We start from the raw sequence: 54,735 nt of genomic DNA, 5'->3' as shown, positions 1-54,735 counted from the left end.
TCTTGCCGCCCCGCACCATTTCACCCTTTTCAAACCCGCCCGACCGGTCTATTGGGCAGCCTTCACGCGGGCATACAGCCTTGGAGGATGCCCGCCCCACCAATGGAGAGACACATGGCTGGAGAAATTCCGGATCTTCACGCCCAGGAACGGACGGGGACAGGCAAGGGCGCCGCTCGTCAGGCGCGCCGCGAAGGCCGCGTTCCGGGCATCGTTTTCGGCGGGGACATCGATCCGCTGCCGATCAGCGTGCCGTTCAACGAACTGCTGAAGCGGCTCAAGGACGGACGGTTCAAATCGACCCTGTTCAACCTCAAGGTCGACGGGCACGACGACGTTCGCGTGATCTGCCGCGACGTGCAGCGCGACGTGGTCAAGGACCTGCCGACGCATATCGACCTGATGCGCCTGCGCCGCACCACCAAGATCAACCTGTTCATCCCGGTCGAATTCGTCGGCGAAGACACCGCGCCCGGCAGCCGCAAGGGCGGCGTCCTGACCGTGGTCCGCCCCGAGATCGAACTGATCGTGACCGCCGGCGACATCCCCGAGCAGATCGAGGTCGACGTCTCGGGCCTGGAAATCGGCGACACCGTGACCATCTCGGACGTGACGCTGCCGAAAGGCGCCAAGCCCACGATCGACCGCGACTTCGTGATCGCCAACATGCAGGCGCCCTCGGGCCTCGCATCGAGCGATGACGCGGACGAGGACGACGCGGAAGAAACCGCGGCAGACGAAGTGCCCGCGACCGAACAGTCCGAGGACTGATCTTCGCGTCACCCCGTCCACGCGACAGGAACACCAACGCCGCCCCGGAGCCTCCGCGGGCGGCGTTTCCTTGTCCGGGGGCCCGCGCGCGCCCCGCATTTGTGCCCGTCCTCCGCCCGGTGTATCCAGACGCCAACACATCCCAACCGGACAGGTCCCATGCGCTTGATCGTCGGTCTCGGCAATCCCGGAGCCAAATACGCCCGCAACCGGCACAATATCGGCTTCATGGCCGTCGACCGCATCGCCGACGATCACGGCTTCGGCCCGTGGCGGTCGAAATTCCAGGGGCAGGTCAGCGAAGGACGGCTCGGCACCGAAAAGGTGCTGCTGCTCAAACCCGAAACCTTCATGAACCGCTCCGGCCAGTCGGTGCAGGCCGCGGCTCAATTCTACAAGCTCGACCCCGCCGACATCACCGTCTTCCATGACGAGATCGACCTCGCCCCCGGCAAGGTCAAGGTCAAGCAGGGCGGCGGCCATGCCGGCCACAACGGCCTGCGCTCGATCCACGCCCATATCGGGGAGGGTTATGGCCGCGTCCGCCTGGGCGTCGGCCATCCCGGCCGCAAGGAGCTGGTGCCCACCTACGTGCTCAAGGACTTCCCCAAGGCCGACGAGGCCTGGCTCGACCCGCTGCTGCGGGGCATCTCGGACGGCGCGGCAGCGCTGGCATCGGGCGATGGCGGGCGCTTCATGAACGCGGTCGCGCTGCAGGTCGCCCCGCCCCGCAGTTCCACCACCCGCCCCGCCAAAAGCGAGGCGGCCACGCAAGAGGCCGACGAGCCCGCCGCCGAGGCACCCGACGCCCGCTCCCCCCTGCAAAAGCTGGTGGACAGGTTCCGGTGAACCTGAGCGACGCTTTCCGCCACCAGGCCCATGTCTGTCCGACCCTCGGCTCGCCCTTCATGGGGCGTCTCATGGCGCTCTTCGCCGACCGGCTCGCGCCCGGCGGCGCGGTGGCCGATCACCTGCTGGCATGGCCCGGCGATGTCAGCCCCGCCGCGCAATCCGTACCCCTGCGCATCGCGGGCGCGCTGCACAACCTCGTCGTTACCGGAGCCTCGCCCGACCTTTCCAGCGCCTACCCGCCCAACGCGGTCACGGATGACGCGCTCTGGTCCGCCGTAACGCAAGCGATGGAAGACCACGCACCCGCGATCCTCGCCTTCCTCGCCTCCCCGCCGCAGACGAACGAGGTGCGCCGCGCCGCCTGCCTCATCGCCGCCGGATCGGCCCTCGCCGCACGCTTCGACATGCCGATGATGCTCTCCGAACTGGGGGCCAGCGCGGGGCTGAACCTGATGTGGGACCGTTTCGCGCTCGACGCCGCCGGTACCCGGCTTGGCCCCGGTGACGCGGTTCTGACGCTCACGCCCGACTGGCGCGGGGCGGCGCCCGAAGGCGTCGCACCCCGGATCGCCGACCGGCGCGGCGTGGACCTCGCCCCCATCGACCCGCGCGCACCGCGCGATGCCGAACGGCTCCTCAGCTATCTCTGGCCGGACCAGCCCGAGCGGATCGCCCGCACCCGCGCCGCCATCTCGGTGGCCTCCGCCCCGGTCGATCAGGCGGACGCCGTCGACTGGCTGCCCGACCGGCTGGCAGCGCAGACGGACGGGCACCTGCACCTCGTCTACCACACCATCGCGTGGCAATACCTGCCCGACGCCCACCGCGCGCGGGGCGACGCGATCATCGCTGCCGCCGGCGCGCGCGCCACGCCCGACCGCCCCCTCGCCCGGCTGGGGATGGAGGCCGACGGCTCCGATCCCGGCGCCGCCATCACGCTCACGCTCTGGCCGGATGGCCAGACCCAAGACCTCGGGCGTATCGATTATCACGGACGCTGGGTGGACTGGCGCGCGCCCCTGTGGTGAGGTGAGGCATGGACAAGGATCCCGACCTCAACGTGCTGGGCGCGGCGCTTGCGCCCTGCTCGACCGACCCGATGACCGGGTTCTTCCGCGACGGGCATTGTTCCACCTGCGCCGCCGATACCGGCAGCCACACCGTCTGCGCGGTGATGACGGCGGAATTCCTCGCCTTCTCGAAATACGTGGGCAACGACCTGTCGACGCCGATGCCGCAATTCCGCTTTCCCGGCCTCAAGCCCGGCGATCACTGGTGCCTCTGCGCGGGCCGCTTCCTGCAGGCCCATGACGAAGGCTGCGCCCCGCGCGTCAACCTCGCCGCGACCCATGCCCGCGCGCTGGAAATCGTGCCACTGAACGTGCTGGAAACCCACGCGCTCGACCCGGATGGAGACGCCACATGATCCGCGCAACCTGCCTCGCGCTCGCCTGCCTCGCCACCCCGGCGCTGGCGCAGGACCTGCGGCCCGCCGACATTCCCCGCTATGAACGCAACGACTTGCTTCTGGGCAATGCCCTGCGCGGCGCGCTCAACAACGGCGCGCCCTCGGATGTCGCCCTGCTGGTCGAGGCGATGCGCGGCGGCCCCGGCCCGGTCTCCCCCGTGGGCGACTGGAAATGCCGCACGATGAAGCTGGGCGACATCCTGCCGCTCGTGGTCTACGGCAATTTCAGATGCCGCATCACCGAGGTCGAGCGCGGCCACTGGCGGCTGGAGAAACTGACCGGCTCGCAACGCACGTCGGGCGATCTGTGGGAAACCGAGGGTGCGGTGGAGTATTACGGCGTGGGCTACGTGCTGAACGGCCCCTCGGCCAGCTATGACACGCTGCCCCCCGAAAGCCAGGAACCGGTCAATCCCGGCCAGACCGTCGCCGTCATCGGCTTTTTCGAGCAGATGGGCGAGAACCGCGCGCGGCTCTTGCAGCCTGACCCGATCCTCGAATCCGACTACGACATCCTCTACCTGACGCGCTGATCGTCAGGCCGCCGCCTGCAGGCCCGGCCCCAGCAGGTCGTCGATGAACAGGCTCATCAACTGGCTGCGCCCGCTGACCCCCGCCTTGCGGTAGATCGCCGCGCATTGCGCCTTCACGGTCCCGTCCGATGTCGCCCGGATCGCTGCGATCTCGGCAATCGACAGGCCCTTGAGCGAGAAGATGGCGACGTCCCGCTCTGACGGGGTGAGCCCCCAGTCGTCGAACCTCTCGTCCATCAGTTCGGTCATCGCGCCCCGCGCGGCGCGCACCGCGTCCTCGGCACGGCGCAGGCGCATCCGGCTTTGCCGCAGGACAAGCGCCGTCGCCACGACACCAAGGATCAGCGACAGGGCCGCGCCGACCTGCACCAATTCGTACAGACGCCACGCAAGCGGCCGCCACCCGAGCAGCGCCGAAAAGATATCGACAATGAAAAAGACGGCGCTCGCCACCTGAAGCACAAGCAGGACGCCAAGCCCCAGCGGAACGGCACGGCGGCCCAGATCCGCCTCATTTATCATCGTCGTCGTCCCCGTCGTCGTCGTTATCGTCGTCGTCGGAATCGTCGTCGTTGTCGTCCTCGTCGGAATCGTCGCTGTCGTCGTCGTCACTGTCGTCGTCGTCAGGCTCATCATCGCCGCCGCTTCCGCTGCCGCTATTGCTGCTGCTTCCGCCGCCGCTTCCGCTTCCGCTGCTCACCTGTGCCTGGGAGGACCCGTTATCCTCGTCCTCGTCATCATCCCCGGCATCGTCCAGTTCGAGGTAGTCGCGCAGGATCAGGCCGTTCGTGGGGTTAAACACGATTTCCCGCTCGGCCCCCGGACGGGTCGCCACGATCCGGATCCGGCCAAGGAAGGTGCGGGACACTTCCATCCGCGTGAACCCGTCCGCCACGAGCCGCTTGATGATCAGGTCTTTCGGCGTCTCGGCCTGCGCGCCGCCGGCAAGCCCGCCCGCGATCACCGCCGCCGCTATCCATGGTGTCAGGCGCATGCCGCATCCCTCCAGCAGGTGAAGGGCGCCGGGAGGGCGCCCTTCGTTGTCCGATCCCGGAACGGATCAGTCGTTGTCGTCCTCGTCGTCGTCATCTTCGTCGTCGTCGTGGTCATCATCGTCATCTTCGTCTTCGTCATCGTCGTCTTCGTCATCGTCGTCGTCATCGTCTTCGTCGTGGTCGTCGGTGTCGTCGTTTTCGTCGTCGTCGTGGTCGTCGTCGTCTTTATCTTCATCGTGGTCGTCGTCGCCGTCATCATAGCCGCCCGAGCCGGAATCGTCAGTGCCGCTGGTGTGATCCTCGCCGTCATCGTCACCGTCATCGACGAAATCGCGGGACGTGCTTTGCACCTCGACGCCGTCGCGCAGGTCGTTCGCATCCGCCGCTTCCCATTCCTGCTTCAGGATGCTGCCGGTCGCGCGGTCATAGATGACTTCCAGCTTGCGGTCGCCGCGCACGGCCTCGACCTTGGTCTGGGTCAGGCCGTTCTTGACCTCGATCCCGGTGAAGCCCTCGGCCTGCAGGTTCTCGATCACGCGGTCAGAGAAGCTGTCGGCCATCGCGACGGACCCCGCGAGGATGATGGCGGTGGCGGTGGCGAAAATCGGTGTGCGTTTGAACATCTGTCTGGTCCCTTTTCGGTGTCACGCGCCAAAAGGGCACGTGTTGCGGGATCAGCCTGTCGCGGCGCCTGTCACCAAACCATGCGCCAAACGTTTAGGCCACCGGCGATAAACCGGTGGCCCACCCGAATAAACCTGGGTTTATGCGAAATCAGTCGCCAGCACCCATTTCGACGCCCAGCGCGGCGGCGACAGTGAAGATGTCCTTGTCGCCGCGTCCGCACATGTTCATGCAGATCAGGTGATCGGCGGGCAGGCTCGGCGCGATCTTCATCACGTGGGCCAACGCGTGGCTGGGTTCCAGCGCGGGGATGATGCCCTCCTGCTGGCAGCAGACCTGGAAGGCGTCCAGCGCCTCGCGGTCGGTGATCGAGACGTATTTCGCGCGCCCGATCTCGTGCAGCCACGAATGTTCCGGCCCGATGCCGGGATAGTCCAGCCCCGCCGATATCGAGAACCCTTCGAGGATCTGCCCGTCCTCGTCCTGCAACAGGTACGTGCGGTTGCCGTGCAGCACGCCGGGGCGGCCGCCGGTCAGCGACGCGCAATGCTCCATCTTCTCGTTCACGCCCTTGCCGCCGGCCTCGACGCCGATGATGTTGACGCTCTTGTCGTCAAGGAAGGGGTAGAACAGGCCCATCGCGTTCGACCCGCCGCCGATCGCGGCGATGATCGTGTCGGGCAAGCGGCCCTCCTGCTCCATCAGCTGGGCCTTGGCCTCCTTGCCGATGATCGACTGGAAATCGCGCACCATGGCCGGGTACGGGTGCGGGCCCGCCACCGTGCCGATACAATAGAACGTGTCGCGCACGTTCGTCACCCAGTCGCGCAGCGCGTCGTTCATCGCATCCTTCAGCGTGCCGCGGCCCGACGTGACCGGGATCACCTCGGCCCCCAAGAGCTTCATGCGGAAGACGTTGGGTTTCTGGCGTTCGACGTCATGCGCGCCCATGTAGACGACGCATTTCAACCCGAACCGCGCGCAGACGGTGGCGGTGGCGACGCCGTGCTGGCCCGCCCCGGTCTCGGCAATGATGCGGGTCTTGCCCATGCGCCGCGCCAGCAGGATCTGGCCCAGCACGTTGTTGATCTTGTGCGCGCCGGTGTGGTTCAGCTCGTCCCGCTTGAGGTAGATCTTGGCCCCGCCAAGGTAGTCGGTCAGCCGCTCGGCGAAATACATCGGGCTCGGGCGACCGACGTAATGGGTCCAGAGATCGTTCATCTCGGCCCAGAAACTGTCGTCGGTCTTGGCGTGCTCGTATTCCTTTTCCAGGTCGAGGATCAGCGGCATCAGCGTCTCGGACACGAACCGCCCGCCGAACTTGCCGAACCGGCCGTTTTCGTCCGGGCCGGTCATGAAGCTGTTGATCAGATCATCGGGCATCTGGCTTCCTCCGTTTGCGCCCCGCAGGCGTACATCGCGCCGATGCCGGGAACAAGCGGCAACGGGCGCGGCGTTTGGCCCCAAACTGCCCGCAAATGATTGCCAACCCCTGAAACCGGGCGGCAAGCGTCTTCGAAGACGCTTGCAAGCCTGTTCCAACAGGCTTGCGCCTCACTTCAGCCGGTAGATCGGTTGATCGTTGCAGATGACGATGAAATGCCCGCCGTTGCGCAGCGCCTGGAAACCGCGCCGGCGGACTTCGGCGGCAAAGGCCTCCCGCCCGACCAGTCGCTCCACGTCACGCACCTGCCGCTTGACGATCCCGCCCTTCCGCGCGGTCGCGGACGTGAACATCTGGTCAAGCCAGTCGCGGGCGGAAAGGTGCGGTGGCAGCGGCATGTGCGCACGCTGCCGGATCGCGGTTAAAGGCCGGTTAACGCCGGTGATGCGCGGCGGAGAGAAAGGCCGCGATCCGCTCGGGGTCCTTCACTCCCGGCGCGGATTCCACCCCGCTCGACACGTCAAGCTGCGCCGCACCCGTCAGCGCCAGCGCCTCCGCCGCGTTGTCGGGGGTCAGCCCGCCGGCCAGCATCCACGGCACCGCCCAGCGCCGCTGCGCGACGAGCCGCCAGTCAAAGGCCAGACCGTTGCCACCCGGCAGGTCGGCCCCCTTGGGCGGCTTGGCATCGATCAGAAGCTGGTCGGCCACCGGGGCATAGAGGTCCACGGCCTTCAGGTCATCGGCCTCGGCCACGCCCAGCGCCTTCATCACCGGCAGGCCGTAGCGCGCCTTGACCTCGGCCACGCGCTCGGGGCTTTCCGATCCGTGCAATTGCCACATGTCGATAGGCACCGTCGCGTCGATCGTGTCCAGCGTGGCATCGTCAGCATTCACCACCAGCGCGACTTTGACCACGCCGGGCGGCACCTCAACGGCCAGTTCGCGCGCCCGGTCCAGTTCCAGGTGCCGCGGCGATTTCGGGAAGAAGACGAACCCGACATAGGCCGCGCCACCCGCGACCGCGGCCTCAAGGCCCGCCGGTTCGGTCAGGCCGCAAATCTTGACGCGGGCGGCGGACATGGGGCGTGGTCAGCCGGTCTCGTCCAGAAGGGCGAGGACCTCGTCCTTGCCTTCGTTCTTCTGGGCCTTCAGGCGCTTCACCTCGCGTTCCAGCTCACGCGCCTCGCGCGCCTTGCGGCTCGCCATCGAGCGGTGCTTGATCTCGCGCAGGTACTCCCACACGAACCCGATCAGCAGGCCCGCCGCGATCCCGATGAAGATCACGAGGTACAGCGGCAGCTCGATCGAATAGGACGCCACGCCCATGCCCGGCATCTCGCGCAGGCCTTCCGGCAGCGTGTTCAGCGTGACGGTGCCGCGATTGGCCAGCGCAACGGAAATGAGAATGACGGCAAGCGCCGCCAGGAACAGGTACTTGATGTAGCGCATTGCTCCGCCTTTTTCAGTGACCGTTCAGACGGTCCCTCAACAGCTTGCCCGTTTTGAAGAAGGGCACGTGCTTTTCTTCGACCTCAACCGATTCACCCGTCCTCGGGTTCCGCCCGGTGCGCGCGTCGCGCTTCTTGACCGAAAATGCCCCGAACCCGCGCAGCTCCACGCGGTCGCCGCGGGACATGGCGTCGATGATCTCTTCGAAAATCGTGTTCACGATCCGCTCGACATCACGCTGGTACAGGTGCGGGTTTTCATCGGCAATCTTCTGAATCAATTCCGATCTGATCATCGCAGCATCCCCCCGGGCGTCGTGCTGTGCCCACGTCACAGACTATAGGGATTTGACGTTGGAACGAAAATGAAAACCCATGCAAACGCGACAAAAACTGCCGGATTTGCCGCCTGCCCGCCCCGATTTCCAGCCGGGTGAAACGGCGCATCGCCAATCTACCCAGCGCTGTCCCGCACATCACGGTTAGCGCTCGCGCCCTGATTCGCCCGCTTTGACGAAAAACGCCCCGCCCGTCGGGACGGGCGAGGCGCTTGATTGTCATGCGACATATCGCGGACGAATTACTCGTCCTTGTTCAATGCCGCGCCAAGGATATCGCCCAGCGACGCACCCGAGTCGGACGAACCGTATTGTTCCACGGCTTCCTTCTCTTCGGCGATCTCGCGCGCCTTGATCGACAGGCCCAGACGGCGGGTCTTGCTGTCGACATTGGTGACGCGCACGTCGACCTTGTCACCGACCGAGAAACGCTCGGGGCGCTGTTCGGCACGGTCACGGCTGAGGTCGCTGCGGCGGATGAAGGACTTCATGCCTTCGTATTCCACCTCGATGCCGCCATCCTCGATCGCGGTCACCTCGACGGTGACGATCGAGCCGCGCTTCACGCCGCCCACGGCGTCGGCGAACTTGTCACCGCCCACGGCCTTGATCGACAGCGAGATGCGCTCTTTCTCGACATCCACTTCCGACACCACGGCCTCGACCATGTCGCCCTTGCGGTAGTTCTGGATGGCATCCTCGCCACGCTCGTCCCACGACAGGTCGCTGAGGTGCACCATGCCGTCGATGTCGCCTTCGAGACCCACGAACAGGCCGAACTCGGTGATGTTCTTGACCTCGCCCTCGACCTGCGTGCCCTCGGGGTGCGTCTCGGCAAAGACTTCCCACGGGTTGCGCATGGTCTGCTTCAGACCCAGCGAGACGCGGCGCTTGGCACCGTCGATCTCCAGCACCATGACTTCGACTTCTTGGCTCGTCGACACGATCTTGCCGGGATGGACGTTCTTCTTGGTCCACGACATTTCCGACACGTGCACAAGGCCCTCGACGCCCGGCTCCAGCTCCACGAAGGCACCGTAATCGGTGATGTTCGTGACGCGGCCGGTATGCACCGATTCCAGCGGGTACTTGGCGGCGACCAGATCCCACGGATCTTCCTGCAGCTGCTTCATGCCCAGCGAGATGCGGTGGGTTTCCTTGTTGATCTTGATGACCTGCACCTTGATCGTCTCGCCGATCGACAGGATTTCCGACGGGTGGTTGACCCGGCGCCATGCCATGTCGGTCACGTGCAGCAGGCCGTCGACACCGCCGAGGTCCACGAAGGCCCCGTATTCGGTGATGTTCTTGACGACACCGTCCACCGCGTCGCCCTCGTTCAGCTTGCCGATGACCTCAGCGCGCTGCTCGGCGCGGGATTCTTCAAGGATCGCACGGCGCGAGACAACGATGTTGCCACGGCGGCGGTCCATTTTCAGGATCTGGAACGGCTGTTTCAGACCCATCAGCGGGCCCGCGTCGCGCACGGGGCGCACGTCAACCTGGGAGCCCGGCAGGAAGGCCACGGCACCGCCCAGATCGACGGTGAAGCCACCCTTGACCCGGCCAAAGATCGCGCCTTCGACGCGCGCGTCGTCGGCATATGCCTTTTCAAGGCGATCCCATGCTTCTTCGCGGCGGGCCATCTCGCGGCTGATGACCGCTTCGCCCCGCGCGTTTTCTGCGGCCCGCAGGTACACTTCGACCTCGTCGCCCACGGCGACGGTCGGTGCTTCACCCGGTTCCGCGAATTCCTTCAGCTCGACCCGGCCTTCCATCTTGTAGCCGACGTCGATGATGGCTTGTCCCGCTTCGATCGCGATGACCTTGCCTTTGACAACAGAGCCCTCTTCGGGCGTGTCCATTTCGAAGCTTTCGTTCAGGAGGGCTTCGAACTCCTCCATGGTTGCGTTTGCCATGTGGCGTTTATGATCCTTTTCGATGGGCCATGCTTTCGGCCCGAAGGTGTGACTGGCCGCACGGTTGGGTCCGCGGGTCTTTGGGTTGCGTTGGTCAGGGACGGACCCAAAACAAACGAAGGGCCGGATAGTCCGGCCCCGCTCGATCGTGTCCGGGCTTTTCCGCCCCTTTGACGCCGCTCGCTATATACATACCCGTCCGCGCTGGCAAGCCTTGCGCCATATGGGCCGGCACGGTCTGGAATTCCCCACCCCGCCGCGGGCCAAAGGTCGGGAATCCCCGCCTCGTGCCGCGCCCCGGTGCGGGGCATGCTGTGGTCATCGCATTTCAGACGATCCCATTTTCACAAGGAAGACAGCCCATGTTCGGCTCTGACACATTTCAATTCCACGGCACAGGCAACGGCGTGCAGGGTTCGGTCGATCCCTACACCCGTGCCGACAACCCCAACTCGGTCGATCCCGATGCCGACGGCGACATGTTGTACGGTGAGAACGGCGACGACCGCATCGACTGGTCGGCCTACCGCCCCACGATCGACCCCGACGCCGACACGCGCGTGAACGACGAAGTGGCCGGCGCCGCGCAATCCGGCACCGTGCTCGACCCCGACATCTTCGGCTGAGCCGCGTTTACCGGGCCTTAATCCCGGCAGGGGCAGAACGGCGGGAAGGAGGCCGCCCATGCATTTCTGTCTTTATACCAGCCGCGCCCGGATCGCGCCCGACGATCCCGCGCATGCCGACATCCTCGCCGTCGCGCGCCGCAACAACGCGGCGCTTGGCGTGACCGGGTTCCTGCACCGCGAGGGCGGGCATTTCATCCAGTATCTCGAAGGCCCGAAGGCGGCGATCGACCACCTGCTGCCCGTGATCTCTTGCGACCCGCGTCACGGTGACCTCACGGTCCAGACATCCGGCGCGCTGGACGCGCCGCGGCTGGGGGACTGGCAGATTGCGTGGCTGGGTGACGACGCGCTGTCGCTGGGCGATCTTCTGGCCCTGCCCGACGATGACGGGCCGCTGCAGGTCGACGACCCGTTCGACCTGATCGTCTTCATGATCGCCAATGCCAGCTTCCGGCGCGGGACAAGCCACGTCGCTTGACGCTCGGTGGTTGAGAAAAGGTGAACGGCACCCCGGCAAACGGCGCCGCTGTTAAACAGTTCTTTCCACGTAACCCGCGGGTTACCCCCCTGCGCCGGGTTACCCTGCCCCGGTCTCAGATATCCTCGCCCTTCTTCAGCAGGTCGCGCAGCAGGTCGCGGTAGATCCCGTCGGAATCCCCGCCCCCGAACACCACCGCACCCCCGGAATAGAGCGTGCCATAGGTCTGGGCGACGGCCACCGTCTGGGCGAGGCCGGACAGCAGCTGGTTCTTTTTCAGGGGCGACAGCGGATGGATGTAGACACCCCACAACCGCCCCCGCGCCACGGCGTATCGCGCATCGAGCGCGGTGTCGAAATTGGCCTGCATCAGCCGCATCAACTCGTCGGGTTCCAGCCCCTCGGCGCTGCGGATCGGGACCATCGCGCGCATCCGGTCAGCGACCGGGTCGGTGATGATCAGGACGGGCACGTCCGCGACGGTGAATTGCACCACGGTGCCCCGCACCAGAGCCTCGGGATCGACGGCCTGCACGATGGCGATCAGGCGCGGCAGGGTCATGGGCGGTTCCGCCGCGACCTCGGCCTCCGGCTCGGGCACCGCCTCCGGCGCGGGGTCGGCGGATTGCGCGCCCGCGACAAGGGGCAGCGCGGCGATCAGGGCGGCAAGGGTCAGGCGGATCATCGGCAGGCTCCGTGGCAAGGGACCGCCCCAGCCTACCCCATTTCCGATCAAAGGCGAGCCACGATGCGGTGAACGCGGCGCGAGCGGTTCAGTCCTCGCCATCCTCCAGCAGCGGCAGGTCCAGCCCCTCGATATCGGCCACCGCCGCGCCCGCGATGCCCTGAAAATCGCCGTACATCCCGATCATCGCATCCTCGGCCACGCCCAGCGCCTTCTCGCGCTTGGCCCAGAGCGAGGTCATGGTCTTCTGCTCGCGCCGCAGATCCTCGCGCAGGGCATCGAACTTCTCGACCACCGCCTCCACCCGCGCGCGGAATTGCGGGCCGGTGATGTAGTCAAAGATCATCTCGGCCTTGGTCGCCTGCCCTTCCCTCTGGCCGCGCGCCAGCGCCACCTCGATCAACCCCTGCCGCAAGACGCTCGCCAGCGGGATCGCGTGGGCGGGGGCCGTGACCCAGACGCCGTCTATCTGCTGGAACGATCCCACGCCCTCGGGCAGCGCGCGGGAGGTCAGGACGGCAAGGTCCGCGCCCGCCGCGCGCATGTCTTCGCGCAGTTTCGGCAACCAGCCGGGCGACCAGTTCTCGGTCCGCTTCGATTCCCACAGGATCGCGCCCGCCGGTCCCGCCGGTCCCGCCACCTGCTGCACGCAATCGGCGCCCCGGATGCCCTTGGGCACGGGTGCCAGCACGTCGAGCGGAAAGGCCGCCGCCAGCCGATCCTCCAGCACGACCTCCGCCGCCTCGCCCTGCAATTGTTGCGATCCCTTCTCGGCCCGCCGTTGCGCGGCCTCCAGCTGGCGGCGCAGGCCTTCGAGCTGCTGATCCTTCTCGGCCAGCTTCAAGGCACTCGCCTCGTCCGCCGCCTCCAGCCGCGCCTTCAGCGCCAGCTCCGCCTCGGATGCGAGCCGGGCGCGTTCGGCAGTCACGGCCTCCGCCAGCTTGGTCTCGACCGCAAGATCGAGCGCGCGTTCGCGCTCTTCCAGCTCCCGCTCGCGGCGGATCGCGGCGGCCTGCGCCTTCTGCGCGGCGGCCAGTTGCTCGGCCTGCACTTTCTGGGCGGCGCGCATCTCTTCCATCTCGCGCGCCCGCGCCTGCGCCTCGGCAGCGCTGCGCGCCTTCAACTCGGCCAGTTCCGCGGCCTGCGCCGCAGCCGCTTCGGCGGCGGCCTCGGCACGCAACCGCTTGGCCAGCGCCTCTTCGCGGGCGGCAAACTCCTTGCGCGCCTCGGCCAGCAAGGGGCCGGCAAGCTGTTCGCTCAGCGCGATGTCGGACTGGCAATGGGGACAGGTGATCGTGGTATCGGACATGGGCGCCATGTTCGCCCATCCCGCGCAAAGCGCAAGCGCTTAGCGGTGGCGCGCGACCTCGGCGCAGGCGGCCTCGACCGCGGCGTCGATGTCGAGCGTCGAGGTGTCGAGATGCATCGCATCCTCCGCCGCGACCATCGGTGCATCCGCCCGCCCCGCATCCCGCGCATCGCGTTCGCGGATATCGGCCAGCACCTGCCCCGGCGTGACGTCATGGCCCTTGCCCACCAGTTCGGCATGGCGGCGGCGGGCGCGGACCTCGGCGCTGGCCGTGACGAACAGCTTCACGTCGGCCTCGGGACAGATCACGGTGCCGATGTCGCGCCCGTCCAGTACCGCGCCGCCCGCGCGCATCGCGAAACTGCGCTGGAAATCGACCAGCGCGGCGCGCACCTCGGGGATCGCCGCCACCCGGCTTGCCGCCTGCGCGACCTCGGGCGTGCGCAGGTCCTCGTTGTCGAGGTCCTCGGCCCTGAGCGCCCGCGCCGCGACCTCGGGTTCTTCGCCCAGAAGCGTCCGCGCCCCAACCGCGCGATACAGCAGCCCGGTATCAAGATGCGCGAACCCGAACCGCGCCGCCACCGCGCGCGCGATCGTGCCCTTGCCCGACGCTGCCGGTCCGTCGATCGCAACGGTAAAGCTCACGCGGCCACCCCGGTGGCCCGGTGCCGGACATGCGTGCGCAGGCAGCTTCCGTCAGTCATTCATCCTCTCCCGCAAGACCGTCACGAGCAAAAGCGCCAGCGTGCAGACCAGCGCCACGAACTTGCCCAGTGTCGCGTAGGATGCCATCTGGATCAATTCGACCGACGGCAGGTCCGGCAGACCGGCCAGAAGCCTGCCGACAAGAAAGTTTTCCGACCAGTCTGCCAGCACGTAGGCCAGCGGCCCCACCCGCCACAGCGTCACGCCCCAGGCCTTCAACCACAGCGCCAGCGTCACGCCCAGCGCGGGCGGGAACAGCATGTCGACCCAGAAGACCGGCCCGGCATAGATGTCGCGGGCGTAGAACGGCAGAAGCTGCAGGTAGGTCGAGGCTTCGCCGACCGAATAGGTCGGGAACCGCACGTCCAGCGGCAGGCGACCGCCGGAATGGGGCACCAGCCAGAAGAACACCATCCCCGCCAGCACGAGGTACAGCACAAGGGTCAGCCCGGCCCAGCGGACCGGAAGGCGCGTGGCGTCGATCAGCCGCCTCACGCGCCCGCGCCGCGTCGCAGGTCCGCGCCCAGCCCCGCCATGAGGCCCTCGAAGATCGGGAAGGAGGTCGCGATGGGCGTGCCGTCATCGACCGTGATCGCGTTTTGCGCGGCCATGCCCAGCACCATGAAGGACATCGCGATCCGGTGGTCGAGGCGGCTTTCGACGGTCGCGCCGCCCGGCACGCCGCCCGCGCCACGGCCTTCGACGATCCACCAATCCTCGCCTTCCTCGACCGTGACGCCATTGGCGCGCAGGCCCTGCGCCATCGCGTCGATCCGGTCGCTTTCCTTGACGCGCAACTCCTTGACGCCGCGCATGATTGTCCGGCCCTCGGCACAGGCGGCGACGCAGGACAGGACGGGGTATTCGTCGATCATGCTGGCCGCGCGGGCGGGGTCGACCTCGATCCCTTTCAGGTCGGGAGAGAACCGCGCGCGCAGGTCGGCCACCGGCTCGCCGCCTTCCTCGCGCATGTTCTCGAACGTCAGGTCCGCGCCCATTTCCTTCAGCGTGGTGTAAAGCCCCGCGCGGGTCGGGTTCAGCCCGATATTCGGGACCAACACGTCCGAGCCGGGCGTAATAATCGCCGCGCAGACGGGGAACGCGGCCGAGGACGGATCACGCGGCACGACGATGGTCTGCGGTTGCAGGTCGGGCTGGCCCTGCAACGTGATGACGCGGCCTTCTTTGGTGTCCTCGACATTCAGCGTCGCGCCAAAGCCCGCCAGCATCCGCTCGGTATGGTCGCGGGTGGCTTCGCCCTCGATCACCACCGTCTCGCCGGGCGCGTTGAGGCCCGCCAGCAGGACCGCCGATTTCACCTGCGCCGAGGCGACGGGCAGCGTGTAGCGCACCGGCATCGGGTCGCGCGCGCCGACGATGGTCATGGGCAGGCGCCCGCCCCAACGGCCATGCGCCTGCGCCCCGAACAGCGAAAGCGGATCGGTCACCCGCGCCATGGGCCGCGAATTGAGCGAGGCGTCGCCCGTGAAGGTCGCCGTGATGGGAGAGGTCGCCATCGCCCCCATGATCAGCCGCACGCCGGTGCCGGAATTGCCGCAATCGATCACTTGGTCAGGTTCGGCGAACCCGCCGACGCCCACGCCGTTGATCCGCCACGTGCCGTCCGCCTCGCGCACCACCTCGGCCCCGAAGGCCCGCATCGCGCCCGCCGTGTCCAGCACGTCGTCGCCTTCCAGAAGCCCCGTCACCCGCGTCTCGCCCACGCTGAGCGCGCCGAGGATCAGCGACCGGTGCGAGATCGACTTGTCCCCCGGAACATGCGCCTCGCCGGCAAGTCCCGTCACGGGATGCGAGGTCATCGGGATCGGGGTGCCATGGCCGGACATCGCGGCTCTCCTCGTGGTCTGCGTGCGGGGTGCTGTTAGCGCCTTGCAACCCCGCCGTCCACCGGCTTGCGCCCGCGGGTGCGTTCGCGTGGTGCCCGCGAACCCGGCAAACGGGTGCGCGACGCATCGTCACTTGCCGCTGCGCGCCCTCCTCCACTTGAACCGGATCGAGATTTCCCTAGTATCCCTCACCAATTGCATCACCCGCCACGTGTTTGGCATCTGAATTTACAGGTAGGTATAAAATGACGAAACGAGTTTGGCCTATTGCGGCCCTGATCGCCCTGTCGGGATGTGGCCCGGCCTATTTCGCGACACAAGAGCAACTGCGGGACGCCGAGATCGCGCTTGCCGCCTCCTTCTGCCGCGGCAGCAGCGCGCCGTCGTGCAAGTTCGTGAACACGCCCGTCCAGACCACCGGGAAAGCCGTCCGGATACCGGGGCGTGCCGCGAAATTCTATCGCACGGCCAATGGCTTGTCCTTCACCGACGGGCGCAACGCGACATGGGTCGCGCCGCGCGACACGCTGACCGACGGCGCCTCGATCCCCTTGTTGTTCGTGCCCATCGTCGGCTCGCCCACCGATCCGTCGGTCGTCAACGCCGCGGCGGTGCACGACGCCTATTGCGGGATCGGGAACGAGGAAGGGTCGGAGTACCACGCGCGGACGTGGGAGAACACGCACCGGATGTTCTATGACGCGCTGAGGGTCGGGGGCACGCGGGAGCTGAAGGCGAAAATAATGTTTGCTGCCGTATACCTGGGCGGTCCGCGCTGGGACGCCCCGGCGCGCGACCTGTCGAAGGCCCCGCCCGAGAGGCTGCAGGGCCTGATGCGGCAGACGCGGTCTTTCATTCGCGCGTCGAACCCGTCGATCCCGGAGATCGAGGAATATATCCGGGTGCGGGAAAAGTGGCTGCTGCTGGACACGCAGAGAGAAGAGCGTGGTTTCAAGGACCTGGAGCGGCGGATCGGGGAAATTCATACCGAGGAAGAGTATGATCCCTACGAAGGCGACACCGGCGGGAACGTCGATCTGGGCGTCGGGACCGGGTCGGGTTGCGCGGAAGATCCGGCGCTGTGCGGCGAGTAAGATTGCCGGGGTCGTTCTGCTCAAATTGCACAGAATGACCCCCTGATCTGAGCAGATGACCCGCCGCGACGCGCCGGAGCGCCGCGCGGTGGGTCAGGGAATTGGCAAGGGTCGCCGGGTTAGCACTCCCTCATGACACTTGCCCCCTACCAGATCGTTCCGTTGACGGACTTCCGCCGCGACTGCTCCCGCTGGACGGGCTGGGTGCGGTCGGAAGGCGGCCGCGTCTGGATCTCCCGCCACGGCCGATGCGAGGCCGCACTGGTCCCGATGTTCCAATGCGAACGGCTGGAGAAGTTCGAGCGCCGATCCCTTGCCGACGAACGCGCCCGGATCGAGGCGTGCTATGCCCGCTGGAAACGCGCGATGACGGACGAGGACGGGTTCACTCCGTTCGAGTGGGGTGAGTTCGGGAAGGGGACGGAGTGGTGAGACAAGCGCCTAAAAACATGGTTTTAAACTGGCGCTCGCCAATCTTCGAGGTTCACAGAATATCGCGTTTTTTGGGCTACTTAGAAGTACGTCAGATCTAGTTTCCGGGCGATCGGCGCGGTCGCAATAGCGGACTCTATTCAGCGGCGACTTTGACAACATCTGCCATCAAAGCGGGGACCGAAATGTCTTCGTCCAGCGCTTCCCAATGCAAGCCAAAGGGCGACACTTCGACGGCGGCGCGGGCCGCCTCGGACGCAGCGGCAAGGCGGGGAAACCAGACAAGAGGGACGCCCAGAACGCGGCCATCCGACAGGGTCACCCAAAGGGTGCTGTCGTCGCAATGCGCTTCAGTCGCTGAAATGGTCATTCCAGGCCTCTTTGATCCTGTGGGCGTTGTCCGCCACGATCATTGATACACTGCGCAGCGTCTTTGCGTCAAAGCCCGAGGACCGGGCAATCACCACGGGCTCCACCCAGAACTTGGCTTCGGCACCGCCTTTCATGACGTGGATATGGACCGGTTCGCGCGGATCACCTTCGTTGGAGTAGAAGAAGAACCTGAATCCGTCGTGGCGAAAGACTGTTGGCATGTGGGAAGCGTAACGCGGGATTGGCAGGTTTGCGAGGCATTGCATCGCTCCTGCAACACACAGCACCGCGATGCCCGCGCGGAATCAAGGGCTTTAGCCCGCCGCGCATCGACGGGCCCTCCCGCGGCCCGGCGATTTGGCTGATGCAGGCGAGATGTTCGCGGCTTTTTCGGATTGGCGGGGATAAAGGGCCCGGGAAGGTCCGGGGGGTCGCCGGTCCAGGGCCCGTCGGTGCGCTATCTTCGGAGTTCGATGCTTTTGGGGAACGGTGAAGTGCCGGAAAGCCGCCTCGCCCGCGCGGAAAAAAGGGCTTTAGCCCGCCGTGAATCCGCTGCCCGGCAGTCGATTTTCAAAGGAAATCGGCGAGAGGGGACAGGCACTCCCACGGCCCGGCGATACGGCTGATGCAGGCGCAAGGTTCACAGCTTTCGCGGATTGGCAGGGATAAAGGGCCCGGACATGACCGTCAGGTCGCCGGTCCAGGGCCCGTCGGTGCGCGGCTTGGGCGTTAGCTGTCCATCTTCAGCGCAGAGATGAACGCCTCTTGCGGGATGTCCACCTTGCCGAACTGGCGCATCTTCTTCTTGCCCGCCTTCTGCTTGTCCAGGAGCTTCCGCTTCCGGGTCGCGTCGCCGCCGTAGCACTTCGCCGTCACGTCCTTGCGCAAGGCCGACAGCGTCTCGCGCGCGATGACCTTGCCGCCGATGGCGGCCTGGATCGGGATCTTGAACATGTGGCGGGGGATAAGGTCCTTGAGCTTTTCGCACATCGCCCTGCCCCGCATCTCGGCCCGGTCGCGGTGGACCATGGTTGAGAGCGCGTCGACGGGTTCGTCGTTCACCAGCACCTGCATCTTGACGAGGTTGTCCTCGCGATACCCGGTCATCTGGTAGTCGAAGGAGGCGTAGCCCTTGGTCACCGATTTCAGGCGGTCGTAGAAGTCGAACACCACCTCGTTCAGCGGCAGGTCATAGACCACCATCGCGCGGGAGCCGGCATAGGTGAGGTCAAGCTGGATGCCGCGGCGGTCCTGGCACAGTTTCAACACGTCGCCGAGGTAGTCGTCGGGCACGAGGATCGTCGCCTTGATGCGCGGTTCCTCGAGGTGGTCGACCTTGCTGAGGTCGGGCATGTCGGCGGGGTTGTGAAGCTCGATCATCTCCCCGTCCTTCATGTAGATGTGGTAGATCACCGACGGCGCGGTGGTGATGAGATCGATATTGTATTCGCGTTCGATGCGGTCGCGGATGACTTCGAGGTGCAGAAGGCCGAGGAAGCCGCAGCGGAAGCCGAAGCCGAGGGCGGCGGAGGTTTCCATTTCATAGGAGAACGAGGCGTCGTTGAGGGCCAGTTTCTCGATCGCGTCGCGCAGGTCTTCGAACTCGGCGGAGTCCACCGGGAAGAGGCCGCAGAAGACGACCGGTTGCGCGGGTTTGAAGCCCGGCAGCGCGTCTTCGGTGCCCTTTTTCTCGTGCGTGATGGTGTCGCCGACGCGGGTGTCGCGGACCTGTTTGATGGAGGCCGTCAGAAAGCCGATCTCTCCCGGTCCCAGAACGTCGATGTTCTGCATGGCGGGGCGGAAGACGCCGATGCGGTCGACGTGGTGGGTGGTGCCGTTCGACAGGAACTTGATCCGGTCGCCCTTTTTCAGGTGGCCGTCCATGATGCGGACGAGGACGATCACGCCGAGATAGGCGTCGTACCACGAGTCGACCAGCATCGCCTTGAGGGGCGCGTCGGGGTTGCCGGTGGGTGCGGGCAGGTGGTGAACGATGGATTCGAGCACCTCGTGGATGCCGACGCCGGTCTTGGCCGACACCTGGATCGCGCCGGAGGCGTCGATGCCGATCACGTCCTCGATCTGTTCGGCGACGCGGTCGACATCGGATGCCGGAAGGTCGATCTTGTTGAGGACGGGGACGATCTCGTGGTCGGCGTCGATTGCCTGGTAGACATTGGCGAGCGTCTGCGCCTCGACTCCTTGGGTGGAGTCCACGACCAGCAGCGAGCCTTCGACGGCGCGCATGGAGCGGGAGACCTCGTAGGCGAAGTCGACGTGGCCCGGCGTGTCGATCAGGTTCAGGACGTAGTGTTCGCCGTTGTCGGCGGTGTAGTCGAGCCGGACGGTGTTGGCCTTGATGGTGATGCCGCGCTCGCGCTCGATATCCATGGAATCAAGCAGTTGTTCCTTCATGTCGCGGTCGGCCACCGTGTTGGTGTCCTGGATCAGGCGGTCAGCCAGCGTCGACTTGCCGTGATCGATGTGCGCGACGATCGAGAAGTTGCGGATATGGGTCAGCTCGGTCATGGGCGAGGATATGCGGCTCTTTGCCGGGGCGGTCAATGGGGCGCGGTGCGTGAGATGTTCGCACCCTGCGGGAGTGCGTGGATCGGGCGGCTTGCGCGGTGGGTACAGGCGGTGGGCGGTGGGTCAATCCGGCGGTGATTGACGGCAGCACGCGCGGCGGTTGCAGACGGGCCGCGGTGCGTCGATCTGAAGGGTCTGCTGGCTGGTTTATGGTTGCAAAGTCCGTGCGACATGCCAGCGGCGAGCAAGGGCCAGCCAAATCGACGTGCCGTGGGGGCGGCCCGTCGATGCGCGGCGGCCTGCGGCCTTGATTCCGCGCGGGAGAGCCATGCGTTGATCTGAAGAGGCTGTCTGGTGGTGGGTAGCGCCAAGCGCGACGCGTGCAGACGCGCCGTGGGGGCGGCCAGTCCACTCTCGCCGATTCTCATTAAAAAATCGACTGCCGGGCGACGGACGCGAGGCGGGCTGAAGCCATTGATTCCGCGCGAGGGGGTACTGCCACCCGTCAAGGCGGTTCCTTGCCGGGAGTGCGGCGGCGATGCCACATCGCTATTTCCGGGGGTATCGTTTGCCCGCAATTAAGGTTAAATTGAGGCAAACGAGATCCGGGACACCCGGACCGGCCACGAGGCAGAGCAGTGCCCGATTACAGTATCTACGTTCTCGACGAGAGCGATGTCACGATTACCGGGACGTCCGGAGGCAATGGGCTGGACGGTGTCACGCAAGGTGACGGGTCGCACCTTGTGGGCGCGACGATCACCATCAACACGCCCAACTGGACGGAAATCTTCGTCACCGACAGCGACGACCCGAACTTCCAGGACAGCGACAACAGCCAGACGCTGAACGGCCCGCAGGAAGTTGACGGGGTCACCTATTCCGGCGGCCAGAGGGTCGAGGCGGAATACGGGTTCACCGTGTCCTACACCGATCCGGGCACCGGCGTGACCAGCACGTGGCAGCTGATCGGGTTCAACGTGAACGAGGGCGGCACGAGTTACGCCACGGTCGAGGGGATCGCGGTGATCGGCGGGCCGGGCGGGTTCCCGCCCGCAGGCGTACCGCTGACGGTGACCTCGGCGCAGGAAGGGCCGAATTACGCCGCGACATCTTACGCGACGCCGATCTGTTTCGCCGCGGACACGCCGGTGGAGACGGGCGAAGGCCTGACGACGATGGGCGAGGTCGCGATCGGCGACCGCATCCGCGTGGCCGACTGGCGGCTGGTGCCGGTGCGCTGGGTCGGGCGGTCGATTTTCGCGGCGGACGGCGCCTTTGCCCCGGTGCGGATCGCCAGGGGCACGCTTGGCACGACACAGGATATCGAGGTGTCGCAACAGCATCGCATCCTCGTGACCGGCTGGCAGGCGGAACTGATGTTCGGCGAGACCGAGGTGCTGGTCCCCGCCATCGCGCTGGTCAACGACACCAGCGTGCGGCTGCGGCGCGGCGGGCGGATCGAATACATCCACGTCCTGTTCGACGGCCACGAATTGATCGAAACCGGCGGGCTGGTCAGCGAAAGCCTGCATCCCGGACCCATGGCGCTGGAAGCGGTGCAGGGCGCGGCGCGGATGGAACTGGAGCGGCTGTTCCCCGACCTGACCCACGCGGAACGCCCCCTGTGCCGCCCTGCCCTGCGCCGGGTCGAGGCGCAGGTGCTGGCCGCCGACCCGGTCGCGGTGTCCTAGATCCGGGCGTTGACCTCGATCAGGTTGCCGGAAGGGTCCTCGAGATACAGGTGATGGAAGCCCGGAATCGCGAATTCGGGCGTGTAGGAATACCGGATCCCCGCCGCGTCGAGCCGCCGCATCACCGCGTCGAGGTCGGGCACCTGGAACGCCGGGTGACCGCCGACGGAGGGGTTATGGGTGAGGTTGTTGCGCGCCGGGAAGTCCGGGTCGGGCGCGATCAGGTGCAGCCCGGTATGCGATTGCCGCCCATCCCCGAACAGCGCCAGCCGGTCGGGCGAGCCCGGCAGGTAGCCGCGCGTTTCGGGAAAGGTCCACGCGTTTTCCTTCATCCCCAGCATGGTGGCATAGAACTGCGCGGTGGCGCGCACGTCGCGCGCTTCGAGATTGACGTGGTGCAGGGTCCAGGACATGGCGTGCCTTTTCTGATCGCAAATGCGCCCCGATCCTGCGGCCAAGGTGACGCGCGGGCAAGCCTTCGATGACCCGTTCGGGGCATGTCCTGTGACATGTATCATCCGCGAAAAGGCGCGAATACGGGGCCTGCAAAGCAGCTATGACTTGTTTTGTCGCGCGAAGAAGCGCATGTGAGGGGGGCTACGTTACCACTATCGACCCACTGCTCCCGGAAATCCGGTGCCGTGCTTTCTCGATTCTGCACTGACACGGCATACCATGGGGACGCACGATGCGGCCCCGGCATTTCAAGGAGACGACGATGGCTACCGGCACCGTCAAATGGTTCAACCCCGACAAGGGCTACGGTTTCATTCAACCCGACGGGGGCGGCGCGGACGTGTTCGTGCACATCTCTGCCGTCGAACGCGCGGGTCTGACCGACCTCAAGGACAATCAGAAAGTGTCCTACGAGATGGAAACCGGCCGCAACGGCAAGTCCTCGGCAGGCGACCTGAAGCTTTTGTAAGCTGATCGACATTGAGACTTCGAGGGGCCCCGCGGGGCCCCTTTTTCGTATGGGTGCCTGCATGCGCCGCGTGTCTGAACACAGGTGTCTAGACATGACTGTCCAGACCTCCTAGCCTTCCCGCGACAAGGGAGAGCACGAGGGATTCGCGCAATGAAGGACCAGTATCGCGTGGTGGTGATCGGCGGCGGCGTCGTCGGGTCATCGGTTCTGTATCACCTGGCCAAGATGGGCTGGACCGATTGCGTGATGCTGGAACGGTCGGTCCTGACGGCGGGGTCGTCGTGGCACGCGGCGGGCGGCATCCACGCGCTGAACGCCGACCCGAACATGGCGGCGTTGCAGGCCTACACGATCGATCTGCTGTCCGAGATCGAGGAAGAGAGCGGCCAGAATATCGGGCTGCACATGACGGGCGGCCTGACGCTGGCGGGCACGCCGGAACGGTGGGAGTGGCTGCAATCGGCCTATCGCGTGTTCCAGTCCATCGGGATCGAGGATTGCCGCCTGATGACGCCGAAGGAGGCGCAGGAGGCCTGCCCCATCATGTCGACCGACGGCGTGCTGGGCGCGATGTGGGCCGACCGGGAGGGATATGTCGATACCACCGGCACCGTGCACGCCTATGCCGTCGCCGCCAAGAAACGCGGCGCGGAATATTACGAACACACCAAGGTCGAGGAACTGAACCAGACCGCCGAGGGCTGGGAAGTGGTAACCGACAAGGGCACCATCCGGTGCGAGCACGTGGTGAACGCCGCCGGATTGTGGGCGAAACAGGTGGGGCGCATGGCGGGGATCGAGTTGCCCGTGTCGCCCCTGAAGCACCATTACCTGATCACCGACACGATCCCCGAGGTCGCGGCGCTGGATTTCGAAGTGCCGATGACCGTGGACCTCGAAGGGTTCACCTACATGCGGCAGGACCAGAAGGGCGTGCTGGTCGGCATCTACGAGATCGAGCACGAGCACTGGGCGATGGATGGCGCGCCGTGGGATTACGGGATGGAGCTGTTCCAGGAGCAACTGGACCGGATCGAGAACGAGCTGACGCTGGGGTTCGAACGCTACCCGGCCATCCAGGACGTGGGCATCAAGACGTGGGTGAACGGGGCGTTCACCTTCTCTCCCGACGGCAACCCGCTGGTCGGGCCGGTGCCGGGCAAAAAGGGATACTGGTGCGCCTGCGCGGTCATGGCGGGCTTCCTGCAGGGCGGCGGCGTGGGCAAATCGCTGGCCGAGTGGATGATCGAGGGCGAGACCGAGGCCGACACGTACTGCATGGACATCGCCCGGTACGGCGAGTTCGCGAAGAACAAGCGCTATATCCGCGAAACGACGGGACAATTCTATTCCCGCCGCTTCGTGATGACCTACCCGAACGAGCAGTTGCCGGCGGGCCGTCCGCTGAAACGTGCGCCCGCCTACAGCGACATGGACGCGGCGGGTGCGGTCTGGGGCACGTCGTGGGACATGGAGGTGCCGCTTTATTTCGCTCCCAAGGGGTTCAAGGAAACGCCGACCCTGAAACGGTCGAACGCGCATGACATCGTGGGCGCCGAGTGCAAGGCCGCCCGCGAAACCGTTGGCTTGCTGGACATTTCCGCCTTCAGCCGGTTCGAAGTGTCGGGCCCGAAGGCCGAAGACTGGCTGAACGGCATGATGGCCAGCCGCTTGCCAGGCCCCGGGCGTGCCCGTCTCGCTCCGATGCTCGCGCCGTCCGGACGTCTGAAAGGCGATCTGACGGTGATGAACTGGGGCGACGGGACGTTCTGGATCATGGGGTCGTACTACCTGCGCGAATGGCACATGCGCTGGTTCAACGATCACCTGAAGGACGGCGTGCAAGTGCGCGATCTGGGTGAAGAAATCTGCGGCTTTTCGCTATCCGGCCCCAACGCCCGCAAGGTGATCGAGGCGGTGGCGGAGACATCCGTAGACCTGCCCTTCATGGGCGTGACGGAGGCCGATATCGGCATGATCCGCGCCCGCGTCGCGCGCATGTCGGTCTGTGGTGAGCTGGGCTACGAGATCAACTGCCGCTATGGCGACCACATCACCCTGCGCCGGATGCTGCTGGAGGCAGGCGCGGAGCACGGCATCCGCGAGATCGGGTTCAACGCGCTGCTGTCGCTGCGGCTGGAGAAATCGTTCGGCATCTGGTCGGCGGAGTTCACGCAAGGCTACACGCCGGGCATGACGGGCATGGATCGCTGGATCGACTGGTCGAAAGAATTCACCGGCAAGGCGGCGGCGGAAGCTGAACGCGACGGCAACGGCCCCGCGCAAACCCTTGTCACGCTTGAGATCGATGCCGATGACGCCGATGCGTCGGGCTATGAACCGGTGTGGCACAAGGGTGAGAAAGTGGGTTTTGTCACCTCGGGCGGGTACGGCCACACGACGGGCAAGTCGCTGGCGATGGCGCTGGTCAACACCGATCTCGCCACCCCCGGCACGGACATGACGGTGCATGTCGTCGGCGTGGAACGGCCCGCGGTGGTGATCCCGGCCTCGCCCTATGATCCCGACGGCAAGGCGATGCGGGAATGAGACGCGGGCGGCGGGCAGAGGCGCGCGCGCCCAAGCGCAACGTCGATTACCGGCGGCTGCGCAACCCGTTCCCGCCGATGCGCCTGTTTTCCGACGACGAGGTCGCGGCGCTGCACGACGCGGCACTCGACGTGCTGGAACGGTTGGGGATCAAGGTGTTGTCGCCCGAGGCTTGCGCACTCTTTGAACGGGGCGGCGCAACCCGCCGGGACGACATGGTTTTCATCGGGCGGGAGATGGTGGAGGCTGCTCTTGCCTCGGCCCCTCGGCGGATCGAGTTGCGGGCGGGCGCGCGGGATCGGGACCTGACGCTGGAGCTGGGATCGCTGGTGTTCCAGCCCGGAGCGGGTGCGCCTCATGCGACGGATCTGGTGAACGGGCGGCGGCCCGGTGACCTGAAGTCCTTCCGCGAACTGGTTCAGATCACGCATCATTTCGACGTCCTGCAGATGATGCCGCCGCTGATCGAGCCACAGGATGTGCCGACCCATACGCGTCATTACGCAACGCTGGAAGCGCAATTGGAGCTGAGCGACAAGTTTCCCTTCATCTTCTCGCGCGGGACGGGACAGGTGGAGCAGTCGTTCGAATTGTTGCGCGATTTCAGGGGCCTGTCGGACGAGGCTTTCGTGAAGGATGTGCATGCCTACACGATCATCAACACCAACTCTCCCCGGCAACTGGACGTGCCGATGTCGCTGGGCCTGATCGATTTCGCGCGGTTCGGGCAGGTGTCGATCGTGACGCCCTTTACCCTGATGGGGGCGATGGCGCCGATCACCGTGGGCGGCGCGCTGACTTTAAGTCATGCCGAAGCTTTGGCCGCCATCACCCTGACGCAACTAGTCAATCCCGGTGCGCCGGTCTGTTATGGCACTTTCACCTCGAACGTGGACATGAAGTCGGGCGCGCCCGCCTTCGGCACGCCGGAACACTTCCGCGCCAGCGTCCTTGCGGGGCAACTGGCGCGGCATATCGGGCTGCCGTGGCGGTCGGCCAGCGGGTCGGCGGCGAACCTCAACGACGTGCAGGCCGCGAACGAGACGCAGATGGGCCTGTGGGGCTGCCTGATGGGCGGCGCGACGGTGGTGATCCACGCGGCAGGCTGGCTGGAGGGCGGGTTGACCGTCAGCTACGAGAAGCTGGTGACGGATGTGGAGGTCCTGCAGATGGTGGCGGAGCTGTGTGCCGCGCCGGACGCGGACCTTGGCATCGATGCGCTGGAAGAGGTGCAACCGGGCGGGCATTTCTTTGGCGCGGCGCACACGATGGCGCGGTACCAGACCGAATTCTACGATCCGCTGGTCGCGGACTGGTCGAATTTCGGCACCTGGACCGAACGCGGCGCGGTGGACGCCACAACCCGCGCGACGGGCATCTGGCAGGGCATCCTGTCCGGGCCGGGCTTTACCGGCGACGGTGACCGGCTGGAGGCGTTCCGCGCCAAGGCCGCGCGGATGGAGGCGGCGGGCGGGGCCCTGCCGGAGGGCGGATGAGGGACGAGCCGAGCCATACGAAGGCCACGCGCGCCGACTGGATCGCGGCGGCGCTGGACACGCTGATCTCGGACGGGGTGGACCAGGTCAAGGTCCTGACGCTGAGCGAGAAACTGGAGGTGAGCCGGTCGAGTTTCTACTGGTATTTCAAGAGCCGGCAGGACCTTCTGGACACGCTGCTGGAGCATTGGCAGGCAACCAACACGGCGGCGATGGTCGCGCAGGCCGAGGCGCCCGCGGCGTCCATCAGCGTGGCGGTCTGCAACGTCTTTCGCTGCGTGGTGGACCCGGCGCTGTTCAACATCGCGCTGGATTTCGCGGTGCGGGACTGGGCGCGGCGGTCGGGCGCGGTGCGCCGCGTGCTGGACCTTGGCGACACGGCGCGTATCCGGGCGCTGGCGGCGATGTTCGTGCGGTATGGGTACGAGGCGGCGGAGGCAGAGACGCGGGCGCGGGTCCTTTATTATATGCAGATCGGGTATAACGACGCGGACCTGCGGGAGCCGATGGAGGAACGGATGCGGCAGGCGCCGATGTACCTGAAGGTCTTTACCGGGCGGGAGCCGGAGCCGGAGGCGACTGAAAGTCTGCGCGCCTATGTCGAGGCACTGGGCGCCGCGAATCCGCCGGCGTGAACGATCGGCAGGAATTTGCCGCATCGTTTCGCGATCTTGGCCCAATCGCGCCGGTCGTGTAGGGTGCCGCGCAAGACACTTCGTTAAGAAGGGGCAGGCATGTTTCGGAAAATCGTATTAATCCTCGCCGTCGGGATGGCGGGCGTGGGTTCGGTGCCGCAGGTGGCGGAGGCGGGTCTGATCTCGCGCGCGTGCCTGAAGGCGGACCGCAAGGCGGCGTCGCGTTCGCTGTGTGGTTGTATCCAGTCGGTCGCCAACAAGACCCTGACGCGGTCCGACCAGAAGATGGCAGCGAGTTTCTTCAAGGATCCGCACAAGGCGCAGGTGATCCGGCAATCGGACCGCGTGAACCACGAGAAGTTCTGGCAGAAATACAAGGCTTTCGGGAAGACCGCCGAAGCGATGTGCCGGGGCGCCTGAGGGCGCGCTCGTCGCGCCCGGTCGGGCGCGCCTCGCACCCGTTACGCGGTGAGGAACGCGCGGGCGGCAGCTTCGAATTCGCGCGGCTTCTCGGCATGCAGCCAGTGGCCCGCGCCGGGGATCTTGGCGAACCGGGCGGAGGGGAAAAGTTCCAGTATCCTCGGGCGGTGTTCGCGGGTGACGTAGGTGCTGTCGGCACCGGACAGGAACAGGGTCGGCCCCGTGTAAGTACCCGAAATTTCAGGAAATGACAGGATCTTGGGCATCTCGGCGGCGAGCGTGTCGAGGTTCAGCCGCCAGCGTTTTTCTTTCAGGTCGAGCGACTGGGTGAAGAAGCTGCGCAAAGTCGGGTCGTCGACATGGCGGGCCAGTTGCGCATCCACGTCCGAGCGTTTTTCGACGCGCGACAGGTCCACCGCCTGCATGGCGTGGATGAAGGGCAGTTGCGTGTGGCTGTAGGCGACGGGCGCGATGTCGGCGACCATCAGGCGGGAGACCGCATCGGGGCGGGTGAGCGCGAGGACCATCGCCGCCTTGCCCCCCATCGAGTGTCCGATCACGGCGGCGCGGCCGCCGTGGGCGTCGATCACCTCGGCCAGGTCGGCGGCGAGGTCGGGGTAGGAATGGGTGGGCAGGTGCGGGCTGGCGCCGTGGTTGCGCATGTCCACCGCGAGCACCTGGCAGGTGTCCGACAGGCGCTTGGCGATCACCCCCCAGTTGCGCGCGGAGCCGTAGAGCCCGTGCACGATCAGCGCGGGCGGACGGTCGGGATGGGGCGTGCCTGTGACGATGGTGTTGAGCATGGGTTCGGGATAGTGCCGTTTGCCATGCCGCGCCAGAGGCGTTGAGGCCGGGCGGGCGTGATTGGTAGGCTGCTTGCATGGTCGATCCGCAGGACATCCAGCGCAAGGCGCGCGTTCTCACGCGCCTTCTGGGCCGCAAGTACGGCGTGCGCGGCGGCGGGTTGCGTATCCGGCGCAAGCGCGCCGGGCGGCTCTTGCCGCGCGACGTGCGGCGCGCGGTGCGCGAGGTGGAGCGTGCGCAGGGGCTGATCCGGCATCCGCGCATCGCGATGCAGCTGGATGCCGGGCGGATCGAGGCGGCCTATGCCCGCGCTTGCGAGCATCTGCACGCGGTCGATCCGAAAGACCGGGTGAAGGGTTACGTGCTGGGCGTTCTGGCGGTCAACGCCTTCAACGCGCTGGTGATCGCGACGGCGGTGATCCTGCTGGCGTGGTGGCAAGGCTGGGTCTGAAGGGCGCGGACAGGAGCGCCTCGCGCGAGACGAGCGTGACGGTCACGAAGCTGACATAGATCAGCAGGTACCACGATCCCAACTTGGACAGGCTCACCCAGTCGAGCGCGCCCTGCCCCGCATAGGCCCACGTGCCGGTGCCGGTGCCCACGTTTTCCGCCACCCACAGCGCGAAGGCGCCGAACAGGGCCGCCAGCGGCAGGGGCACCCAGCGCGGGCGCGCGGTTTGCACCGTCCAGATGCGGGTGCGGCCGTAGATCAGGATCGTTGCGGCAAAGAGCGCCAGCCGGATGTCGGGCAGGAAGTGGTGCGAGAAGAAGTTGACATAGATCGCGCCCGCCAGCGCAAACGTCAGCCAGAGCGGCGGATAGGGCGCGAAGACGAGGCCGAAGATGCGCACCACCCGCGCGATGTAGGACCCGACCGAGGCGTACATGAATCCGGTGAAGAGCGGCACGCCGAACACCTTCAAGAGCGAGGCTTCGGGATAGGCCCATGATCCGGCGGAGACCTTGAACCATTCCATCACCGTGCCGGTGAGGTGGAACAGCAGGATCACCCGCGCCTCGGCCCATGTTTCCAGCCGGAAGGCAAGAAACAGCACCTGCAGCGTCACGGCATAGATCACCAGCGCGTCGTAGCGGGCGAGGCTCCAGCCGTCCTGCCATATGGCATCGGTCAAGATGAGACCCGCGAGGATCAGGAGGCCGAAGAGCGCCGCCCAGAGCTGTTTCAGCACGAACAGCGCAAAGCCCGCGACGGGCGCAGGCAGCCACGCGCGCGCGGCATCGCCCAGCGCGTGTTCCAGCGCGGCCGTGGCGGTCTGTCGTGTTTGCGCGGTGGGATCGCCTTTCATGGCTGCCTTCTAGGCCGGTTCGGGCGCGGGCGTCCAGTTGGCAGGAATGCCATGGGCGGTCAGGCGCCCTGCCCCTCGGCCATCAGGCAGATCATTTCGAACATGATCGCGGTGGCGGTGAGCGCGGTGATCTGGTTCGGCGCGTCCTTGGTGGGCATCATGCAGACGATGTCGGCCCCGACGATGTTGAGCCCCCGCACGGAATGCAGAAGGGCCACGGCCTCGTCTATGTCAAAGCCGCGCATGCCCGCTTCGAGGTTCGACACGGCGGGCGCGATGGTGGGGTCGAGGCAGTCGAGGTCGAAGGTGATGTAGACGGGGCGGTCTGCCAGCGTGTCGCGGGCCTGCGCCACCACATCGGCCAGCCCGCGTTTGCGGAAGTCCTGCATCGTCACGACGTTGTAGCCGTAGTCGTACGAGGGTTGCAGCCAGTCGAGCGTGCGGGGATGGCCGCGCAGGCCGATCTGCATCGAGGTTTTCGGGTCCACCTGCCCCTGGTCGGCAAGGTAGGCCCCCCAATGCGCGGCGGATTTCTTCGCGCCGAGGAAGTGATCGACCTTGGTGAAGACATCCGTGTGCGCGTCGAGATGCAGGAGGCTGACCGGCTCGCCGCCGGCAAGTGTGCCCTGCCCCAGCGCCTGAACGATGCCGCCGGTGATCGAGTGGTCGCCGCCGATCGACACGGGCCGGATGCCGCGCGCGTCCACGTCGCGGTAGAAGGCGGTGATGTCGGCGATCGAGGCCTCGTTGTCATTGGCGCGTGGCAGGGGCACGTCGCCGAGGTCGGCGATCCGCGCGGCGCTCCACGGGTCGAGCCCCATGTCGAGATGCACGCGCCGCCCCACGGCGGAGACATTGCGCACCGCGCGGGGGCCGAGGTGCTGATCGCGTTCGGTGGTGCCGTTACCCGTCGAATGGGGCACGCCGATCAGGCCGATCTGCTGCGCGTCCGGTGCCTCGTGCGGACAGCGGAAGAAGGTCGGCACCCCCCACCAGTAGAGGTTTTCCATCATCGAGGTCTGGTAGGGATCGGACATGGGCAGGCTCCTTTGACGCGGAGCCTGCGGGGATTGCGCACGCGGCGCAAGTGGGTGGTTTGTGGTGCGGGATCAGGTCGCGCGGGTGCCCGCGAAGGTGCCCTTGGCGAAGAGGCCGAATTTCACGGTGCCGTCCATCCCGGCATCGGTTTCGACCCCGGAGAATTTCATGGTCATGGGCATGGGACGGTCGATGCGGACGTTGAAGCGGATGGAGCCGTCTTCGGCGCGGTGCAGCTCTTCCAACGGGCCGGAGCCGCCCTTGCCCGACATGTGGCCTTCGCCCTCGCCCAGCGTGATCGTGGCGGGGAATTCGCCCATGGGCGACGAGATGGTGATGTCGTAGGTGGTCATGGGCGGCCTCGCTGAGTGGATGTCAGAGGCCTAGCGCGGGGGCGCGCCCGTTCAAAGCGCGCCCTTGCGTCATGTGTCGGCGACCCTGCGTCAGAGCGCGGGGTAGATCGGGAACCGGGCGCAGAGGGCTTCGACCTCTGCCTTGACCTTGGCCTCGACCGCGGCGTTGCCTTCTTCACCGTTGGCGGCGAGGCCATCGACGACCTCGATGATCCAGTCGGCGATCTGGCGGAACTCGGCCTCGCCGAAGCCGCGCGTGGTGCCCGCGGGCGAGCCGAGGCGGATGCCGGAGGTCACGGTCGGTTTCTCGGGGTCGAACGGCACGCCGTTCTTGTTGCAGGTGATGTGGGCGCGGCCCAGCGCGGCCTCGGTCGCGTTGCCCTTGACGCCCTTGGGACGCAGGTCCACCAGCACGACATGGGTGTCGGTGCCATGGGTCACGGTGTCGAGCCCGCCCTTGATCAGCTGGTCGCTGAGCGCCTGCGCGTTCACGACGACCTGCTGGATGTAGGATTTGAACTCGGGGCGCAGCGCTTCGCCGAAAGCCACGGCCTTGGCCGCGATCACGTGCATCAGGGGCCCGCCCTGGATGCCGGGGAAGATGGCTGAGTTGAACTTCTTCGCCAGCGCCTCGTCGTCGGTGAGGATCATGCCGCCGCGCGGGCCACGCAGGGTCTTGTGCGTGGTGGTGGTGGCCACGTGCACGTGCGGGAACGGGTTGGGATATTCACCCGCCGCGATCAGGCCCGCGAAATGCGCGACGTCGGCCAGCAGGTAGGCGCCGACGCTGTCGGCGATCTCGCGCATCTTGGCGAAGTCGATGGTGCGCGGGATGGCCGAGCCGCCCGCGATGATCATCTTGGGCTGGTGTTCGGTCGCCAGCGCCTGCACCTCGTCATAGTCGAGGCGGTTGTCCTGCTTGCGCACGCCGTATTGCACCGCGTTGAACCACTTGCCCGACTGGTTGGGGCGCGCGCCGTGGGTCAGGTGGCCACCCGCGTCGAGCGACATGCCGAGGATCGTGTCACCGGGCTGCAGAAGCGCCTGGAACACGCCCTGGTTGGCCTGGCTGCCCGAGTTGGGCTGGACGTTGGCAAAGCCACAGCCGAACAGCTGGCAGGCGCGTTCGATGGCTAGGTTTTCGGCCACGTCCACATGCTGGCACCCGCCGTAGTAGCGGCGGCCCGGATAGCCTTCGGCGTACTTGTTGGTCATCACCGAGCCCTGCGCCTCCATCACGGCGCGGGAGACGATGTTTTCCGAGGCGATCAGTTCGATCTCGTCCCGCTGGCGGGCCAGTTCATCGGTCATCGCCGCCTGGATGGCGGGATCGGACTCGGCCAGCGTCTTGGTGAAGAAGCCGGTATCGCGGTGCGGTGCATTCATGAGACGTCCCTCCTGTCCGTCGTGGTTGGGCCGGTCTGTAGGGCAAAGACGCACGTCTTGGAAGGGCCGCGGCACAGAATACTTTTGCATACGAAGCGGGTCCGGTGGCAGGGTGGTGCGGCGCGTCGTTCTGTGGTTCTTTCGGCCCGCGGAACGAGGGGAGCGCGCATGGCGCAGAAACTGGCATTCACGGCGTCGAGCGCGCCATCGGCGGTCGAGGCCTGCGACGCGCTGATCCGCGCCTACGGGCAGGCGGACGAGGCGGAGGCCGACGTGATCGTAGCGCTTGGCGGGGACGGGTTCATGCTGCAGACCCTGCACCGGACCGAGGGCCTGCCCGCGCCGGTCTATGGCATGAACCGCGGCACCGTGGGGTTCCTGATGAACGAGTTCGCCGACGACGACCTGCCCGAACGGCTGGCGGCGGCAGAAGAGGCGGTGATCAACCCGCTGCGCATGACGGCGACCACGGTCACGGGCGAGGTGCGCAAGGCGCTTGCGATCAACGAGGTGTCGCTCTTGCGGCAGGGACCACAGGCGTCGAAGCTGCGCATCCTCGTGGACGGCAAGCCGCGCATGGAAGAGCTGGTCTGCGACGGCGCGCTGGTGGCGACGCCCGCGGGATCGACGGCCTACAACTACTCGGCCCACGGGCCGATCCTGCCGATCGGGGCGGACGTGCTGGCGCTGACCGCGATGGCCGCCTTCCGCCCCCGGCGCTGGCGCGGGGCGCTGCTGCCCAAGACGGCGCGGGTGACGTTCGAGGTGTTGGGCGGCGACAAGCGCCCGGTCATGGCCGAGGCCGATGCCCGCTCGGTCCGCAACGTGGTGCGGGTGGACGTGGAAAGCGCGCCCGAGATCTCCCACCGGCTGCTGTTCGACCCCGGCCACGGGCTGGAAGAGCGCCTGATACGGGAACAGTTCGCCTGAACGCGCGGTCGGCTGGCGAGCAGCCGACCTACAGGGCCACGGCGTAGGTCGGCTGCGTGTCAGCCGACCCGTTTCAGCGGCGTGACCGGGTCGGACCAGTAGGGTTCGCCATCCGCGGGGCCGGGTGCAGGCTGGGTCAGCGTAGCGGGCACGCGGCCGAGGCGCAGGTCGCGGCGGTAGGAGCCGTGGGACCAGTCACCCGGACGGCGCACGAGGCCGTGGCGCACCGGGTTCGTCCAGCAGAGCGCGCGGTGGCGGGCGAGGTCATCGGCATCGCGGATCACGTGTTCCCAGAAACGCTGCTGCCAGAGCGGCGCCTCCCCCGGTGCAAGCGCCTGCGTCACGCGCGACTTGATGAGCCGCCAGCGCGTGGAAAAGTCGCTGTCGCCCTCCGGCAAGGTCCAGATCGCGTGCAGGTGATCGGGCAGGACGACGATGGCGTCGGTCGTGAAGGGCCGTTCCGCCCAGGTCTGCGCCCAGGCGCGCCGCAGCGCGCCAATCTCCCGCACGAGCAGGTCCGAGCCGCGCCGGTTCAGCGCGACGGTGAAGAAGTAGGTGCCCCCGGGCACGCGAAAGCGACGGTACTGCATGACCCGATCCTGCAGGCGAATCGGTAAACGGGCCGTAAACGCGACCGGGTCAGGGGGTCGGATGCGAGCATCCGACCTACGGGTGGTGCGGCGGGGTCGGATGCGAGCATCCGACCTACCGGGGGTGCGCTGGCGTCGGATGCGGGCATCCGACCTACGTCATTGCAGCACGGGTGTAGGTCGGGTGATCCTCACCCGACCTCGGCGTAACCCAGCTTTTGCAGGGCGTCGCGGATCTCGTCGAGGATCGCGGGATCGTCGATCGTGGCGGGCATCTTCCAGGGCTTGCCATCGGCGATGGCGACCATCGTGCCGCGCAGGATCTTGCCCGAGCGCGTCTTGGGCAGCCGGTCCACCACCACTGCCTGCTTGAAGGCCGCGACCGGGCCGATCTGGTCGCGCACGCGCGCGACACATTCCGCCACCACCTCTTCGGCGGCGCGGTTCACGCCGCTGTTGAGGCAGAGGAACCCGACGGGCACCTGCCCTTTCAGCGCGTCCCCGGCCCCGATCACGGCACATTCGGCGACGTCGCGGTGGCCGGCCAGCACTTCTTCCATCGCACCGGTGGACAGGCGGTGCCCCGCGACGTTGATGACGTCATCGGTGCGCGCCATGATGAAGACATAGCCGTCCTCGTCGACATACCCGGCATCGCCGGTCTCGTAGTAGCCGGGGAAGGTGTCGAGGTAGCTTTTGCGGAACCGGTCCTCGGCGTTCCAGAGCGTCGGCAGCGTGCCGGGTGGCAGGGGCAGTTTGACCGCCAGCGCGCCCAGTTCGCCCGCGGCGAGCGGTTCGCCCGCGTCGTTCAGCACCTGAACGTCATAGCCCGGCATCGGCACGGTCGGGGAGCCGAGTTTCACGGGCAGGGTTTCGATGCCCACCGGGTTGCCGACGATGGTCCAGCCTGTTTCCGTCTGCCACCAGTGGTCGATGATCGGCTTTTGCAGGTTGTCCTGCAGCCATTCGATCGTGTCCGGGTCGGCGCGTTCACCGGCGAGGAAGACGGTGCGCAGGGCCGACAGGTCGAACTCGCGGATCCAGTCGCCCTTTGGGTCCTCGCGCTTGGCGGCGCGCAGGGCGGTGGGGGCGGTGAAGAAGGCCGCGACCTTGTGCTTGGCCATGACGCGCCAGAAGGTGCCCGCGTCGGGCGTGCCGACGGGTTTGCCTTCGAACACAACGGTGGTGTTGCGGTGGATCAGCGGGGCGTAGCAGATATAGCTGTGACCCACGACCCAGCCCACGTCCGAGGCGGCCCAGAAGACCTCTCCGGGATCGACGCCGTAGATGTTCTTCATCGACCAGTTGAGCGCGACGAGGTGGCCCGCGGTGGGGCGCACGACGCCCTTGGGCGCGCCGGTCGTGCCGGAGGTATAGAGGATATAGGCAGGGTGGTTGCCTGCGACGGGCACGCACTCGGCGGGCGAGACGCCTTCTTGCGCCGCATGCCATTCGACATCGCGGCCCTCGACCAGCATGGCGGGCGACTGGTCGCGCTGGAAGATCACGCAGAAATCGGGCTTGTGCGCGGCGATCTCGATCGCCTCGTCCAGCAGCGGCTTGTAGGGCACGACGCGGTTCGGTTCGATCCCGCAGGAGCCCGCGATCACCGCCTTGGGCGTCGCGTCGTCGAGCCGCACCGCCAGTTCGTTGGCGGCGAACCCGCCGAAGACGACCGAGTGGATGGCGCCGATCCGGGCGCACGCGAGCATCGCCACCAGCGCCTCGGGCACCATGGGCATGTAGATCACGACCCGGTCGCCCACGCCCACGCCGCGCGCCGCCAGCGCCCCGGCAAGACGCGCGCACTGGTCCTGCAATTCGGCGAAGGTGGTGGTCGAGGACGCGCCCGTCACCGGGCTTTCGTAAAGGATCGCCGCCTGGTCGCCGTGGCCCGCGGCGACGTGGCGGTCGACGGCGTTCCAGCAGGTGTTCACCTGCGCGTCGGTGTACCATTCGTAAAGCGGCGCCGCGCTGTCATCGAGGGCGCGGGAGGGCGCGCGGTCCCAGTCGATGCCATCCGCGGCCTGCATCCAGAACGCTTCGGGATCCGCTTTCCAACCGGCATAGACCTCTTTGTATCCCATGGTGTGCGCTCCTTCATCCTTCGCGCGCCTTCGCTACCGCGCGCTTGACGGGGCGGCAAGGGGCTCAGCGCTAACGGCGCGCGTGTAAAAAGTTAAAGATACCTTAATAAGGTCAGATTTTCGCACCAAGCCCGCCCACTTCCCCGGCGATTGTTAGCGGTGACACCCGCAATCAACAGGGGGCATCGCCCATGGACTTGCATGTTGTGTTCCAGGTGGTTTTTGGCCACGCAGAGGATTGGTCGGACCCGGCGCGCCTCGACACCGAGCTTGCCTATCTCTCGGAAATCACCCTGCCCTCGCTTGCGGCGCAGACCCATTCCAACTTCCGCCTGCTGGTCCTGTGCGACGACGCGCATGACGAAGAGACCCGCAACCGCATCCGCCACGCGATCTGGGCGCGGCTGGACCGGCGCAAGGCGAAGGTGATCTTCCGCGGACAGGGCGACGCGGCGAAGTTTCTCACGAAATCGACGAACGGGCGCTGGGATGACCGGCCGTGGCGCGTGCAGATCGCGCTGGACCACGATTCCGCCGTGGCGAGCGATTACGTGGCCCGCATCCGGGCCACCGCCAAGACGCGCATCCGCAAGATGCGCGCGCCGGACGATTACCTGTTCCTGGCCTTCGGCACGCATTACTCACTGAATATCGGGGACGGCGATGCGCAGCTGTACGAGAAGCCGTCCCGCCGGGGCGATTCCGGGCTGGCGCTGCTGGCGCCGCACGGGCACGGGATGAGCCCGCAGAGCTTCCGCGGCCAGCCGATCAGCAACGAGCATCCGATCGACCTGATCGGCGGATCGAAGCCGTTCGTGCTGGCGCTGTTCTGCCCGCGCGCGATCAAGATCGCCCGCCCGGTGGAGACCGGACAGGACGACCGCGCGCTGCTCGACGCGGCCAAGCGGTTCGGCTGGCTGGGACGCGCGATCGACGCCCTGCCCGCGCAGCGCGTGCACTAACCGTAATGCGCCACCGGCGTGCCGGCGATGGCCGCCATGTTCAGCAGGCCGCGCGGCGTGATCGACGGCACGACGATATGCGCGCGGTTGCCCATCCCCATGAGGATGGGACCGACTTCGAGCCCGCCACCCTTCATCTTCAGGATGTTCCGCACGCCCGAGGCCGCGTCGGCATGGGCAAAGACCAGCGCGTTCGCCGTGCCGTCCATGCGGTTGTCGGGGAAGACCCGCGTCCGCAGTTCGGGGTCGAGCGCGCTGTCGATGTTCATCTCGCCTTCGTACATGAAGTCGCGCGGTTCGGAATCGAGCAGCGCGATCGCCTCGCGCAGGCGTTCGCCGGTATCTCCGGGCAGTGATCCGAACTGCGAATGGGCGCACAGCGCGATCTTGGGCGTCAGGCCGAAGCGGCGGACATGGCGCGCGGCGCCGATGCACATCTTGGCCAGTTGTGCGGGCGTCGGTTCGGTCCAGACGTTGGTATCGGCGATGAACAGCGGGCCGTCTTCGAGGATCATCATCGACAGCGCGCCATGCGGCGTCATCGGTTCGTCATCCTCGCGTTCGCCGCTGAGGATCTGTTCGATGTAGTTGAGGTGCCAGCGGTACTGCCCGAACGTGCCGCAGATCAGGCTGTCGGCCTCTTCGCGGTAGACCATCGTGGCCCCGATCACGGTGGTGTTGGTGCGCATGATCGCGCGGGCGAGGTCCGGCGTCACGCCGTGGCGGGCGCGCAGGCGGTGATAGGTTTCCCAGTAGTCGCGGTAGCGCGGGTCGTTTTCGGGGTTCACGATGGGGAAATCGGAACCGGGCCGGACCTTGAGCCCCAGCTTTTCGCAGCGATACTCGATAACCTCGGGGCGGCCGATCAGGATGGGCTGTTCGCTGGTCTCTTCGAGGATCGCCTGTGCCGCGCGCAGCACGCGCTCGTCCTCGCCCTCGGCAAAGACGATGCGGCGGGCGGCGGTGCGGGCGGCCTCGAACACCGGGCGCATGAGCAGTGCGGAGCGGTAGACCGACTGGTCGAGCCGGTCGCGGTAGGTGTCCATGTCCTCGATCGGGCGGGTGGCGACGCCGGTATCCATCGCGGCCTGCGCCACCGCCGAGGACACGGTCGAAATGAGCCGCGGATCGAAGGGTTTGGGGATCAGGTAATCGCGCCCGAAGGTCAGCTGTTCCCCGGCATAGGCCGCCGCGGCCTCGGGGCTGGTGGTGGCGCGCGCGAGCGCCGCCAGCCCGTCGATGCAGGCCAGTTTCATCGCGTCGTTGATCTGCGTCGCGCCCACGTCGAGCGCCCCCCGGAAGATGAAGGGGAAACACAGCACGTTATTGACCTGGTTGGGAAAATCGCTGCGGCCCGTGGCGATGATCGCGTCCGGCGCGACCTCGCGCGCGACGTCGGGCATGATTTCGGGGATCGGGTTGGCAAGGGCGAGGATGACCGGCTTGGAGGCCATCTTGCGCACCATCTCGGGCTTGAGCACGCCTCCGCCCGACAGGCCGAGAAACAGGTCCGCGCCGTCGATCACGTCGGCCAGTTCGCGCGGCCCGCCCGGCTGCGCGTAAGCCGCCTTTTGCGGCGTCATGTCGGTTTCGCGCCCTTCGTGCACGAGGCCCTGCAGGTCCACCAGCCAGACGTTTTCGCGCCGGACACCCAGTTTCACCAGCATGTCGAGGCAGGCGATGCCCGCCGCGCCACCGCCGGTCGACACGACCTTGATATCGGCAAAGTCCTTGCCCGCGATGCGCAGCGCGTTGGTTGCCGCCGCGCCCACGACGATGGCGGTGCCGTGCTGGTCGTCGTGGAAGACCGGGATGTTCATCCGCTCCTTGCAGAGCCGTTCGACGGTGAACGCCTCGGGCGCCTTTATGTCTTCGAGGTTGATCGCGCCGAAGGTGGGTTCGAGCGCGGCGATGATGTCGGCCAGCTTCTCGGGGTCGGATTCGTCCAGTTCGATGTCGAAACAGTCGATATTGGCGAATTTCTTGAAGAGGACCGCCTTGCCCTCCATCACCGGTTTCGAGGCCAGCGCGCCGATATTGCCCAGCCCCAGAACGGCGGAGCCATTGGTCACCACGCCGACGAGGTTGGCGCGGGAGGTGAAGCGCGCCGCGTCCGAGGGCGTGTCGCGGATTTCGAGGCAGGCCTCGGCCACGCCGGGGGAATAGGCCCGCGCGAGGTCGCGCCCGTTGGCCAGCGGCTTGGTCGCGCGCACTTCGAGTTTGCCGGGCTTGGGGTATTCGTGGTAGTCGAGCGCGGCTTGGCGGGCGGAATCTTTGGGCGTTTCGGTCACGGCGTCCTCGGAATAGTTTAACGTTAAACTATCTTGTTTTCTGGGATGCGCCAGACCCGTTTGCGCCATGACGCCACGCCCGAAGCAAGCCCGGAGCGTTCAGGTTCTTAACAAATCGGGAATCCCGTGGGAACATTGTTTGCGATCACATGCCGCGCCGGCGCGGTCACGGGCGCGCGGAACCATCAGATGCGGAGCACGCGATGCAGAACATTCGAGCGGAGGTTCTTCTTCCGACGCGGGATTTGCAGGGGGATACGGCGTTTTTCACCGACCGGCTGGGATTTCGCATGGACGAGGTCTTTCCCGCCGACGATCCGCGGGTCGCGGTCTTCTCGGGCTATGGCCTGCGGCTGCGGCTGGACCGGGGGCTGGAGGCCGCGCCGGGGGTTCTGCGGCTTCTGGGGGACGAGCCGGAGCTGATCGCGGACGGGGCGACGACGCTTGACGCGCCCGGCGGCACACGGGTGGAGATCGCGCCGCTGGCGCCGCCTGTGGTGATGCCGCCGGTCGAGCATGCCTTCGTAGTGCGGCGGCTGGTGGACGAGGCGCCGTGGGTCGTGGGACGCGCGGGCATGCAGTACCGCGACCTGATCCCCGACCGGCTGGGCGGGTCGATCATCGCCAGCCATATCCGCATCCCCGATGGCGGGCCGGTGCCGGACATGGTGCATTACCACTCGGTCGGGTTTCAGCTGATCTTCTGCATCCGGGGCTGGGTCGACCTTGTCTACGAGGACCAGGGCCCGCCCTTCCGGCTGCACGCGGGCAATTGCGTGATCCAGCCGCCCGAGATCCGGCACAGGGTGCTTTATGCGTCGGACAATATCGAGGTGATCGAGATCGGGGTCCCGGCCGAGCATATCACCACCATCGACCACCAGACGCCGCTGCCCACCGGAACCTTCGCCCCCGAAAGGCTGTTCGACGGCCAGCGCTTCGTGCATCACGAGGCCGACAAGGCCGAATGGCTGCCTGCGCGTTTGCCGGGCTTCGAGGCGCGGGATACCACGATTGCCGCCAATACCGGCGGCGTGGCGGATGTGCGCGTTCTGCGCCGCGCGCAGGGGGAAACGGGCTGGACGGCGCATGACGCCGACATCCATTTCAGTTTCGTGCTGAAGGGCGGGATGCGGCTGGCCGCGAAAGGCCACGAGGCGCGAGACCTGACGGCGGGCGACGCATTCGTCATCCCGCCGGGCCTTGTCACGCGGGTCGAGGCTCCCAGCGGCGACCTCGAACTGCTTGAGGTGGCGTTGCCGGGGCGGGTCACGACCCGGATCGAGGGCTGAGCCTAATCCTTGTTGGCCGCCTCGAGGTGGCGCAGGCGTTCGCGGGCCTGAGCCTCTGTCAGGCTGCGGCCATCGAAGGGTTCGCCGGCTTTCTCTGCCGCGTCGCGCAGGCGCGCGGCGGTGACTTCGGTGATCGGCGTGTCGGGGTCGACCGGGTCCATCGGGGTCCCGGCGCGCTGGCGCAGGAGGGCGGCGTCTTGGGTACTTTTGGTCACTGGATTTCTCCTCTAACCTGAGTGTCACTCACAAAACCACGCGGCCCCGCGTCCGGTTCCACCGGGGTCCGCGCGCCTGACAGGAGAACCCATGACGCACCCGCTTCATCCCGTTGCCACTGAGGTGCGCGACCGCGCCTATGCGCCCTATTCGGGTTTCAAGGTGGGGGCGGCGATCCGGGGCGCGTCGGGCGCGATCTATGCCGGGTGCAACGTCGAAAACGTGGCCTATCCCGAAGGCACCTGCGCCGAGGCGGGCGCGATCGCCGCGATGGTCGCCGCCGGGGAGACGCGGCTGACCGAGGTCTACGTGATCGCGGCCTCCCCCGCCCCCTGCCCGCCTTGCGGCGGCTGTCGGCAGAAGCTGGCGGAGTTCGGGACCGGCGACGTGCCCGTGACCATGGCCACGACCGACGGCAAGACCGAGACGCTGCGCCTGTCGGACCTGCTGCCGGGCGCGTTCGACGCGTCGCATATGGAATGATCCGGTGACGACCCGCGCGCTCCTTGCCGCCCTGCGGCGCCGCGAACCGCCCGATCCGCGGGCGCTGGAGGCTTTTGCCAAGGGCCTTGCCGACCGGTCGGTCAGTGACGCGCAGGCGGGGGCCTTTGCGATGGCGGTCTGCATGGGCGGGCTGGGGCCCGAGGGCCGCGTGGCCCTGACCCGCGCGATGCGCGACAGCGGGCGGTGCCTGCGATGGGCGCTGGATGGTCCGGTCCTCGACAAGCACTCGACCGGCGGGCTGGGCGATTGCGTGAGCCTTGTGCTGGCCCCGGCGCTGGCGGCCTGCGGGGCCTATGTGCCGATGATTTCGGGGCGCGGGCTGGGCCATACCGGTGGCACGCTCGACAAGCTGGAGGCGATCCCCGGCGTCAGTGTCGATCTGGACGAGGCGCGGTTCCGCGCGGTGGTGGACGAGGCGGGATGCGCCATCGTCGGCGCCTCGCCGGACATCGCGCCCGCCGACAAGCGGCTTTACGCGGTGCGCGACGTGACGGCGACGGTCGAAAGCCTTGACCTGATCACCGCGTCGATCCTGTCGAAGAAGCTGGCGGCGGGCCTCGACGGTCTGGTGCTGGACGTAAAGCTCGGGTCGGGCGCGTTCATGAAGACCGAAGACGACGCCCGTGCGCTGGCCGGGGCGCTGGTCGAGACGGCGAATGCCGCCGGCTGCCCGACGCAGGCGCTGATCACCGACATGTCGCAACCACTGGCGCCCGCCATGGGCAACGCGCTGGAGGTGCTGGCGGCGGTCGACGTGCTGGGCGGGCGCGCGGGCGGCGCGCTGCTGGACCTGTCCTGCGCCTTGGGCGGTGCGGTGCTGGCGGGGGCCGGTCTGGCCGACACGCCCGCGCTGGGGGCCGCGAAGATGCGCGAGGCGGTCGAAGGCGGCGCGGCGCTGGAGCGGTTCGGCCGCATGGTCGTGGCGCAGGGCGGGCCGATGGGGTTTGTCGATGCGCCCGCGCGCTACCTGCCCGAAGCGCCCGTCATCCGCGAGGTCCCGGCCCCGCGCGACGGCTGGATCACCGCGATGGCGGGCGAGGCGCTGGGGCTTGCCACCGTCGCGCTTGGCGCGGGCCGCGCGGTGGAAACCGATCGCGTCGATCCTGCCGTGGGCTTGGGCGACATCCTGCCCCTGGGCCACGAGGTGCGGCGCGGCCAGCCCCTGTGCCGCATCCATGCCGCGCGGGAAGCGCAGGCGGAGGAGGCGGCGGCGACGATCCGCGCCGCGATCAGCATCGGCGACGCCGCGCCGGACCTGCCGCCGCTGATCCACGGGCGGGTCGGTTGATGCCGCGCGCCTTCCTTGTCGTCATCGACTCAGTGGGCATCGGCGGCGCGCCGGACGCGGGCGCGTTCTTCAACGGCGAGGTGCCCGATATCGGCGCGAACACGCTGGCCCATATCGGCGACACCCTGCCCCTGCGCCTGCCGCATCTGGACGCGATGGGGCTGGGCGCTGCGGTGGAACTGGCATCTGGGCGCACAGCACCTGGTCTCGGCGCCACGCCCACGGGCCTGTGGGGCGCCGCGACCGAGGTGTCGAAGGGCAAGGACACCCCTTCGGGGCACTGGGAACTGGCGGGCCTGCCGGTGCCATTCGAGTGGCACTATTTCCCCGACACGGTCCCGTCTTTCCCGCCGGACGTGCGGGAGGCGGTGCAGCGGGCGGCGGGGACCGAAGGCATTCTGGGCGATTGCCATGCCTCGGGGACCGAGATCATCGCGCGGCTGGGGGGTGAACACCTGCGGACGGGCTGGCCGATCTGCTATACCTCGGCCGACAGCGTGTTCCAGATCGCCGCGCATGAGGAACATTTCGGCCTCGACCGGTTGCTGACGCTGTGTGCGGACATCGCCCCGTTGCTGCACGACATGCGCGTGGGCCGGGTGATCGCGCGGCCTTTCGTCGGGCGCGCGGGCGCGTTCACGCGGACGCAGAACCGGCGCGATTTCGCGCTGGCCCCGCCGCGCCCGGTGCTGACGCAATGGGTGCAGGCGGCGGGGCGCAGGGTGCGGGCAATCGGCAAGATCGGTGACATCTTTTCGATGCACGGGATTGACGAGGTGGTGAAGGGCACCGATGCGGCGCTGATGCGGCATCTGAACGAGGCGGTGGAAGAGATGCCCGATGGCTCTTTGACCTTTGCGAATTTCGTGGAGTTCGATTCGCTTTACGGCCATCGCCGCGACCCGGAAGGGTATGCGCGGCACCTGATGTGGTTCGATGCCTGCCTTGGCCGCCTGCTGCCGCGCCTCCGAGATGACGATTTGTTGCTGATCACCGCCGATCATGGCAATGACCCGACATGGGTGGGCACCGACCACACGCGCGAACGCGTGCCGGTGCTGGCACCCGGGCCTGCGCGCGCCGTGGGTCAGGTGGCCTTTGCCGATGTGGCGGCATCGGTTGCCGCACATCTGGGCGTGGCGAATGACGGGCCGGGACGGAGTTTCCTATGACACGCGATCCGCGCGACAAGGTCACCGATGACGAGATCGAGGAGATCGTGGCGCGGCCCAAGGTCGAATTGCACCTGCACCTCGAAGGTGCCGCGCCACCTGCCTTCATCCGCGGCCTTGGCCGGGAGAAGAAGATCGACATCTCGGGCATCTTCACGCCCGAGGGCGGCTATGCCTACCGCGATTTCGAGCATTTCCTGAGCGTCTATGACACCGCCTGCACGGTGCTGATAGGGCCGGAGGAGTTCCACCGGCTGGTTCACGCAGTGCTGGAGGAAAGCGCCGCAAACGGCGTCGTCTACAGCGAAACCTTCCTCAGCCCCGATTTCTGCGGTGGCTGCGATCTGGGGGCGTGGCGCGAGTACCTTGCCGCGATCCGCGAAGCCGCCGAGCAGGCCGAGACGCAGCACGGCATCACCCTGCGCGGCATCGTCACCTGCATCCGCCACCTCGGCCCCGAACAGGCCAAGAAGGCCGCGATCTGCGCGGCGGAAACCGCCGGCGACTGGCTGGTGGGGTTCGGCATGGGCGGGGCGGAAAACATGGGCGAACAGAAGGACTTTGCCTGGGCCTTTGACGCGGCACGCGAAGCGGGCTTGCGCCTGACGACCCATGCGGGCGAGTGGCGCGGGCCGGACGAGGTGCGCGCGGCGGTGCGCGACCTGGGCGTCGAACGGGTGGGCCATGGCGTGCGCGCCGCCGAGGACCCCGCGCTGGTCGAGGAACTGGCCGAGGCGGGCATCACGCTGGAATGCTGTCCGGGATCGAATGTTTTCCTTGGCGTCTACGACCGGCTGGAGGATCATCCCATCGACGAGTTGCGCCGTGCAGGCGTGAACGTGACGGTGTCAACGGACGATCCGCCCTTTTTCCACACGACGATGCGCCGCGAATACGCCGCGCTCGCCCGATGCTTCAACTGGGACGCGGATGTGTTTGATGCCGTGACCAAAACCGCTCTGGACGCGGCGTTCTGCGATACCGCGACGCGCGACCGGATCGCCAAACGACTGGACCTGACATGACCGAACACCTGACCGTCGTCGACCACCCGCTGATCCAGCACAAGCTGACGCTGATGCGGGAGAAGGAGACCTCGACCGCCGTGTTCCGGCAGTGCCTGCGCGAGATCAGCGCGCTTCTGGCCTACGAGATCACGCGCAACCTTGCCATGACCACCAAGCGGATCGAGACGCCCCTGTGCGAGATGGACGCCCCCGTGCTGGACGGCAAGAAGCTGGCGCTGGTGTCGATCCTGCGGGCGGGCAACGGGCTCTTGGACGGGATGCTCGACCTCGTGCCGTCGGCGCGCGTCGGCTTTGTTGGCCTTTACCGCGACGAGGAGACACTGACGCCGGTGGAATACTATTTCAAGGTGCCCGACGCGCTGGAGGACCGGCTGGTGATCGCCGTCGACCCGATGCTGGCGACGGGCAATTCCTCGGCCGCGGCGATCGACAAGCTGAAGGAGGCGGGCGCGAAGAATATCCGCTTCATGTGCCTTCTGGCCGCGCCCGAAGGCGTCGCGCGGATGAAGGAGGCGCACCCGGATGTGCCGATCGTGACCGCCGCGCTCGACAGTCACCTGAACGAGCTGGGCTATATCGTGCCGGGCCTAGGGGATGCGGGCGACCGCATGTTCGGCACAAAATAAGCGAAATCAGGCCTCTGCCGACGTTGCTTCGCGCATGGAATCACGGCATCCTCGCCGCACAAAAGCCTGGGGAGGCAAATGATGTCGGTAAAACGGGGCGTGGTGGCGGCGGCGGTGGTCGCCGCAATGGTGGCAGGCGGCGCGCTGGCGCAATCGCTGAACCGGGCGGATGAACCGGCAGAATTCCCGCCCGCCTCCTATACCGGCAAGCAATACGTGGACAGCAAGGGCTGCGTCTATATCCGCGCAGGGATCGACGGCAACACGACATGGGTGCCGCGGGTCAGCCGCTCGCGCCAGCATGTCTGCGGGCAGACGCCCTCGCTGAGCGGGGTGCAGGTGGCCGCGGCCCCCGCCCCGGCGCCCGAACCGTCCGTCACCGTCATCACGATCGAACCCACGCCCGAGATCCCGGTCATCGCCCCGGCACCCAAGCTCGCGCCGCGCGTCGTGGCCAAGCCCAGACCCAAGCCCGCGCCCAAGCCGCAACCGGTGCGCGTGGCCAAGGCGGCGCCTCGGGTCGCGGCACCGAAACCGGTGTTGGTGCGGCCGACCATGAAGACCCCGGTCGTGGTGATGCCCGCCGGCAAAGGCCCCTGCCCCGAGCGCAGCACGGTGTCGCAGACGTACATGTCGACCAAGACCGGCTTGTTCGTGCGCTGCGGGCCGCAACCCGGCGGTCACGGCGCGGCGGCCCCCAGCGGCCCCATCGTGGTACCGCAGCAAAAGCTGACTTATGGCACGCAGGTCCCGGCGGCGACGGCGCAGATCAAGGCGCCGAACCAGATCGGCATCAAGTCCAAGCGCCACGCCAAGAAGCTTGGCCTCGCCCCGGCCCCGTCGGTGCACCCGCAGGCGCTGGTCATTCCCAAGCATGTCTATGCCGAGAACGTGGCCGAGCAGCAGCACACCGTGAAGGTGCCGCATGGCTATCGCCCCGCATGGGACGACGACCGCCTGAACCCCCGCCGCGCCTACGGCACGCTGGCGGGCAAGGCGCAGATGGACCTTGCATGGACGCGCACGGTCCCGCGCAAGCTGATCGACCGCAAGACCGGCCGCGACGTGACCGCCGATTTCCCCACGCTCTACTATCCCTTCACCAGCCAGGCCCAGCTTGACGCGGCGCGTCTGGCCAAGGCGCAGGGCAAGAAGGTGAAGGTCCGGGTGGAATATGCCGACACGCCCCGCGTCTCGACCAAGAGCGCGCCGCAGGTGGTGAAGACCAAGCGCCGGGTGCAGCCCGCCGCGGCGGTGCAGGCGCCGAAGGTGGCGCGCGCCGCCTCGCACCGCTTCGTGCAGGTCGGCACCTATGGCAACCCCGCCAATGCCCGCGCCGCAACCCGGCGGTTGCAGGGGATGGGGCTGCCGGTGAAGATCGGCCTGATGACCCGCAAGGGCCGGAAGCTGGAGGTCGTCCTCGCCGGGCCGTTCCGCACGCAGGACCAGTTGAACGCCGCGCTCGCCGCCGCCCGGCGCGCCGGGTTCGGCGACGCGTTCTTCAGGAGGTGAGCCGCGCCGCCCAGGCCCGCGCAGCCCGGTCGATCAGCGCGAGAGCCCCGTCATAGTCGCCGGTGAAATACGGGTCGGGCACGGGCTGGCCCGCGTCGGGCGCGGGCAGCGCATCGGTCATGGCCTGCACGGGCGTTGTATTGCCCGGCGGGCGCAACGCCTCGACATCGCGGGTATTGTCGGCATCCATGGTCAGGATCAGGTCGAACCGGTCGAAATCGGCGGGCGTGACCTGGCGCGCGCGCAGCGCCGACAGGTCGAGCCCCCGCGCGGCGGCTGCGCGTTGCATCGGCGGGTAAGGCGGGCGGCCGACGTGCCAGTCACCGGTGCCCGCGCTGTCGATCACGGCCTCGGGCAGGTGCGCACGCAGCGCGGCTTCGGCGGTGGGAGAGCGGCAGATATTGCCAAGGCAGACGGTCAGGATTTGCATGGGGCAAGGGTGACAGGCAGGAGGGGCGGATGCAACGGATCGTGGTTCTGACGGGCGCGGGCGTGTCGGCGGAAAGCGGGTTGAGCACCTTTCGCGGCGGCGGCGGATTGTGGGACGATCACCGGGTCGAGGACGTGGCCACGCCCGAAGCCTTCGCCCGCGATCCCGCGCTGGTGCACCGGTTCTACAACGAGCGCCGCCGCAAGGCAGGCGCGGCGCGTCCCAACGCGGCGCATCACGCGCTGGCCGAACTGGCCGCGCGGGACGACATCCACCTGACGCTGGTCACCCAGAACGTCGACGGGCTGCACGAGGCGGCGGGCGCGCGGGACGTGATCCACATGCACGGCGCACTGGCGGACGCGCTCTGCGCCGCCTGCGGTCACCGCTGGCCCGCGCCGAAGGTCATGGCTGCGGAAGACCCCTGCCCCGACTGCGCCATGCGCGCGACCCGCCCCGACATCGTCTGGTTCGGAGAAATCCCCTATCACATGGAACGGATCGCGGAGGCGCTGGAACGGGCCGACATCTTTGCCTCGATCGGGACGTCGGGGCGGGTCTATCCCGCCGCCGGGTTCGTCGATCATGCCGCCGCGCGCGGGGTGACCTGCCACGGGTTCAATCTTGACGCGGACGAGATCGGCCCCGTCTTTGACCACCACCATGTCGGCCCCGCGACGCAAACGGTGCCCGCCTGGGTCGCGACCCTGACGTCCTGACGCCCGACGCCCCTTGCGCCCCGCCCACCATACCCTAGGCTGCGCGGGAACGGGCAAGCGGGGAGACCGGAATGGCGCGGGCGCAGATCGGGGTATACGGGTTGGGCACGATGGGCAGCGCGCTGGCGCTGAACATGGCCGAACAGGGCATCGAGGTGGCGGTCACCAACCGGGAGACCTCGTGGATCGCCGATTTCGTGGCCGAGGCCAAGGACCTCGCCGGAAACCTGCATCCGCATGAACGGCTGGAGGATTTCATCGCCGACCTGGCGACGCCACGGGTAATCCTGTTCATGATCCCGTCGGGCAAGCCGATGGACATGATGCTGGATCAGGTGATCCCTTTGTTGGAGCCGGGCGATACGGTGATCGACGGCGGCAATGCCGATTTCCACCTGACGCGGGCGCGGTCAGAGCGGCTGGCCGAACATGACCTGCACTTCGTCGGCATGGGCGTGTCGGGCGGCGAACAGGGCGCGCGGCACGGGCCGTCGATGATGGTGGGCGGGTCGGAGCATTCGTGGGCACAGCTGAAACCTATCCTCACCCGCATCGCCGCGCGGTTCGAGGACGACCCCTGCGTCGACCGCATGGGCCCCGACGGCGCGGGGCATTTCGTCAAGACCGTGCATAACGGTATCGAATATGCCGACATGCAGATGATCGCCGAACTCTACGGCCTGATGCGCCATGGCGGCGGCAGAATCCCGGCGGAGATCGGCAAGGTGTTCACCCGATGGAACGACGGCCCGCTGCAATCCTACCTCGTGGAGATCACGGGCGAGGTGCTGGGATACGACGATCCCGAGACCGGCGCGCCGATGATCGAAATGATCCTCGACGCGGCGGGCCAGAAGGGCACCGGCCGCTGGACGGTGATCGAGGCGGTGCGGCTTGGCCAGTCGGCCTCGGCCATCGAGGCGGCGGTGAGCGGGCGGGCGTGGTCGTCGGAGGTGGACACCCGTGCCGAGGTCGAAGCCGCGATGGGCGGCGCGCGGGAGGCGTTCGATCCGGGCGAGGGCGCGCTGGCGCAGGCCTTCCTGTGCGCCCGCGCGCTGGGATACGCGCAGGGGTTCCGCATCCTCGAAGCGGCGTCGCAGGAATACGACTGGGCGCTCGACCATGCGCGCATCGCCGAGATCTGGCGCGCGGGCTGCATCATCCGGTCAGCCCTGCTGGACGACATATCGGACGCCTTCCGCGCGGGTCCGCCGCGGGGCGAGCTGATCCTTGCGCCGCGCTTCACGCGCCTCTTGGCAGACACCCTGCCCGCCCTGCGCCGCGTGGTGAGCGGCGCGATGGCGGCGGGGCACGCGGTGCCCGCGCTGGCGGGCGCGCTGAGTTTCATCGACACGATGCGCCAGTCGCGCGGGACGGCGGCGGTGATCCAGGCGCAGCGGGACCGGTTCGGGTATCACGGGTTCAAACGCGTCGACCGCGACGGCGATCATCACGGACCGTGGTGGGACTGAGGCGCCAAAATTTCTCTGCGAAAATTTTGGGGGGTGGAGAATTTTCTTGCGAAAATTCTCCGTCGCTAGCTGCGGCGTTTGGCGCGCAGGGTGGGGTCGGCCTGCGTCGGGTCCTCGGGCCAGGGGTGCTTGGGGTAGCGCCCGCGCATGTCCTTGCGCACGTCCGCATAGGACCCGGCCCAGAACCCCGGAATGTCGAGCGTGGTCTGGATGGGCTTTTGTCCCGGCGACAAAAGCGTCACGCGCAGGGGGCGCCCCGCGACCGTTGGGTGGCGGGTCTGGCCGAACATTTCCTGCAGTCGCAGCGTGATTTCCGGCGGGTCGGAGGCGTAGTCGATGGGGATCTTGCGCCCGAGCGGCGTGGTGAAGGCCGGTGGCGCGGCGCGGTCGAGCGTCTGCACTTCCTCCCATGACAGCATCGCGCGCAGGGCGTCGTGCAGGTCGAAGGCGCGCCAGTCGGCAGCGGTGCGGATGCCCGTCAGGTAGGGCAGAAGCCAGTCCGCGCGCGTCTCCATCAGCGCGGCGTCGGACATGTCGGGGAACCCCTCCATCAGCGCGACGCGGGCGCGAAGGCGTTCGGCGGCGGGCGAAAAGGTGAAACCGAGGTCGGCCACCCCGTCGAGCATCGCGCGCGCCACGCGGTCGGGCGGCGCATCGCGCCAGATGCGGTCGTCAAGCGTGATGGCGCCCAGCCGCTCCTGCCGGCGCGCGGTGACCCGGCGGTCGCGACGGGACCATGCGCAGACCTCTTCCCACGCGATGCCGTCCGCCACCTCGCGCAGTTCGCGGTCGGTGATCTGCAGGGCGGCGCGGATGCGGGCCTCGCGCGGCTGGCCGTCGGTGTCGGTCACCACGAGGAACGGCGCGGCAGACAGCGGATCGCCGTCGGGCAGGACCGCGCCCTTGCCGCCCGACATCACGTAACGCGGCGCGTCGCCCGCGCGGCGCTGCGCGATGCGGTCGGGGTAGGCGAGCGCGGCCATCTGCGCGGGCGTCAGGCGGGGCCGGTCGCGGGGGGCGAGGCGGCGCAGGCGGCGCTCTTCCTCGCGCAGGCGCGCGACGGCGCCCCGGTCGACGCCGAAGGGACGCTCGGCGGCAAAGCGTTTGGGATCGCGCAGCGCGTCGAGGCGCAGGGACAGGTCAACCGGCGCGCCGGTGAGGATGTCGCGCGCCTCCATCAGCGCGGCGAGGGGCGCGGCATCGGGGTCCGCCTGTTGCAGCATGTGCGCAAGGCGCGGGTGCAGCGGCATCGGGGCCAGCGCCGCGCCGTGATCGGTGATCCGGCCCGCCGCATCGAGCGCCCCGAGGTCGCGCAAGAGCGCCTGCGCCTCGGCCAGCGCGCCGTCAGGCGGGGGCGTGAGGAAGGGCAGCGCGTCGGCGGACGCGCCCCATTGCGCGAGGTCGAGCGCGAGGGAGGTGAGGTCGGCGGCCTCGATCTCGGCCGGGGGATGGGCGCGCAGGGCGCCTTCCTCCCCCTTGGTCCAGAGGCGGTAGGCCACGCCCGGAGCCACGCGCCCGGCGCGGCCCGCGCGCTGCGTGGCCTCGGCGCGGGTAACCTTCTCGGTCACCAGCCGCGTCATGCCCGATCCGGGATCGAACCGCGCGCGGCGGGCGCGGCCCGCGTCGATCACGACGCGCACGTCCTCGATGGTGAGCGAGGTTTCGGCGATGGCGGTGGACAGGACCACCTTGCGCCCCGCCTCCACGGGCCGGATCGCGGCGCGCTGATCGGCGAAGGGCATGGCGCCGTAAAGCGGGCGTACCGAGATGCCATCGCCCAACGCGCCGAGGCGGCCGGCGACGCGGCGGATCTCCCCCTCCCCCGGCAGGAAGACGAGCACGCCGCCCTTGGTCTCGGACAGGGCCGTCCTGACCTGCGTAGCGACCGCGTCTTCGAACCGTGCCTTGCCCAGCGGGCGGTCGGCCCAGCGGATGTCGACTGGGAAGCTGCGCCCTTCGGAGCGGATGACCGGCGCCTGCATCAACTCGGCCACCGGTCCGGCATCGAGGGTCGCGGACATCGCGATCAGCACGAGGTCGTCGCGCAGCGCGCCCGCGACTTCGAGGCAGAGCGCGAGGCCCAGATCGGCGTTGAGCGAGCGTTCGTGGAATTCGTCGAAGATCACCGCGCCGACGCCCGCAAGCTCGGGGTCGGTTTGCAGGCGGCGGGTCAGGATACCTTCGGTCACCACCTCGATCAGGGTGGCGTCCGACACCTTCACGTCGCCGCGCATGGCGTAACCGACGGTCTGGCCCACGGGTTCACCCAGCGTTTCGGCCATGCGTTCGGCGGCGGCGCGGGCAGCAAGGCGGCGGGGTTCGAGCATCACGATCCGGCCCGCGATCACGCCCGCCTGCATCAGCGCCAGCGGCACGCGCGTGGTCTTGCCCGCGCCCGGCGGCGCTTCGAGCACCGCGCGCCCGTGGTCGCGCACCGCCGCGACGAGGTCGGGCAGCGCCGCGTCGATCGGCAGCGCGTCAGCGGCGCACAAGGATCACGCGGCCCTGCGGCAAGTCGAGGTTGATCCGGCTGGTCTGCATCAGCCCGCCCCGGACGGGCGCGTATTCGATCACGAAGTTGACGATGTCGAACACCTCCAGCTCTTCGTCGGAAAAGCCCTTTTCGCGGAAGAGATTGCCGTTGCAGGTGATCGACGGGCCGCGCGGCGCGGGTTCGAGCGTGCGCAGGCGCAGGATGCGCGCCCCGTCGAACATCCGCAGGTCGAGGTTGCAGGCCGCTTCGGGCAGGCGCGATTGCATCAGCTGCCAGAGCACGGTGGCCGGATCTGCGAGGCCGGTGCCCGCCTCGGGCATCAGCCAGTGCGGCGCGGCTTCGCCCCGGCGCGCGACCGACGGCGGGCCATCGGCCTCCGGATAGGTGATCGTCACGCCGGTCTTCCCATCTGCATCCGTCCGCTTTTCGGTATATTTCACCGGCACATAGGCCGCGTCGACCAGCTGGCCCTGCACCTTGGCCTCGACCGTGAAGGGCATGTCGCCCTTTATCTTCAGGCGCAGTTCGGCGGAGTATTTCGCACCCTTCTCGCGCCCCTGCACGCGCAGGTCGCCCTGCTTCTGGCCCTGCAGGTAGACGTCGAAACGCGCCTTTTCCGAAGCGGCCTCGGCCCCCGTGCCCAGAAGGATCAGCGTCATCAGCGCCACAAGTAACGATTTCATCGGCGACCCCCGTCTGGACATGTCGCGTCCGAGAAAGCAAAAACCATCCACCCGGTCAACCAGCCACCCCGGAGCCCTGATGGACGTCACCGCCCTCGCCCGCGATCTGCGCACCGGCAACCGCCGGGCGCTGGCCCGCGCCATCACGCTGGTCGAAAGCACGCGCGCCGATCATCGCGCGGCGGCGGTCGACCTGCTTGAGGCCGTCCGCGACGACGGGCGGGAGGCCTTGCGCATCGGGCTGTCGGGCACGCCGGGGGTCGGCAAGTCGACCTTCATCGAAAGTTTCGGGATGATGCTGACGGCGCGCGGCCTGCGGGTTGCGGTGCTGGCGGTCGATCCGTCCTCGGCCCGGTCAGGCGGGTCGATTCTGGGCGACAAGACGCGCATGGACCGGCTGTCGCGCGATCCCGGCGCCTTCATCCGCCCGTCGCCGTCGGGCGCGCAACTGGGCGGCGTGGCGAGCCGCACGCGGGAGGCCGCGCGGCTGTGCGAGGCGGCGGGGTTCGACGTGATCCTGATCGAGACGGTGGGCGTCGGCCAGTCAGAGACCGCCGTGGCGTGGATGACCGATCTGTTCGTGCTGCTGCTGGCACCCGCCGGCGGGGACGAGTTGCAGGGCGTGAAGCGCGGCATCATGGAGATGGCAGACCTGATCCTCGTCAACAAGGCCGATGGCGACCTGAAACCGGCGGCGATGCGGACCTGCGCCGATTACGCGGGCGCGCTGCGCCTGTTGCGGCGCCGCGACTATGACCCGCCCGATTTTCCGAAGGCGATGACCGTGTCGGCGCTGGAGGAGAACGGGCTGGAAGATGCCTGGGGCGAGATGCAGACGCTGGATGCGTGGCGGCGCGAGGAAGGGCATCGCGCCTCCCGCCGGGCCGAGCAGGCGCAGCACTGGTTCGAGGAGGACGTGCGCCGCGCGCTTCTGGCGAAGCTGGCCACGCCCGAGGCGCAGGAGGAGATGGCGGGCCTTGGCACGGACGTCGCCGGCGGGCGGCTGACCTCGGCCGAGGCCGCGCGCCGAATGCTGGCCGCACTTGAGGGGCAGGCGTGACGCTGGAGCCCGAGATCCTGTTTGACGGCGCGCATCTGCGCGTCACGGTCTTCAATCCCGGCCAGCGCAAGCTTTTCACCTCGTTCCGGCAGCGCGTCCCCGACCCCTCGGTCTGGGTCGAGGCCGAGCCGGTGCGCAGTTTCACCGACCGCAATTACACCCACCTGCACATCCAGTCGCGCGCCAATGACTGGTACATCAACGAGGACACCACGGCGATGGAGGCGGCGATCGCCGATTTCACCGCCCCGTTCCGGAAGTCGGTGGTGATGGGCTTTTCGATGGGCGGCTACGGCGCGCTGCGCTTCGCGCGGTGCTTGCGGCTGACGGACGGGATGTACGTGTCGGCCTCGTCC

The 54,735-nt window shown here is 67.6% G+C and carries 59 protein-coding genes (1 of these 59 running past the window's edge); 29 read left to right on the top strand and 30 right to left on the bottom strand.

The annotated features are described in order from the left end of the window. Positions 1-114 precede the first annotated feature (114 nt). The 5 genes from ATO11_RS00800 to ATO11_RS00780 all read left to right on the top strand — a co-directional run bounded on the left by ATO11_RS00800 (position 115) and on the right by ATO11_RS00780 (position 3,624). On the top strand, positions 115-771 hold the full coding sequence (locus ATO11_RS00800; protein WP_050528936.1) for a 50S ribosomal protein L25/general stress protein Ctc: 657 nt from the start codon (positions 115-117) through the stop codon (positions 769-771). Positions 772-930: 159 nt separating this feature from the next. Then, positions 931-1,620: an aminoacyl-tRNA hydrolase gene (gene pth / locus ATO11_RS00795; protein ID WP_050528935.1), complete on the top strand. Its 690-nt coding sequence runs from the start codon at positions 931-933 to the stop codon at positions 1,618-1,620. Continuing rightward, positions 1,617-2,651 (top strand): DUF2332 domain-containing protein, encoded by a 1,035-nt coding sequence (locus ATO11_RS00790; RefSeq protein WP_050528934.1) that lies wholly within the window; start codon positions 1,617-1,619, stop codon positions 2,649-2,651. The genes pth and ATO11_RS00790 overlap by 4 nt, the downstream gene beginning before the upstream one ends. 8 nt (positions 2,652-2,659) lie before the next feature. Then, a complete protein-coding gene (locus ATO11_RS00785; protein WP_050528933.1) occupies positions 2,660-3,049 on the top strand; it encodes a DUF2237 family protein in 390 nt (129 codons plus the stop codon). Continuing rightward, complete coding sequence (locus ATO11_RS00780) at positions 3,046-3,624, top strand: DUF4893 domain-containing protein (protein WP_050528932.1); 579 nt, start codon at positions 3,046-3,048, stop codon at positions 3,622-3,624. The genes ATO11_RS00785 and ATO11_RS00780 overlap by 4 nt, the downstream gene beginning before the upstream one ends. A 3-nt stretch (positions 3,625-3,627) precedes the next feature. Here ATO11_RS00780 and ATO11_RS00775 read toward each other — a convergent pair whose 3' ends face one another. The 9 genes from ATO11_RS00775 to rpsA form a co-directional block, all read right to left on the bottom strand. Then, the gene (locus ATO11_RS00775) at positions 3,628-4,146 is read right to left on the bottom strand and encodes a helix-turn-helix transcriptional regulator (protein ID WP_050528931.1); all 519 of its coding nucleotides are present in this window, start codon (positions 4,144-4,146) and stop codon (positions 3,628-3,630) included. Further along, positions 4,136-4,618, bottom strand: a complete 483-nt coding sequence (locus ATO11_RS22275) for a hypothetical protein (RefSeq protein ID WP_050528930.1) — start codon at positions 4,616-4,618, stop codon at positions 4,136-4,138. Before ATO11_RS22275 ends, ATO11_RS00775 begins: the two co-directional genes overlap by 11 nt. Before the next feature lie 66 nt (positions 4,619-4,684). Beyond that, on the bottom strand, positions 4,685-5,242 hold the full coding sequence (locus ATO11_RS21985; protein ID WP_050528929.1) for a hypothetical protein: 558 nt from the start codon (positions 5,240-5,242) through the stop codon (positions 4,685-4,687). Positions 5,243-5,393: 151 nt separating this feature from the next. Beyond that, positions 5,394-6,626: a tryptophan synthase subunit beta gene (gene trpB, locus ATO11_RS00760; RefSeq protein WP_050528928.1), complete on the bottom strand. Its 1,233-nt coding sequence runs from the start codon at positions 6,624-6,626 to the stop codon at positions 5,394-5,396. A 171-nt stretch (positions 6,627-6,797) separates the two neighbouring features. Continuing rightward, positions 6,798-7,025 (bottom strand): hypothetical protein, encoded by a 228-nt coding sequence (locus ATO11_RS00755; protein WP_050528927.1) that lies wholly within the window; start codon positions 7,023-7,025, stop codon positions 6,798-6,800. Between the two features lie 34 nt (positions 7,026-7,059). Continuing rightward, entirely contained in the window at positions 7,060-7,707 is a 648-nt protein-coding gene (locus ATO11_RS00750; protein ID WP_050528926.1) for a phosphoribosylanthranilate isomerase, read from the bottom strand. Positions 7,708-7,716: 9 nt separating this feature from the next. Then, on the bottom strand, positions 7,717-8,076 hold the full coding sequence (locus tag ATO11_RS00745) for a LapA family protein (RefSeq protein ID WP_050528925.1): 360 nt from the start codon (positions 8,074-8,076) through the stop codon (positions 7,717-7,719). Between the two features lie 13 nt (positions 8,077-8,089). Further along, complete coding sequence (ihfB, locus tag ATO11_RS00740) at positions 8,090-8,371, bottom strand: integration host factor subunit beta (protein ID WP_050528924.1); 282 nt, start codon at positions 8,369-8,371, stop codon at positions 8,090-8,092. A 284-nt stretch (positions 8,372-8,655) separates the two neighbouring features. Further along, on the bottom strand, positions 8,656-10,332 hold the full coding sequence (rpsA, locus tag ATO11_RS00735) for a 30S ribosomal protein S1 (RefSeq protein WP_050528923.1): 1,677 nt from the start codon (positions 10,330-10,332) through the stop codon (positions 8,656-8,658). A gap of 362 nt (positions 10,333-10,694) precedes the next feature. On the opposite strand from rpsA, the gene ATO11_RS00730 reads away from it, so the two are divergent. Together ATO11_RS00730 and ATO11_RS00725 are read left to right on the top strand one after the other, a co-directional pair. Then, on the top strand, positions 10,695-10,958 hold the full coding sequence (locus tag ATO11_RS00730) for a hypothetical protein (RefSeq protein ID WP_050528922.1): 264 nt from the start codon (positions 10,695-10,697) through the stop codon (positions 10,956-10,958). Between the two features lie 58 nt (positions 10,959-11,016). Then, a complete protein-coding gene (locus tag ATO11_RS00725) occupies positions 11,017-11,439 on the top strand; it encodes a BLUF domain-containing protein (RefSeq protein WP_050528921.1) in 423 nt (140 codons plus the stop codon). A gap of 115 nt (positions 11,440-11,554) precedes the next feature. On the opposite strand, the gene ATO11_RS00720 is transcribed toward ATO11_RS00725, so the two are convergent. The 5 genes from ATO11_RS00720 to aroA form a co-directional block, all read right to left on the bottom strand. After that, positions 11,555-12,124 (bottom strand): polysaccharide deacetylase family protein, encoded by a 570-nt coding sequence (locus tag ATO11_RS00720; RefSeq protein ID WP_050528920.1) that lies wholly within the window; start codon positions 12,122-12,124, stop codon positions 11,555-11,557. A gap of 88 nt (positions 12,125-12,212) precedes the next feature. After that, positions 12,213-13,433, bottom strand: a complete 1,221-nt coding sequence (locus tag ATO11_RS00715; RefSeq protein WP_050529386.1) for a DUF2130 domain-containing protein — start codon at positions 13,431-13,433, stop codon at positions 12,213-12,215. 39 nt (positions 13,434-13,472) lie between these two features. Continuing rightward, on the bottom strand, positions 13,473-14,078 hold the full coding sequence (locus tag ATO11_RS00710) for a (d)CMP kinase (RefSeq protein ID WP_050528919.1): 606 nt from the start codon (positions 14,076-14,078) through the stop codon (positions 13,473-13,475). 51 nt (positions 14,079-14,129) lie between these two features. Then, on the bottom strand, positions 14,130-14,633 hold the full coding sequence (locus ATO11_RS00705) for a hypothetical protein (RefSeq protein WP_050528918.1): 504 nt from the start codon (positions 14,631-14,633) through the stop codon (positions 14,130-14,132). Beyond that, complete coding sequence (gene aroA / locus ATO11_RS00700; RefSeq protein WP_050528917.1) at positions 14,630-15,985, bottom strand: 3-phosphoshikimate 1-carboxyvinyltransferase; 1,356 nt, start codon at positions 15,983-15,985, stop codon at positions 14,630-14,632. The genes ATO11_RS00705 and aroA overlap by 4 nt, the downstream gene beginning before the upstream one ends. A gap of 245 nt (positions 15,986-16,230) precedes the next feature. Between aroA and ATO11_RS00695 the strand changes: the two genes are divergently transcribed. Both ATO11_RS00695 and ATO11_RS00690 read left to right on the top strand, forming a co-directional pair. Continuing rightward, positions 16,231-17,079, top strand: a complete 849-nt coding sequence (locus ATO11_RS00695; RefSeq protein ID WP_050528916.1) for a DUF1353 domain-containing protein — start codon at positions 16,231-16,233, stop codon at positions 17,077-17,079. 132 nt (positions 17,080-17,211) lie between these two features. Further along, positions 17,212-17,511, top strand: a complete 300-nt coding sequence (locus ATO11_RS00690; protein WP_050528915.1) for a type II toxin-antitoxin system Phd/YefM family antitoxin — start codon at positions 17,212-17,214, stop codon at positions 17,509-17,511. A 136-nt stretch (positions 17,512-17,647) separates the two neighbouring features. Here the strand turns inward: ATO11_RS00690 and ATO11_RS00685 are convergent, their stop codons facing one another. The 3 genes from ATO11_RS00685 to lepA form a co-directional block, all read right to left on the bottom strand. Beyond that, positions 17,648-17,881, bottom strand: a complete 234-nt coding sequence (locus ATO11_RS00685) for a DUF2442 domain-containing protein (protein WP_050528914.1) — start codon at positions 17,879-17,881, stop codon at positions 17,648-17,650. Then, positions 17,862-18,104, bottom strand: coding sequence for a DUF4160 domain-containing protein (locus tag ATO11_RS00680; RefSeq protein ID WP_050528913.1), 243 nt, complete (start codon positions 18,102-18,104; stop codon positions 17,862-17,864). The genes ATO11_RS00685 and ATO11_RS00680 overlap by 20 nt, the downstream gene beginning before the upstream one ends. Positions 18,105-18,612: 508 nt before the next feature. Next, positions 18,613-20,412: a translation elongation factor 4 gene (gene lepA / locus ATO11_RS00675; protein WP_050528912.1), complete on the bottom strand. Its 1,800-nt coding sequence runs from the start codon at positions 20,410-20,412 to the stop codon at positions 18,613-18,615. Positions 20,413-21,050: 638 nt separating this feature from the next. Between lepA and ATO11_RS00670 the strand changes: the two genes are divergently transcribed. After that, on the top strand, positions 21,051-22,106 hold the full coding sequence (locus tag ATO11_RS00670; RefSeq protein WP_050528911.1) for a Hint domain-containing protein: 1,056 nt from the start codon (positions 21,051-21,053) through the stop codon (positions 22,104-22,106). Here ATO11_RS00670 and ATO11_RS00665 read toward each other — a convergent pair. Next, positions 22,103-22,519: a VOC family protein gene (locus ATO11_RS00665; protein WP_050528910.1), complete on the bottom strand. Its 417-nt coding sequence runs from the start codon at positions 22,517-22,519 to the stop codon at positions 22,103-22,105. The genes ATO11_RS00670 and ATO11_RS00665 overlap by 4 nt on opposite strands. A gap of 305 nt (positions 22,520-22,824) precedes the next feature. Here ATO11_RS00665 and ATO11_RS00660 point away from each other — a divergent pair, with 305 nt between their 5' ends. The 5 genes from ATO11_RS00660 (at position 22,825) to ATO11_RS00640 (ending at position 28,135) form a co-directional block, all read left to right on the top strand. After that, positions 22,825-23,031 (top strand): cold-shock protein, encoded by a 207-nt coding sequence (locus ATO11_RS00660; RefSeq protein WP_050529385.1) that lies wholly within the window; start codon positions 22,825-22,827, stop codon positions 23,029-23,031. A 153-nt stretch (positions 23,032-23,184) separates the two neighbouring features. Continuing rightward, a complete protein-coding gene (locus ATO11_RS00655; protein ID WP_050528909.1) occupies positions 23,185-25,584 on the top strand; it encodes a GcvT family protein in 2,400 nt (799 codons plus the stop codon). Beyond that, positions 25,581-27,080, top strand: coding sequence for a trimethylamine methyltransferase family protein (locus ATO11_RS00650; protein WP_050528908.1), 1,500 nt, complete (start codon positions 25,581-25,583; stop codon positions 27,078-27,080). Before ATO11_RS00655 ends, ATO11_RS00650 begins: the two co-directional genes overlap by 4 nt. After that, a complete protein-coding gene (locus ATO11_RS00645) occupies positions 27,077-27,715 on the top strand; it encodes a TetR/AcrR family transcriptional regulator (RefSeq protein WP_050528907.1) in 639 nt (212 codons plus the stop codon). Before ATO11_RS00650 ends, ATO11_RS00645 begins: the two co-directional genes overlap by 4 nt. 99 nt (positions 27,716-27,814) lie before the next feature. Then, positions 27,815-28,135, top strand: coding sequence for a hypothetical protein (locus ATO11_RS00640; RefSeq protein WP_242601320.1), 321 nt, complete (start codon positions 27,815-27,817; stop codon positions 28,133-28,135). 41 nt (positions 28,136-28,176) lie between these two features. On the opposite strand, the gene ATO11_RS00635 is transcribed toward ATO11_RS00640, so the two are convergent. Beyond that, the gene (locus tag ATO11_RS00635; protein WP_050528905.1) at positions 28,177-28,938 is read right to left on the bottom strand and encodes an alpha/beta fold hydrolase; all 762 of its coding nucleotides are present in this window, start codon (positions 28,936-28,938) and stop codon (positions 28,177-28,179) included. A gap of 77 nt (positions 28,939-29,015) precedes the next feature. Here ATO11_RS00635 and ATO11_RS00630 point away from each other — a divergent pair, with 77 nt between their 5' ends. After that, complete coding sequence (locus ATO11_RS00630; protein WP_050528904.1) at positions 29,016-29,390, top strand: hypothetical protein; 375 nt, start codon at positions 29,016-29,018, stop codon at positions 29,388-29,390. Here the strand turns inward: ATO11_RS00630 and ATO11_RS00625 are convergent. The 4 genes from ATO11_RS00625 to glyA all read right to left on the bottom strand — a co-directional run bounded on the left by ATO11_RS00625 (position 29,329) and on the right by glyA (position 33,023). Then, positions 29,329-30,246 (bottom strand): DUF817 domain-containing protein, encoded by a 918-nt coding sequence (locus tag ATO11_RS00625; RefSeq protein WP_050528903.1) that lies wholly within the window; start codon positions 30,244-30,246, stop codon positions 29,329-29,331. The two genes, ATO11_RS00630 and ATO11_RS00625, sit on opposite strands and share 62 nt — an antisense overlap. Positions 30,247-30,305: 59 nt before the next feature. Beyond that, the gene (locus ATO11_RS00620) at positions 30,306-31,283 is read right to left on the bottom strand and encodes an arginase family protein (protein ID WP_050528902.1); all 978 of its coding nucleotides are present in this window, start codon (positions 31,281-31,283) and stop codon (positions 30,306-30,308) included. 72 nt (positions 31,284-31,355) lie between these two features. Next, positions 31,356-31,637 (bottom strand): hypothetical protein, encoded by a 282-nt coding sequence (locus ATO11_RS00615; RefSeq protein WP_050528901.1) that lies wholly within the window; start codon positions 31,635-31,637, stop codon positions 31,356-31,358. A gap of 90 nt (positions 31,638-31,727) precedes the next feature. After that, positions 31,728-33,023, bottom strand: a complete 1,296-nt coding sequence (gene glyA, locus ATO11_RS00610) for a serine hydroxymethyltransferase (protein WP_050528900.1) — start codon at positions 33,021-33,023, stop codon at positions 31,728-31,730. A gap of 168 nt (positions 33,024-33,191) precedes the next feature. On the opposite strand from glyA, the gene ATO11_RS00605 reads away from it, so the two are divergent. Further along, positions 33,192-33,953, top strand: a complete 762-nt coding sequence (locus ATO11_RS00605; protein WP_050528899.1) for an NAD kinase — start codon at positions 33,192-33,194, stop codon at positions 33,951-33,953. Positions 33,954-34,012: 59 nt separating this feature from the next. Here the strand turns inward: ATO11_RS00605 and ATO11_RS00600 are convergent, their stop codons facing one another. Beyond that, on the bottom strand, positions 34,013-34,543 hold the full coding sequence (locus ATO11_RS00600; RefSeq protein WP_082176072.1) for an REP-associated tyrosine transposase: 531 nt from the start codon (positions 34,541-34,543) through the stop codon (positions 34,013-34,015). Between the two features lie 191 nt (positions 34,544-34,734). Continuing rightward, entirely contained in the window at positions 34,735-36,630 is a 1,896-nt protein-coding gene (locus ATO11_RS00595) for an AMP-binding protein (protein ID WP_050528898.1), read from the bottom strand. A 191-nt stretch (positions 36,631-36,821) separates the two neighbouring features. Between ATO11_RS00595 and ATO11_RS00590 the strand changes: the two genes are divergently transcribed. Then, the gene (locus tag ATO11_RS00590; RefSeq protein ID WP_050528897.1) at positions 36,822-37,592 is read left to right on the top strand and encodes a glycosyltransferase; all 771 of its coding nucleotides are present in this window, start codon (positions 36,822-36,824) and stop codon (positions 37,590-37,592) included. On the opposite strand, the gene ATO11_RS00585 is transcribed toward ATO11_RS00590, so the two are convergent. Beyond that, positions 37,589-39,883 (bottom strand): NADP-dependent malic enzyme, encoded by a 2,295-nt coding sequence (locus ATO11_RS00585; RefSeq protein WP_050528896.1) that lies wholly within the window; start codon positions 39,881-39,883, stop codon positions 37,589-37,591. The genes ATO11_RS00590 and ATO11_RS00585 overlap by 4 nt on opposite strands. A gap of 203 nt (positions 39,884-40,086) precedes the next feature. On the opposite strand from ATO11_RS00585, the gene ATO11_RS00580 reads away from it, so the two are divergent. Continuing rightward, positions 40,087-41,175 (top strand): cupin domain-containing protein, encoded by a 1,089-nt coding sequence (locus ATO11_RS00580; protein ID WP_050529384.1) that lies wholly within the window; start codon positions 40,087-40,089, stop codon positions 41,173-41,175. 2 nt (positions 41,176-41,177) lie between these two features. On the opposite strand, the gene ATO11_RS00575 is transcribed toward ATO11_RS00580, so the two are convergent. Continuing rightward, positions 41,178-41,390 carry a hypothetical protein gene (locus ATO11_RS00575; RefSeq protein WP_050528895.1) on the bottom strand — a complete coding sequence of 71 codons (213 nt, stop codon included), beginning with the start codon at positions 41,388-41,390 and terminating at the stop codon, positions 41,178-41,180. Between the two features lie 91 nt (positions 41,391-41,481). On the opposite strand from ATO11_RS00575, the gene ATO11_RS00570 reads away from it, so the two are divergent. From ATO11_RS00570 to ATO11_RS00545, 6 genes are all read left to right on the top strand, one after another. Next, entirely contained in the window at positions 41,482-41,874 is a 393-nt protein-coding gene (locus ATO11_RS00570; protein WP_050528894.1) for a cytidine deaminase, read from the top strand. Between the two features lie 4 nt (positions 41,875-41,878). After that, positions 41,879-43,183 (top strand): thymidine phosphorylase, encoded by a 1,305-nt coding sequence (locus tag ATO11_RS00565; protein ID WP_050528893.1) that lies wholly within the window; start codon positions 41,879-41,881, stop codon positions 43,181-43,183. After that, positions 43,183-44,355, top strand: coding sequence for a phosphopentomutase (locus ATO11_RS00560; protein WP_050528892.1), 1,173 nt, complete (start codon positions 43,183-43,185; stop codon positions 44,353-44,355). Before ATO11_RS00565 ends, ATO11_RS00560 begins: the two co-directional genes overlap by 1 nt. A gap of 47 nt (positions 44,356-44,402) precedes the next feature. Further along, the gene (locus ATO11_RS00555; protein ID WP_050529383.1) at positions 44,403-45,380 is read left to right on the top strand and encodes an adenosine deaminase; all 978 of its coding nucleotides are present in this window, start codon (positions 44,403-44,405) and stop codon (positions 45,378-45,380) included. Further along, positions 45,377-46,009, top strand: coding sequence for a uracil phosphoribosyltransferase (gene upp, locus ATO11_RS00550; RefSeq protein WP_050528891.1), 633 nt, complete (start codon positions 45,377-45,379; stop codon positions 46,007-46,009). The genes ATO11_RS00555 and upp overlap by 4 nt, the downstream gene beginning before the upstream one ends. An 81-nt stretch (positions 46,010-46,090) precedes the next feature. Then, positions 46,091-47,521, top strand: coding sequence for an SPOR domain-containing protein (locus ATO11_RS00545; protein ID WP_134643046.1), 1,431 nt, complete (start codon positions 46,091-46,093; stop codon positions 47,519-47,521). On the opposite strand, the gene ATO11_RS00540 is transcribed toward ATO11_RS00545, so the two are convergent. Beyond that, complete coding sequence (locus ATO11_RS00540) at positions 47,511-47,951, bottom strand: low molecular weight protein-tyrosine-phosphatase (protein ID WP_050528889.1); 441 nt, start codon at positions 47,949-47,951, stop codon at positions 47,511-47,513. The two genes, ATO11_RS00545 and ATO11_RS00540, sit on opposite strands and share 11 nt — an antisense overlap. A gap of 29 nt (positions 47,952-47,980) precedes the next feature. Here ATO11_RS00540 and ATO11_RS00535 point away from each other — a divergent pair, with 29 nt between their 5' ends. Together ATO11_RS00535 and gndA are read left to right on the top strand one after the other, a co-directional pair. Next, positions 47,981-48,670, top strand: coding sequence for a Sir2 family NAD-dependent protein deacetylase (locus ATO11_RS00535; RefSeq protein WP_050528888.1), 690 nt, complete (start codon positions 47,981-47,983; stop codon positions 48,668-48,670). Between the two features lie 71 nt (positions 48,671-48,741). Next, on the top strand, positions 48,742-50,142 hold the full coding sequence (gene gndA / locus ATO11_RS00530; RefSeq protein WP_050528887.1) for an NADP-dependent phosphogluconate dehydrogenase: 1,401 nt from the start codon (positions 48,742-48,744) through the stop codon (positions 50,140-50,142). A gap of 65 nt (positions 50,143-50,207) precedes the next feature. Here gndA and hrpB read toward each other — a convergent pair whose 3' ends face one another. Together hrpB and ATO11_RS00520 are read right to left on the bottom strand one after the other, a co-directional pair. Then, entirely contained in the window at positions 50,208-52,634 is a 2,427-nt protein-coding gene (gene hrpB / locus ATO11_RS00525) for an ATP-dependent helicase HrpB (protein ID WP_242601318.1), read from the bottom strand. Continuing rightward, positions 52,621-53,319: a DUF3108 domain-containing protein gene (locus tag ATO11_RS00520; RefSeq protein ID WP_165586906.1), complete on the bottom strand. Its 699-nt coding sequence runs from the start codon at positions 53,317-53,319 to the stop codon at positions 52,621-52,623. Before ATO11_RS00520 ends, hrpB begins: the two co-directional genes overlap by 14 nt. A 79-nt stretch (positions 53,320-53,398) precedes the next feature. Here ATO11_RS00520 and meaB point away from each other — a divergent pair, with 79 nt between their 5' ends. Together meaB and ATO11_RS00510 are read left to right on the top strand one after the other, a co-directional pair. Beyond that, positions 53,399-54,379: a methylmalonyl Co-A mutase-associated GTPase MeaB gene (gene meaB, locus ATO11_RS00515; protein WP_050528885.1), complete on the top strand. Its 981-nt coding sequence runs from the start codon at positions 53,399-53,401 to the stop codon at positions 54,377-54,379. Further along, positions 54,376-54,735: the 5' end (the start) of an alpha/beta hydrolase gene (locus ATO11_RS00510; RefSeq protein WP_050528884.1), read on the top strand. 447 nt of this gene lie beyond the right edge of the window; 360 of the gene's 807 nt are visible here — the first part of the coding sequence; its start codon is at positions 54,376-54,378; its stop codon lies off the right edge, out of view. Before meaB ends, ATO11_RS00510 begins: the two co-directional genes overlap by 4 nt.

This window comes from Pseudaestuariivita atlantica (assembly GCF_001205715.1).
Taxonomy (GTDB): domain Bacteria; phylum Pseudomonadota; class Alphaproteobacteria; order Rhodobacterales; family Rhodobacteraceae; genus Pseudaestuariivita; species Pseudaestuariivita atlantica.
This window is presented reverse-complemented; position numbering and strand designations above follow the sequence as displayed.

Excerpts from the sequence above, each read along its gene's own strand:
- ATO11_RS00800 (WP_050528936.1), top strand. The coding sequence starts at position 115 with ATGGCTGGAGAAATTCCGGATCTTCACGCCCAGGAACGGACGGGGACA.
- pth (WP_050528935.1), top strand. The coding sequence starts at position 931 with ATGCGCTTGATCGTCGGTCTCGGCAATCCCGGAGCCAAATACGCCCGC.
- ATO11_RS00785 (WP_050528933.1), top strand. The coding sequence starts at position 2,660 with ATGGACAAGGATCCCGACCTCAACGTGCTGGGCGCGGCGCTTGCGCCC.
- ATO11_RS00780 (WP_050528932.1), top strand. The coding sequence starts at position 3,046 with ATGATCCGCGCAACCTGCCTCGCGCTCGCCTGCCTCGCCACCCCGGCG.
- ATO11_RS00775 (WP_050528931.1), bottom strand. The coding sequence starts at position 4,146 with ATGATAAATGAGGCGGATCTGGGCCGCCGTGCCGTTCCGCTGGGGCTT.
- ATO11_RS22275 (WP_050528930.1), bottom strand. The coding sequence starts at position 4,618 with ATGCGCCTGACACCATGGATAGCGGCGGCGGTGATCGCGGGCGGGCTT.
- ATO11_RS21985 (WP_050528929.1), bottom strand. The coding sequence starts at position 5,242 with ATGTTCAAACGCACACCGATTTTCGCCACCGCCACCGCCATCATCCTC.
- trpB (WP_050528928.1), bottom strand. The coding sequence starts at position 6,626 with ATGCCCGATGATCTGATCAACAGCTTCATGACCGGCCCGGACGAAAAC.
- ATO11_RS00755 (WP_050528927.1), bottom strand. The coding sequence starts at position 7,025 with ATGCCGCTGCCACCGCACCTTTCCGCCCGCGACTGGCTTGACCAGATG.
- ATO11_RS00750 (WP_050528926.1), bottom strand. The coding sequence starts at position 7,707 with ATGTCCGCCGCCCGCGTCAAGATTTGCGGCCTGACCGAACCGGCGGGC.
- ATO11_RS00745 (WP_050528925.1), bottom strand. The coding sequence starts at position 8,076 with ATGCGCTACATCAAGTACCTGTTCCTGGCGGCGCTTGCCGTCATTCTC.
- ihfB (WP_050528924.1), bottom strand. The coding sequence starts at position 8,371 with ATGATCAGATCGGAATTGATTCAGAAGATTGCCGATGAAAACCCGCAC.
- rpsA (WP_050528923.1), bottom strand. The coding sequence starts at position 10,332 with ATGGCAAACGCAACCATGGAGGAGTTCGAAGCCCTCCTGAACGAAAGC.
- ATO11_RS00730 (WP_050528922.1), top strand. The coding sequence starts at position 10,695 with ATGTTCGGCTCTGACACATTTCAATTCCACGGCACAGGCAACGGCGTG.
- ATO11_RS00725 (WP_050528921.1), top strand. The coding sequence starts at position 11,017 with ATGCATTTCTGTCTTTATACCAGCCGCGCCCGGATCGCGCCCGACGAT.
- ATO11_RS00720 (WP_050528920.1), bottom strand. The coding sequence starts at position 12,124 with ATGATCCGCCTGACCCTTGCCGCCCTGATCGCCGCGCTGCCCCTTGTC.
- ATO11_RS00715 (WP_050529386.1), bottom strand. The coding sequence starts at position 13,433 with ATGTCCGATACCACGATCACCTGTCCCCATTGCCAGTCCGACATCGCG.
- aroA (WP_050528917.1), bottom strand. The coding sequence starts at position 15,985 with ATGTCCGGCCATGGCACCCCGATCCCGATGACCTCGCATCCCGTGACG.
- ATO11_RS00695 (WP_050528916.1), top strand. The coding sequence starts at position 16,231 with ATGACGAAACGAGTTTGGCCTATTGCGGCCCTGATCGCCCTGTCGGGA.
- ATO11_RS00690 (WP_050528915.1), top strand. The coding sequence starts at position 17,212 with ATGACACTTGCCCCCTACCAGATCGTTCCGTTGACGGACTTCCGCCGC.
- ATO11_RS00685 (WP_050528914.1), bottom strand. The coding sequence starts at position 17,881 with ATGACCATTTCAGCGACTGAAGCGCATTGCGACGACAGCACCCTTTGG.
- ATO11_RS00680 (WP_050528913.1), bottom strand. The coding sequence starts at position 18,104 with ATGCCAACAGTCTTTCGCCACGACGGATTCAGGTTCTTCTTCTACTCC.
- lepA (WP_050528912.1), bottom strand. The coding sequence starts at position 20,412 with ATGACCGAGCTGACCCATATCCGCAACTTCTCGATCGTCGCGCACATC.
- ATO11_RS00665 (WP_050528910.1), bottom strand. The coding sequence starts at position 22,519 with ATGTCCTGGACCCTGCACCACGTCAATCTCGAAGCGCGCGACGTGCGC.
- ATO11_RS00660 (WP_050529385.1), top strand. The coding sequence starts at position 22,825 with ATGGCTACCGGCACCGTCAAATGGTTCAACCCCGACAAGGGCTACGGT.
- ATO11_RS00655 (WP_050528909.1), top strand. The coding sequence starts at position 23,185 with ATGAAGGACCAGTATCGCGTGGTGGTGATCGGCGGCGGCGTCGTCGGG.
- ATO11_RS00650 (WP_050528908.1), top strand. The coding sequence starts at position 25,581 with ATGAGACGCGGGCGGCGGGCAGAGGCGCGCGCGCCCAAGCGCAACGTC.
- ATO11_RS00645 (WP_050528907.1), top strand. The coding sequence starts at position 27,077 with ATGAGGGACGAGCCGAGCCATACGAAGGCCACGCGCGCCGACTGGATC.
- ATO11_RS00640 (WP_242601320.1), top strand. The coding sequence starts at position 27,815 with ATGTTTCGGAAAATCGTATTAATCCTCGCCGTCGGGATGGCGGGCGTG.
- ATO11_RS00635 (WP_050528905.1), bottom strand. The coding sequence starts at position 28,938 with ATGCTCAACACCATCGTCACAGGCACGCCCCATCCCGACCGTCCGCCC.
- ATO11_RS00630 (WP_050528904.1), top strand. The coding sequence starts at position 29,016 with ATGGTCGATCCGCAGGACATCCAGCGCAAGGCGCGCGTTCTCACGCGC.
- ATO11_RS00625 (WP_050528903.1), bottom strand. The coding sequence starts at position 30,246 with ATGAAAGGCGATCCCACCGCGCAAACACGACAGACCGCCACGGCCGCG.
- ATO11_RS00620 (WP_050528902.1), bottom strand. The coding sequence starts at position 31,283 with ATGTCCGATCCCTACCAGACCTCGATGATGGAAAACCTCTACTGGTGG.
- ATO11_RS00615 (WP_050528901.1), bottom strand. The coding sequence starts at position 31,637 with ATGACCACCTACGACATCACCATCTCGTCGCCCATGGGCGAATTCCCC.
- glyA (WP_050528900.1), bottom strand. The coding sequence starts at position 33,023 with ATGAATGCACCGCACCGCGATACCGGCTTCTTCACCAAGACGCTGGCC.
- ATO11_RS00605 (WP_050528899.1), top strand. The coding sequence starts at position 33,192 with ATGGCGCAGAAACTGGCATTCACGGCGTCGAGCGCGCCATCGGCGGTC.
- ATO11_RS00600 (WP_082176072.1), bottom strand. The coding sequence starts at position 34,543 with ATGCAGTACCGTCGCTTTCGCGTGCCCGGGGGCACCTACTTCTTCACC.
- ATO11_RS00595 (WP_050528898.1), bottom strand. The coding sequence starts at position 36,630 with ATGGGATACAAAGAGGTCTATGCCGGTTGGAAAGCGGATCCCGAAGCG.
- ATO11_RS00590 (WP_050528897.1), top strand. The coding sequence starts at position 36,822 with ATGGACTTGCATGTTGTGTTCCAGGTGGTTTTTGGCCACGCAGAGGAT.
- ATO11_RS00580 (WP_050529384.1), top strand. The coding sequence starts at position 40,087 with ATGCAGAACATTCGAGCGGAGGTTCTTCTTCCGACGCGGGATTTGCAG.
- ATO11_RS00570 (WP_050528894.1), top strand. The coding sequence starts at position 41,482 with ATGACGCACCCGCTTCATCCCGTTGCCACTGAGGTGCGCGACCGCGCC.
- ATO11_RS00560 (WP_050528892.1), top strand. The coding sequence starts at position 43,183 with ATGCCGCGCGCCTTCCTTGTCGTCATCGACTCAGTGGGCATCGGCGGC.
- upp (WP_050528891.1), top strand. The coding sequence starts at position 45,377 with ATGACCGAACACCTGACCGTCGTCGACCACCCGCTGATCCAGCACAAG.
- ATO11_RS00545 (WP_134643046.1), top strand. The coding sequence starts at position 46,091 with ATGTCGGTAAAACGGGGCGTGGTGGCGGCGGCGGTGGTCGCCGCAATG.
- ATO11_RS00540 (WP_050528889.1), bottom strand. The coding sequence starts at position 47,951 with ATGCAAATCCTGACCGTCTGCCTTGGCAATATCTGCCGCTCTCCCACC.
- ATO11_RS00535 (WP_050528888.1), top strand. The coding sequence starts at position 47,981 with ATGCAACGGATCGTGGTTCTGACGGGCGCGGGCGTGTCGGCGGAAAGC.
- gndA (WP_050528887.1), top strand. The coding sequence starts at position 48,742 with ATGGCGCGGGCGCAGATCGGGGTATACGGGTTGGGCACGATGGGCAGC.
- ATO11_RS00520 (WP_165586906.1), bottom strand. The coding sequence starts at position 53,319 with ATGAAATCGTTACTTGTGGCGCTGATGACGCTGATCCTTCTGGGCACG.
- meaB (WP_050528885.1), top strand. The coding sequence starts at position 53,399 with ATGGACGTCACCGCCCTCGCCCGCGATCTGCGCACCGGCAACCGCCGG.